Origin of the sequence: Massilia sp. UYP32, from assembly GCF_050434365.1 — a bacterium.
GTDB lineage: Bacteria > Pseudomonadota > Gammaproteobacteria > Burkholderiales > Burkholderiaceae_D > Telluria > Telluria timonae.
Map to the genome: position 1 here is coordinate 113,238 of NZ_JBNDIK010000016.1, position 45,418 is coordinate 158,655.

At 67.0% G+C, this 45,418-nt stretch carries 34 protein-coding genes and 1 pseudogene (1 of these 35 running past the window's edge); 9 read left to right on the forward strand and 26 right to left on the reverse strand.

The window, feature by feature from the left end:
* The 3 genes in view from ABIB42_RS14405 to ABIB42_RS14415 are tightly spaced (at most 20 nt apart) and all read right to left on the reverse strand, a layout consistent with a single transcriptional unit that may run on beyond the window.
* A protein-coding gene (locus tag ABIB42_RS14405) for a glycoside hydrolase family 43 protein (RefSeq protein WP_429248540.1) crosses the window boundary here: on the reverse strand, nucleotides 1–477 show its 5' portion. 474 nt of this gene lie to the left of the window's left edge; only the first 477 of its 951 coding nucleotides appear in the window; the start codon lies at nucleotides 475–477; the stop codon falls past the left edge of the window.
* 20 nt (nucleotides 478–497) lie between these two features.
* Nucleotides 498–1,856, reverse strand: a complete 1,359-nt coding sequence (locus tag ABIB42_RS14410) for an MFS transporter (RefSeq protein ID WP_005668725.1) — start codon at nucleotides 1,854–1,856, stop codon at nucleotides 498–500.
* Nucleotides 1,857–1,861: 5 nt separating this feature from the next.
* On the reverse strand, nucleotides 1,862–4,531 hold the full coding sequence (locus ABIB42_RS14415; RefSeq protein WP_429248541.1) for a TonB-dependent receptor: 2,670 nt from the start codon (nucleotides 4,529–4,531) through the stop codon (nucleotides 1,862–1,864).
* 614 nt (nucleotides 4,532–5,145) lie between these two features.
* Between ABIB42_RS14415 and ABIB42_RS14420 the strand changes: the two genes are divergently transcribed.
* Nucleotides 5,146–6,180: a porin gene (locus tag ABIB42_RS14420; protein WP_005668723.1), complete on the forward strand. Its 1,035-nt coding sequence runs from the start codon at nucleotides 5,146–5,148 to the stop codon at nucleotides 6,178–6,180.
* 128 nt (nucleotides 6,181–6,308) lie between these two features.
* Here ABIB42_RS14420 and ABIB42_RS14425 read toward each other — a convergent pair whose 3' ends face one another.
* The 4 genes from ABIB42_RS14425 to ABIB42_RS14440 form a co-directional block, all read right to left on the reverse strand.
* The gene (locus ABIB42_RS14425) at nucleotides 6,309–7,949 is read right to left on the reverse strand and encodes a methyl-accepting chemotaxis protein (protein WP_429248542.1); all 1,641 of its coding nucleotides are present in this window, start codon (nucleotides 7,947–7,949) and stop codon (nucleotides 6,309–6,311) included.
* Nucleotides 7,950–8,174: 225 nt separating this feature from the next.
* Nucleotides 8,175–9,896, reverse strand: a complete 1,722-nt coding sequence (locus ABIB42_RS14430; RefSeq protein ID WP_429248543.1) for a methyl-accepting chemotaxis protein — start codon at nucleotides 9,894–9,896, stop codon at nucleotides 8,175–8,177.
* 132 nt (nucleotides 9,897–10,028) lie between these two features.
* Complete coding sequence (locus tag ABIB42_RS14435) at nucleotides 10,029–11,720, reverse strand: methyl-accepting chemotaxis protein (protein WP_429248544.1); 1,692 nt, start codon at nucleotides 11,718–11,720, stop codon at nucleotides 10,029–10,031.
* A gap of 13 nt (nucleotides 11,721–11,733) precedes the next feature.
* On the reverse strand, nucleotides 11,734–12,204 hold the full coding sequence (locus ABIB42_RS14440; protein ID WP_005668716.1) for a chemotaxis protein CheW: 471 nt from the start codon (nucleotides 12,202–12,204) through the stop codon (nucleotides 11,734–11,736).
* Between the two features lie 237 nt (nucleotides 12,205–12,441).
* Here ABIB42_RS14440 and ABIB42_RS14445 point away from each other — a divergent pair, with 237 nt between their 5' ends.
* Together ABIB42_RS14445 and ABIB42_RS14450 are read left to right on the forward strand one after the other, a co-directional pair.
* Complete coding sequence (locus ABIB42_RS14445; RefSeq protein ID WP_219862930.1) at nucleotides 12,442–12,972, forward strand: GNAT family N-acetyltransferase; 531 nt, start codon at nucleotides 12,442–12,444, stop codon at nucleotides 12,970–12,972.
* Between the two features lie 123 nt (nucleotides 12,973–13,095).
* Nucleotides 13,096–15,657 carry a hybrid sensor histidine kinase/response regulator gene (locus ABIB42_RS14450; RefSeq protein WP_229409857.1) on the forward strand — a complete coding sequence of 854 codons (2,562 nt, stop codon included), beginning with the start codon at nucleotides 13,096–13,098 and terminating at the stop codon, nucleotides 15,655–15,657.
* Between the two features lies 1 nt (nucleotide 15,658).
* Here ABIB42_RS14450 and ABIB42_RS14455 read toward each other — a convergent pair whose 3' ends face one another.
* A complete protein-coding gene (locus ABIB42_RS14455) occupies nucleotides 15,659–17,293 on the reverse strand; it encodes a M28 family peptidase (protein WP_005668711.1) in 1,635 nt (544 codons plus the stop codon).
* A 95-nt stretch (nucleotides 17,294–17,388) separates the two neighbouring features.
* On the opposite strand from ABIB42_RS14455, the gene ABIB42_RS14460 reads away from it, so the two are divergent.
* The gene (locus ABIB42_RS14460) at nucleotides 17,389–17,808 is read left to right on the forward strand and encodes a putative quinol monooxygenase (protein WP_005668710.1); all 420 of its coding nucleotides are present in this window, start codon (nucleotides 17,389–17,391) and stop codon (nucleotides 17,806–17,808) included.
* A gap of 29 nt (nucleotides 17,809–17,837) precedes the next feature.
* Here ABIB42_RS14460 and ABIB42_RS14465 read toward each other — a convergent pair whose 3' ends face one another.
* From ABIB42_RS14465 to ABIB42_RS14520, 12 genes and pseudogenes are all read right to left on the reverse strand, one after another.
* A complete protein-coding gene (locus ABIB42_RS14465; RefSeq protein WP_005668709.1) occupies nucleotides 17,838–18,110 on the reverse strand; it encodes a HigA family addiction module antitoxin in 273 nt (90 codons plus the stop codon).
* An 18-nt stretch (nucleotides 18,111–18,128) separates the two neighbouring features.
* A complete protein-coding gene (locus ABIB42_RS14470) occupies nucleotides 18,129–18,407 on the reverse strand; it encodes a type II toxin-antitoxin system RelE/ParE family toxin (protein ID WP_184234910.1) in 279 nt (92 codons plus the stop codon).
* Between the two features lie 122 nt (nucleotides 18,408–18,529).
* On the reverse strand, nucleotides 18,530–19,222 hold the full coding sequence (gene kdpE, locus ABIB42_RS14475) for a two-component system response regulator KdpE (protein WP_429248545.1): 693 nt from the start codon (nucleotides 19,220–19,222) through the stop codon (nucleotides 18,530–18,532).
* Nucleotides 19,215–21,923, reverse strand: coding sequence for a DUF4118 domain-containing protein (locus tag ABIB42_RS14480; RefSeq protein WP_429248546.1), 2,709 nt, complete (start codon nucleotides 21,921–21,923; stop codon nucleotides 19,215–19,217). The genes kdpE and ABIB42_RS14480 overlap by 8 nt, the downstream gene beginning before the upstream one ends.
* A 3-nt stretch (nucleotides 21,924–21,926) precedes the next feature.
* On the reverse strand, nucleotides 21,927–22,511 hold the full coding sequence (gene kdpC, locus ABIB42_RS14485; protein ID WP_429248547.1) for a potassium-transporting ATPase subunit KdpC: 585 nt from the start codon (nucleotides 22,509–22,511) through the stop codon (nucleotides 21,927–21,929).
* 9 nt (nucleotides 22,512–22,520) lie between these two features.
* Entirely contained in the window at nucleotides 22,521–24,629 is a 2,109-nt protein-coding gene (gene kdpB / locus ABIB42_RS14490) for a potassium-transporting ATPase subunit KdpB (RefSeq protein ID WP_005668699.1), read from the reverse strand.
* A gap of 1 nt (nucleotide 24,630) precedes the next feature.
* On the reverse strand, nucleotides 24,631–26,385 hold the full coding sequence (gene kdpA / locus ABIB42_RS14495) for a potassium-transporting ATPase subunit KdpA (protein ID WP_429248548.1): 1,755 nt from the start codon (nucleotides 26,383–26,385) through the stop codon (nucleotides 24,631–24,633).
* Nucleotides 26,385–26,474 carry a K(+)-transporting ATPase subunit F gene (gene kdpF / locus ABIB42_RS14500; protein WP_005668695.1) on the reverse strand — a complete coding sequence of 30 codons (90 nt, stop codon included), beginning with the start codon at nucleotides 26,472–26,474 and terminating at the stop codon, nucleotides 26,385–26,387. Before kdpF ends, kdpA begins: the two co-directional genes overlap by 1 nt.
* A gap of 101 nt (nucleotides 26,475–26,575) precedes the next feature.
* Entirely contained in the window at nucleotides 26,576–27,340 is a 765-nt protein-coding gene (locus tag ABIB42_RS14505) for a TorF family putative porin (protein WP_005668692.1), read from the reverse strand.
* Nucleotides 27,341–27,473: 133 nt separating this feature from the next.
* The gene (gene rfaD, locus ABIB42_RS14510; protein WP_184235600.1) at nucleotides 27,474–28,484 is read right to left on the reverse strand and encodes an ADP-glyceromanno-heptose 6-epimerase; all 1,011 of its coding nucleotides are present in this window, start codon (nucleotides 28,482–28,484) and stop codon (nucleotides 27,474–27,476) included.
* Between the two features lie 29 nt (nucleotides 28,485–28,513).
* The gene (waaF, locus tag ABIB42_RS14515; protein ID WP_429248549.1) at nucleotides 28,514–29,536 is read right to left on the reverse strand and encodes a lipopolysaccharide heptosyltransferase II; all 1,023 of its coding nucleotides are present in this window, start codon (nucleotides 29,534–29,536) and stop codon (nucleotides 28,514–28,516) included.
* Between the two features lie 51 nt (nucleotides 29,537–29,587).
* Nucleotides 29,588–31,201 (reverse strand): annotated as a pseudogene (locus ABIB42_RS14520) (ABC-F family ATP-binding cassette domain-containing protein).
* 221 nt (nucleotides 31,202–31,422) lie between these two features.
* Here ABIB42_RS14520 and ABIB42_RS14525 point away from each other — a divergent pair.
* From ABIB42_RS14525 to ABIB42_RS14535, 3 genes are all read left to right on the forward strand, one after another.
* On the forward strand, nucleotides 31,423–31,788 hold the full coding sequence (locus ABIB42_RS14525; RefSeq protein WP_429248550.1) for a DUF2946 family protein: 366 nt from the start codon (nucleotides 31,423–31,425) through the stop codon (nucleotides 31,786–31,788).
* A 93-nt stretch (nucleotides 31,789–31,881) separates the two neighbouring features.
* Nucleotides 31,882–34,032 (forward strand): TonB-dependent receptor, encoded by a 2,151-nt coding sequence (locus ABIB42_RS14530; protein WP_429248551.1) that lies wholly within the window; start codon nucleotides 31,882–31,884, stop codon nucleotides 34,030–34,032.
* 12 nt (nucleotides 34,033–34,044) lie between these two features.
* Nucleotides 34,045–35,601 (forward strand): PepSY domain-containing protein, encoded by a 1,557-nt coding sequence (locus ABIB42_RS14535; protein ID WP_429248552.1) that lies wholly within the window; start codon nucleotides 34,045–34,047, stop codon nucleotides 35,599–35,601.
* A gap of 13 nt (nucleotides 35,602–35,614) precedes the next feature.
* Here the strand turns inward: ABIB42_RS14535 and ABIB42_RS14540 are convergent, their stop codons facing one another.
* From ABIB42_RS14540 to ABIB42_RS14550, 3 genes are all read right to left on the reverse strand, one after another.
* Nucleotides 35,615–36,433, reverse strand: a complete 819-nt coding sequence (locus ABIB42_RS14540; protein ID WP_314445018.1) for a fatty acid desaturase — start codon at nucleotides 36,431–36,433, stop codon at nucleotides 35,615–35,617.
* Nucleotides 36,434–36,570: 137 nt separating this feature from the next.
* Nucleotides 36,571–37,917: a VWA domain-containing protein gene (locus ABIB42_RS14545; protein WP_005668679.1), complete on the reverse strand. Its 1,347-nt coding sequence runs from the start codon at nucleotides 37,915–37,917 to the stop codon at nucleotides 36,571–36,573.
* A 66-nt stretch (nucleotides 37,918–37,983) separates the two neighbouring features.
* Nucleotides 37,984–39,549, reverse strand: coding sequence for a TerC family protein (locus tag ABIB42_RS14550; protein WP_429248553.1), 1,566 nt, complete (start codon nucleotides 39,547–39,549; stop codon nucleotides 37,984–37,986).
* A gap of 220 nt (nucleotides 39,550–39,769) precedes the next feature.
* On the opposite strand from ABIB42_RS14550, the gene ABIB42_RS14555 reads away from it, so the two are divergent.
* On the forward strand, nucleotides 39,770–41,116 hold the full coding sequence (locus tag ABIB42_RS14555; protein WP_005668676.1) for an MFS transporter: 1,347 nt from the start codon (nucleotides 39,770–39,772) through the stop codon (nucleotides 41,114–41,116).
* Nucleotides 41,117–41,119: 3 nt separating this feature from the next.
* On the opposite strand, the gene ABIB42_RS14560 is transcribed toward ABIB42_RS14555, so the two are convergent.
* Nucleotides 41,120–41,941 carry a sterol desaturase family protein gene (locus tag ABIB42_RS14560; RefSeq protein WP_005668675.1) on the reverse strand — a complete coding sequence of 274 codons (822 nt, stop codon included), beginning with the start codon at nucleotides 41,939–41,941 and terminating at the stop codon, nucleotides 41,120–41,122.
* Nucleotides 41,942–42,025: 84 nt separating this feature from the next.
* Complete coding sequence (locus ABIB42_RS14565) at nucleotides 42,026–42,787, reverse strand: FxDxF family PEP-CTERM protein (RefSeq protein ID WP_005668674.1); 762 nt, start codon at nucleotides 42,785–42,787, stop codon at nucleotides 42,026–42,028.
* Nucleotides 42,788–43,262: 475 nt separating this feature from the next.
* Between ABIB42_RS14565 and ABIB42_RS14570 the strand changes: the two genes are divergently transcribed.
* Entirely contained in the window at nucleotides 43,263–43,796 is a 534-nt protein-coding gene (locus ABIB42_RS14570) for a DinB family protein (protein ID WP_040777392.1), read from the forward strand.
* On the opposite strand, the gene ABIB42_RS14575 is transcribed toward ABIB42_RS14570, so the two are convergent.
* Nucleotides 43,797–45,230 (reverse strand): diguanylate cyclase domain-containing protein, encoded by a 1,434-nt coding sequence (locus ABIB42_RS14575; RefSeq protein ID WP_429248554.1) that lies wholly within the window; start codon nucleotides 45,228–45,230, stop codon nucleotides 43,797–43,799.
* Between the last annotated feature and the right edge of the window lie 188 nt (nucleotides 45,231–45,418).

Here is a 45,418-nt window from a genome sequence, read left to right on the forward strand (position 1 = left end):
CGAATTGCCCTCGATCTCGACATCCTTCTGCGCCCACAGGTAGTACAGCCGGCCCTGGTGGGTGAAGGTGGTGGCATCCAGGCAGAAGCTGTCGATGCCGGTGTCGACTTGGCCCATGAATTCCCACTCCCCTTCCAGCGGATTGGCATTCGTGTTGCGGATCGCGTACATGCGATGCTGGAACAGCTGGTGCTTGATCTCGCGGCTCGGGGCGGCGGCGAAATAGACGTACCAGGCGCCCTGGTTGAAGTGCAGCTCGGGCGCCCACACCAGTTCGGAATACGGCCCGGTGTCGGGCTTGATCCAGGCGTCGACCGTCGGCGCGCTCGCCAGGCCGTCGATCGTGGTGGCGCGGCGCAGTTCGATACGGTCGTAGAGCGGGACCGAGGCCGTAAAGTAATAATACCCGTCGCTGTGCTTGTAGATATAGGGATCGGCGCGTTGCTCGATCAGGGGTCTCAGGATCGTTTCTTGCATCTCGTGTCTCGCTTCGTGGTTCAGGTGGTCGCGTAGCCCTGCGCGCGCATGTCTTCCTTGACGCTGCTGTAATAGTCGTCGCTGATCCGGTACTTGAACATCAGAAGCCCCATGAGAAAGTGAAAGAACCCCGGGATCACCGACAGCATCAGCGCGATGCCCTGCAGCGCCAGCGCCGACTGCGCCTGGTTCGGCTGGTATTCGAAGACGTCGAGCAGCACCCCGACCAGGCCGCCGGCGATGGCCATGCCGGCCTTCTGGCACACCGAGATGCCGCCGAAGGCGAAGCCCGAGACGCGCTTGCCGGTCTTGACCTGGCCATAGTCGATGGTCTCGGCGATCGCCGACCAGAACACCGGCGCATGCAGGTCGACCACCAGCGACAGCAGGAAGTACAGCGCGAAGGCCAGCGCCATGTCGCCGGGTTGCACCAGGAAGTAGAGCATCAGGCTGAGCACCGCGACCATGATCTGCGAATTGCGGAACAGCTTGACCTTGCAATAGAACTTGGTGGTCCAGGTGGACACCACCATGGCCAGGATCGCCGCCGCCACGCCGGTCGAGAGGAAGGCCGACACGGTGGCGGTGTCGCCGTTCAAATAGTATTTGGCGTAGTAGATCGCCACCGAGCCGCGGATCACGTAGCCGATGGTGCCGGTCACGCACACGGCGCACAGGATCAGCCACTGGTCGTTCTTGAGCAGCAACCGCACCTGCTCGGTCAAAGGCTGCTTCTCGACCTTGTGCACCACGCGCTCGGTGGTGGTGAAGAAGCAGAACGCGAAGAGCAGGACGCCCACCGCCGCCATCAGCACCATCGCGGCCTGGTAGCCGGCCGCCGGATTCGCGCCGCCCCAGGCGTCGGCCAGGATCGGCACCACGATGGTCACCATGAAGGCGCCGACCTTGGCGAAGAACAGGCGGTAGCCGTTGGCCGACAGGCGCTGCTGCGGGTCGGACGTCAGGCCGCTGATCAGCGAGATGTAGGGGATGCCCACGCCCGCCGTCATCAGGGTCATCAGGATGTAGCTGGCGTAGGCCCAGACCAGCTTGGCGTCATAGTTCCATTCCGGCGTGCTGAATACCAGGAACACCGACAGGCCATAGGGCAGCGCGAGCAGCAGCAGCCAGGGGCGGTAGCGCCCCCAGCGCGTCAGCACCGCATCGTTGACCTGCCCCATCGCCAGGTCGGCCAGCGCCCCCACCACCTTGACCGCGACGAACAGCGCCGCCAGGTCGGCCGTGCGCAGGCCGTAGATGTCGGTATAGAAGAAGGTGATGATCAACATCATCGACGAGATCACGACGTTGAGCGCCATGTCGCCGGCGCCGAAACCGACTTTTTCGAGGGTCGAGAGCTTTTGCGTGTGCACGTTCATCGTCCTCAGTTGCGCCACCTGAGCGCCAGCCCCACCACCCGGTCATAGCGGCGCACGTCGCGCGGCAGCTGCGGCACGCTGTGGTAGTCGTGGTAGGCCTGGTCCAGCAGGTTGCTGCCGTCCAGGGTCAGGGTCAGGCTGTCGGTCAGCTTGTACGACACCGAAGCGTCCAGGGTCTTGAGCGGATCGACGACGATGTTGTACGGCAGCGCGCGGTAGTTGTACTCGGCGGTGAACTTGTCGCGCCAGCTGTAGGCCAGGCGCGCCGACCACTTGCCGTACTCGTACAGGGCGACCACGTTGGCCGACAGCTTCGACATGCCGGCGAAGGTGTTGATGGTGCCGTCCGCTTCGGCCAGGCCGCCATCCATCCAGGTGACGTTGGCCTGCATGCCGAGACCGCCCAGCCAGCCCGGGAGCTGGGTGTAGAACTGCTGGTAGGCCAGCTCGGCGCCCTTCAGCTTGCCCTCGACCGCGTTATACGGGCGGCTGACGTTATAGGTGTCGCCATCGTGCACCTCGGGACGCGCGCTGCGGCGCAGGTAGTTGTCGTAGTCGTGCTGGAACAGCGTGCCGGTGATCGAGCCGGCCGGCGCGAAATACCATTCCAGGGCCAGGTCGACGTTGCGCGCCTCTTGCGGCTTGAGGTTCGGGTTGCCGGCGGTGCCGGTGGCCAGGGTGGTCGTGGTCGACGGGAACAGCGCCAGGCCCGGGTTATAGTCGGCAAATGGCGCGCGCTCGATCGCCTTGCTGGCCGACAGGCGGCCGATCAGGTCCTGGCGAAAGTGCGCCCGCAGCGACAGGCTCGGGAGCACGTCGCTGGTGGTGGACGAGACCGTGGTCGGCGACACCACGCCCTCGCGCGCCGAGAAGCCACTGATGCGCTGCTTCGTCTTCACATAGCGCAGGCCGGCGCTGCCGTCGATCGGCAGCGACCAGGCGTCGAAGCCGAAATTGGCCTTCAGGTAGACGGCGCTGGTCTGTTCGCGGTCGGCATAGAACGATTGCGGATTGTCCGGCCGCGGATCGCGGTCGCCACGGATCGCCTGGCGGATGTCGCCGGTGTGGTCCAGCAGGTAATCCATGCAGGGCGCGTAGAACTGGTTCATGCCATAGTTGCCGCCGGTCTCGGGGCTGGTGCAGTTCAGGCCCGGGAAGTCGGTGACGCGGATGGCGTTCGGCGACCACAGATTGGGAGCCGGCGAGTGGCCATTGAGCTCGTGGACGAAAGTGGCGTCGCGTTCCGCGTAGCGCACCCCGGCGCTGAGTTCCCTGAAGAAGCCGTCATTCTCAGGCGTCCAGGCCACGTCGCCGCGCCAGTCGTTGGCGGCGCCGCGCGAGCGGTTGTGGTTGTCGAACAGGGCGAACATGGTCCAGTTGGCGGGGTCCGTCATATCGGTGCCCGGGTACGCGAGGTAGCCGCCGCCGTCGCGCACCTCGGCGTGGATGGCCTTGGAGCGGTCCATCACGGTGTCCAGGATCGGGTTCTTCATGCCGTGCTTGCTGATCGTGCGAACCAGCTCGGTGCTCACGCGCACGCCGGGCATCGCCTTCCAGATCGCGCCGACCGCCGCCTGGTGGGTCTCGGCGACCTCGCGCCGCGCCTGGGTCGAGCTCAGGGTGAAGGTATTCACGTCCGGGTGGCTGATCGAGCCCAGGTAGTTCGAGCCGGGCATGGTGGTGACCGTCGCTCCCGGGTTGTTGATCGGCAGGTCGCCAACAAAAAAGATGCTCTGCGAATCGTGCTCGATCCTGGTCGAGAAGCTCTCGGCATAGACCTCGAGGTCTCTCGTCGGCCGCCACTGGACCGACAGGTTGCCGGCCAGGCGTTCGCGGTCGCCGCCGGTCATCACCCGCCCCATCGACGGCGCGCCGATCACGCCGCTGTCGAGGGTGCGCGGCTCGCCGACGAAGGCAGTTTCGTCGTGGTAGCGTCCGCGCTGGTAGGACAGGCCGCCCAGCACCCCGATCTCGCCGATGCCGGTCTTCCAGCGGTTCGACAGCAGGCCGGAGACGTTGGGGTCGACCTTGTCGGCCTTGTCGCGGTGTTCGCCGCGCAAGTTGAAGGCGGCCTGGGCCCCCTTGAAGTCGAACGGACGGTTGGTGCGCACGTCGATCACGCCCGAGGTGCCGCCTTCGACCATGTCGGCGCCCTGCGATTTATAGACGTCGACCCGCTGCAGCATCGCCACCGGCACGTCGGCCAGGAACAGGCTGCGGCCGGCCGCGGTGAACATCTCGCGGCCGTTGTACAGGGTGACGATGCCGCCCAGGCCACGAATGACGACGTTGCCCGCTTCGCCGTTCTGGCGGATCACCTGCACGCCCGGCACCCGGCCCAGGATCTCGGCCACGTTCTTGTCGGGGAACTTGCCGATGTCGTCGGCGACGATGGAGTCGAGCAGCTGCTCGGCGTCGCGCTTGATGGCCTGGGCGCTCTGGGCAGCCTGGCGGGTGCCGGTGACGGTCACCACGGCGTCGGGCGGGACGGCTTCCTGGGCGCCCGCGGTGGCGCACGTCAGGCCGAGGCCGGCGCCGGCCAGGGCGGCGACGGTGGCGCGCAGGGCGAAGCGGCGGGAAGAAGGACGAGAAGCAGGACGAGAAGCAGGACGAGAAGCAGGCCGAGAGGCAGGGGAAAGTACGGGCGTGACGAAGCCCGGTGCATACCGTTTCATATGTCTCCTTTGTCGTTATATGCCGGTATCCGGCTGTATTTATGTACTACTCGACAATGATGGTAGGCGGCCCATCGAGAACGTTCCAATCAATTTTTCTGGCGCTCCGATACCGATTTAAGTATCGAGGCTTCTGTCAAGCTCCTCGTGAAAGATGACGCTGGAACGGCAAATCGCGATGCACTACCGCGGTGCAAAAAGCGCATAAGCATAGTGCGATGACAACGATGTGAACTGCCATTTGATCTTGAGCAATAGCGTGAGCCGCTATATATGCACGCTTCGGCGGCGGCTGCCGCTTACCGCTCCGCATCGAGCCCGCACCGTTATTGCGCACTGCAACAGATGTCAAGGGCGAAAATGTGGCGTTATTGCAACGCAATAAGTTGATTATTGGCAATTATTTGAAAGTGCGCGGCGCGCCTGCGCTAGGCTCACAGAAAGCCCGCCAATACAGGGTTCTCCTATGAAAAGCGGTGTCGAACAAGGGCAATTTTCGCTTGTCAATGAGGGGTTTCGACCCTGTTCCGATTGGACCGTGCCCGATGACAAATGTCCACTTGGCATGTCATGATGGATAGGCTATTTCACAAACAAACACTGGAGAGACATCCATGAAGCACAAAATTCTTGCCATCGCCATCGTGTCGGCACTGCCGCTGGTCGCCCAAGCACAAACCAGCGTCACCATGTACGGCTTGATCGACGCTTCGATCGGCGTCGAGAACAACGATGCGCCAGGCGAAAGCAGCCGCACCGTCGTGTCGTCGGGCACCCAGTCGGCAAGCCGTCTCGGCTTCCGTGGCACCGAAGACCTGGGCAATGGCCTGAAAGCCCTGTTCAACATCGAAGCCGCGATCGCCGCCGACACCGGCGCGACCAACTCGCGCATGTTCGACCGCCGCGCCGTGGTCGGCCTGCAAGGCGCCTTCGGCACCGTGACCGTCGGCCGTGAATACGGTCCGATCGCCGCCGTCGCCAGCGCTTCGGACACCCTGGGCCAGGGCTTCTACGGCTCGAACCTGGCATCGTTCGGCACCAACCGCCTGACCCGCCGCCTGGACAACTCGGTCAACTACCAGAGCAATGCCCTGAACGGCTTCACCCTGCGCGCAGCCTACGGCGCGGGCGAGCGTAACGAGACCGACCTGCAGGATACCGGCGACATCACCGGTGTGGCGCTGGAATACGCGAACGCGGGCTTCTACGTCGGCGCCGGCTACCAGAATCGTGAAGACCTGCCGAGCGGCGACAGCAAGGAATACGGCGTCGGCCTGGGCTACAAGTTCGGCAACTTCGAACTGCGCGGCGGCTACCTGGCGGCCGATCCTGAATTCGCCAACGGCATCGACAACAAGTACGAGCAGATGAACGCCGGCGTGTCGTACGGCTTCGGCGCCAGCCGCGTCTACCTGAACTACCAGCAGCAAGAGCAGGAACTGGGCGATGCGGAAGGCAAGGCAATCACCCTGGCCTACACCTACACCCTGTCGAAGCGCACCAACGTGTACGCTTCGTACGCCAAACTGCGCAACAACGGCACCGGCGTGTTCACGCTGGCTGGCTCGGGCAACGCGATCGCCCTGCCTGCAACCGCCTTCGGCGCGGACCCACAGGTCTACAACATCGGCGTGCGTCACTCGTTCTAAGCGACTCTGCCTCAAGCCGGGTGCCCGTCACCCGGTGCGGGTTGCAAAGAAATACGCCAACAAAAACGGCAAGCCTTGCGGCTTGCCGTTTTTGTTTGGCCTGTCGATTTCTTTGTCGTTCGATTTCTTCAGAACGCCGGCGCCGCCGCAGGACCGGCAACCGCAGGGCGCCTGGACGCCGGCGCCCGGACGACGGGCCGTGGCGCTTCCACGGCCGGGCCGGCAGCGATCCGGAACACCGCCACCGCCTGCGCCAGCCGCGCCGCCTGCTCCTGCATCGCATTCGATGCGGCGGCGGTTTCCTCGACCAGGGCCGCGTTCTGCTGCGTGCCTTCGTCCATCTGCGCCACCGCCCCGTTGATCTGCTCGATGCCGGCGGTCTGCTCCAGGCTGGCCGCGCTGATCTCGGCCATGATGTCGGTCACCCGGCGCACGCTGTCGACGATCTCCTCCATCGTGGCGCCGGCCTGGGCCACCAGCCGGCTGCCGTTGGCCACCTTGTCGCTCGAGTCGCCGATGAGCTCCTTGATTTCCCTGGCTGCCGCCGCCGAGCGCTGGGCCAGGTTGCGCACCTCGGTCGCCACCACCGCGAAGCCGCGCCCCTGCTCGCCGGCCCTCGCCGCTTCCACCGCCGCGTTCAGCGCCAGGATATTGGTCTGGAAAGCGATGCCGTCGATGACGCCGATGATGTCGCCGATCTTGCTGGAAGACGCCTGGATCTCGTCCATCGTGCCGACCACCTGGTGGATGACTTCGCCGCCGCGCGCGGCCACGCCGGACGCCGATTCGGCCAGCTTGTTGGCCTGGCGCGCATTGTCGGCGTTCTGGCGCACGGTCGAGGTCAGCTCTTCCATCGACGACGCGGTTTCTTCCAGCGCGCCGGCCTGCTGCTCGGTGCGGCTCGACAGATCGAGGCTGCCGGCGGCGACCTGCTCGGCCGCGACCGCGATGGTGTCGGTGCCGGCGCGCACGGCGCCGACGGTGCGCGCCAGGCTGTCGTTCATGGTCTTCAGGGCCTGCAGCAGCTGGCCCGTTTCGTCGCGGGTGGTGACCTCGATGCGGCTGGTGAGGTCGCCCGCGGCCACGGTGTTGGCCACTTCCAGCGCGCGCGCCACCGGTCGCGTGATCGAGCGCGTGATCCACAAGGCGATGCCCGCGGCCAGCGCCAGCGCGAACAGGCCCAGGCCCCAGGTCTGGCGGATGGTGCTGCCGTAGGTCGTGGCCGCGTCCTGCGCCGCCGCCGCGCTGAACTGCTTTTGCAGCGCCAGCTCGGCGCCGGTGGCTTCCTTCAGGATGCCCAGGCGCGGACGCAGCTCATTGAGAAGATAAGCCCTGGCCTGCGCGTCCTCGCCCGCCTGGATCAGCTTGACCAGCTGGTCGGCGCCGGCCAGGTAGCTGGCGCTGGCCGTTTCCATGCGGCGCAGGATGCCGATCGATTCGGCGTGCGCCATCAGGGTCGGCTCGATCTCGACCAGGGTCGTGGTCATCACCTTGCGCGCGTCCTCGATCGCCTGGACCTGCCGCTGGCGGTCGGCCGGATCGTCGTTGAGCATCATGTTGCGCACGGCGATGGCGATGATGCTGATCTGGGCCTCGACCCGGTTGCTCATCTCGATGGCCGGGATGCGGTGCTCGACGATCTCCCTGGTGCCGTTGTTCAGGCGCAGGATGGAGGCGTTGCTCAGGGCGCTGATCAGCACCAGCATCAGGCTGACGGCGCCGAAACCCAGCGCCAGGCGCTTGCCGATACTCAGGTTTGCTAACTTCATGGTCGTACTCCTCATTTCCAGTCTAATAATAGATATTGCCAATCGGAAATTAGAGTAAGTTCCAGTTCGTACTATGACGATGTGTGCACGCTAACAAAACGGGAATATTGGACTGAAAGCCAGGTTTTTTGGACGATATGCAAAGTGTCCGACAATGTTTGATGTCAAGAATTACAAAAAAAACGGCAAGCCTGGGCTTGCCGTTTTTTGTTGGACGTCCTGGAATCAGAACTCTTCCCACTCTCCCGCAGTAACGGGCGTCCTGGCCCTGGCAGTTGCCGGCTGCACGGCCGTCCGTGCCGGCGCCACCCGTGGCGCCGGCTTCGTCTGCGTCGTCACCAGGACACGCTGCGGGGTTGCCGCCACGTCAGGCGCCATGTCCGCCGCCGCCCGCGCCTGCTCGCCATCGATCCGGAACACCGCCACCGCCTGCGCCAGCCTGGCCGCCTGCTCCTGCATCGAGGCCGACGCCGCAGCGGCTTCTTCCACCAGGGCGGCGTTCTGCTGCGTGCCTTCGTCCATCTGCGCCACCGCGCCGTTGATCTGTTCGATGCCGGCCGTCTGTTCCTGGCTGGCCGCGCTGATCTCGGCCATGATGTCGGTGACGCGGCGCACGCTCTCGACGATCTCCTGCATCGTCGCGCCCGCCTCGGCCACCAGGCGGCTGCCGTCGGCGACCTTGCCGCTCGAGTCGCCGATGAGCCCCTTGATTTCCTTGGCCGCCGCCGCCGAGCGCTGGGCCAGGTTGCGCACCTCGGTCGCCACCACGGCGAAGCCCCTGCCCTGCTCGCCGGCGCGCGCCGCCTCCACCGCCGCGTTCAGCGCCAGGATATTGGTCTGGAAGGCGATGCCGTCGATGACGCCGATGATGTCGTTGATCTTGCTGGACGATGCATTGATCGCGTCCATCGTATTGACGACCTGGTGAATGACTTCACCGCCGCGCGCGGCGACGTTCGACGCCGACTCGGCCAGCTTGTTGGCCTGGCGCGCATTGTCGGCGTTCTGCTTGACAGTCGAGGTCAGCTCTTCCATCGACGATGCCGTCTCTTCCAGCGCCGACGCCTGCTGTTCGGTGCGGCTGGACAGGTCGCGGCTGCCCGCCGCCACCTGGCCGGCGGCGACCGCGATGGTGTCGGTGCCCACGCGCACGGTGCCCACGGTGCGCGCCAGGCTTTCGTTCATGCTCTTGAGGGCCTGCAGCAATTGGCCGGTCTCGTCACGGCTGGTGACGTCGATACGGCTGGTCAGGTCGCCCGCGGCCACGGTATTGGCCACGTCCAGCGCGCGCACCAGGGGACGCGTGATCGAGCGCGTGATCCACCACGCGACCACGGCGGCCAGCGCCAGCGCCAGCGCGCCCACGATCGACATCAGCCAGGTCGTGCTGCGATAGGTCGCCTCGGCCTCATTCCCGGCGCGCACGCTGAGCTCCTTCTGCAGCTTGGTCTGCTCGGCGGTGGCGCCCTTGAGTTGCGCCAGGCGCGGACGCAGTTCGCGCACCAGATAGTTGCGCGCACCCTCGTCGTCGCCGGCGGCGATCAGCTTGAGCAGCCCATCCTGGCCCGCCAGGTAGCCGGTGTTCGCAGCCGCCATCCGCTCCAGGATCTCGCGTCCTTGCGGCGTGGTGATGGTCGTGCGCAGCGCGGCCAGCATCTCGTCCATGATCTTGCGCGAGGCCATGATCTGGTCGACCTGCTTCTGGCGGTCGGCCGCATCGGCGTTGAGCATCATGTTGCGCAGCGCGAGCGCGATATTGTTGTTTTCGGACTCGAGACGCGCGGTCGCGTCGATCGCGGGAATGCGGTTGGTGACGAGCATGCGGGTGCCGTCGTTGACGCGGGCGAGCATGACGTTGCTCAGGCCGAGCATCACGACCAGCATCAGGCCGACGGCGCCGAATCCAAGGCCCAGGCGCTTGCCGATATGAAGGTTCTGCAGTTTCATGTAGGTGTTCAGTCCTTACAAAGTTGAATAAATATTTTCCAGTTCAAAAAAGAGTGGGTGGCGCGTGGATCGCCACCGCCAGGCGAAAACAAGGCAGGCCGCGGCCTGCCTCCTCGTGGGCCGGTGACGACGTCAGAATTCTTCCCACGCTCCCGCGTCCGCCGTCGCTTTTCCTCGCGTGGAGACCGGCCTCGGGGCTGGCTTCCGCACGGTCAGCGCTGGACGGACCGGAGCCGGCGATGCGTCCACCGCGGCGGTCGACGCCGCCAGCATCTGCTCGCCATCGATCCGGAACACCGACACCGCCTGCGCCAGCCGGGTCGACTGCTCGCGCAGCGCCGCCGCAGCGGCCGCCGCTTCCTCGACCAGGGCCGCATTCTGCTGCGTGCCCTCGTCCATCTGCGCCACCGCCCCGTTGATCTGCTCGATGCCCTCGGTCTGCTCCAGGCTGGCGGAACTGATCTCGCCCATGATGTCGGTCACGCGGCGCACGCTGTCGACGATCTCCGCCATCGTGGCGCCGGCTTCGGCCACCAGGCGGCTGCCGTCGGCCACCTTGCCGCTCGAGTCGCCGATGAGCCCCTTGATCTCCTTGGCCGCCGCCGCCGAACGCTGGGCCAGGTTGCGTACCTCGCTCGCCACGACGGCGAAGCCGCGGCCCTGCTCGCCCGCACGCGCCGCTTCGACCGCCGCGTTCAGCGCCAGGATATTGGTCTGGAAGGCGATGCCGTCGATGACGCCGATGATGTCGTTGATCCTGGCCGAGGAAGCATTGATGGCGTCCATGGTGCCTACCACCTGCGCGATCACGGCGCCGCCACGGGCCGCCACGTTCGATGCGGCGTCGGCCAGCACATTGGCCTGGCGCGCATTGTCGGCGTTCTGGCGCACGGTCGAGGTCAGCTCTTCCATCGAGGACGCCGCTTCTTCCAGCGCCGATGCCTGCTGCTCGGTGCGGCTCGACAGGTCCTGGCTGCCCACCGCCACCTGGCCGGCGGCCACCGCGATGGTGTCGGTGCCCACGCGCACGGTGCCGACGGTGCGCGCCAGGCTCTCGTTCATGGTCTTGAGGGCCTGCAGCAGCTGGCCGGTCTCGTCGCGCGTGGTGACCTCGATGCGGCTGGTCAGGTCGCCCGCGGCCACGGTATTGGCCACTTCCAGCGCGCGGCCGAGCGGGCGCGTGATCGAGCGGGTGATCCACCAGGCTACCAGCGCCGCCAGGACCAGCGCGGCGGCGCCGAGGCCCCACATCAGCGCGCTGGTGTTGCGGTAGGTGGCTTGCGCATCGCGCGCCGCGGCGTCGGCGATCTCGTTCTGCAGGGCGGTCTGCTCCCTGGTCGCCCCCTTCAGCCGCACCAGCAGCGGACGCAGCTCTTCGCTCAGCAGCGTGCGCGCCGCCTCCACCTCGCCGGCGGCGACGTGCCGGATGATGGCGTCCTGCCCCGTCTTGTATTGGGCGGTCTCGTTGCGCATCTGGTCGAGCAGCGCCAGCGCCTGCGGGTTGTGCAGCGCGTCCTTCAGCTTGGCCAGGATGTCGTCCATCGCCGCGCGCGACGCCATGATGTCGCGCACCTGGCGCTCGTGGTCGGCCGCATCGTCGCTCAGCAGCATATTGCGCAGCGCGATCGCGATGTCGTTGATCTCGGCCTGCATCTGGTTGGTCAGCGCGATGCGCGGCATGCGGCCGTGGACGATCTCGTCGGTGCCGGCATTGATCCGGCCCAGCATCGCATTGCTCATCACGATCATCACCACCAGCATGGCGCAGATCACGCCATAGCCCAGCGCCAGGCGCTTGCCGATGTTCAGGTTTGCCAGTTTCATGTTGGTGCTGTCCTCAAGCCGCGCGCGGCAGCGCCGCCACCAGTCCAAGCTCGTCGGACTGCATCAGTTTGTCGATATCGAGCAGGATCAGCATCCGCTCGTCCACGGTGCCCAGGCCGAGCAGGCAGTTGCCGTCCAGCGTGGCCTGCATCTCGGGGGCGGGCCGCACCTGCTCCGGGGTCAGGGTCACCACGTCCGAAACGCTGTCGACCACCATGCCGATCACGTGATGCTCGATGTTCAGGATGATCACGACGGTGAAAGCGTCATACACCGCCTCGCCGATGCCGAACTTCAGGCGCATGTCGACGATCGGAACAATGGCGCCGCGCAGGTTGATGATGCCCTTCAGGTAGTCGGGAGCGCTGGCCAGGCGGGTAGGCGCTTCGTAACCCCGAATTTCCTGTACCTTGAGGATACTAATTGCGTACTCTTCCTTCCCTAGCCGGAAAGACAGCACTTCGTTCTCGTTGCCTGTTTCCATCGTACCCCCTTGTATCGGACTGACCGGATTGTTTGAATTTCCAAGAGGAAATACAGTACAAGCAGCAATTCGTGGTGTCGATGGTCAATTGTTAAGATCTGTAAATTTTTCCCCGTTTCGGCCGTAAGTATGGCGCCATTGCAACGGGTTTGAACCGCTTATTACCTACGATGAAATTGCATTGGCACGAATTGTGCTAGAGAAATAACATCACTTATCCAGCACCCGGGAGCCCCCATGATCATCCGCCGACTCGACCCGCGCGCCATCGCCGAACGCAAGCCGCAACTGGCCACGCTGCTGCTCGATGCCGTCGCCGATGGCCATTCGCTCGGCTTTCTCAACGGCCTCGACCAGGACGGACTCGACGCCTATTGGCAGGGCGTGGCGGACGAGGTCGGCGTCGGCCGGCGCGTGCTGCTGGCGGCCGAGCGCGACGGCAACCTGGTCGGCAGCGCCCAGCTCGACCTGTGCCTGAAACCGAACGGCGACAACCGCGCCGAGGTGCAGAAGGTGCTGGTGCATTGCACGGAGCGCCGCCGGGGCATCGGCACCGCCCTGATGCAGGCGCTCGAGATCGAGGCGCTGGCGCTGCGCCGCGGCCTGCTGTACCTCGACACGGCGGCCGGCTCCGAGGCCGAGCAGCTGTACCGCAAGGCCGGCTACCACAAGGTCGGCGAACTGCCCGAGTACGCCTGCACCCCGAACGGCCGCTGGCACGCGACGGCGATCTACTACAAGACGCTGTTCACCCGCAGCCGCGCCTGAGCCGCGGCAGCCGCGCGCCGCGATGTCGCGCCATCGTGGCGTCTGCCACACGCTACCGCGCGCCCAGTGTGCGGCGGCACGATTGCGCGTAGAATCGCCGGTTCAAATGTTCTGGAAAGCAATGTGACTGGCGCCTCCTCCACCATGACCCGCAGGCCGCTGCGGGCCTACCTGCTCTGGCTCGTCCTGGCGACCTTGCTGCCGGGCATGGTCGGCGCCTCGCTATTGTTCATCGATCAATACCGCAAGAGCCGCGCCCAGTACGAACGCAACACCATGCAGACCGTGCGCGCGCTGGTGCACACGGTCGACAGCAAGCTGCTGCAGGCGCAGGCGATCGCCCAGACGCTGTCGACCTTCGACGCGCTGCAAAGCGCCGACTTCGCGCGCGCGCACCGCCAGGCGCGCGAAGCCCTGCAGCTGGCCGACTCCGGCATGAGCGCCGTCCTGCGCGACCGCAGCGGACAGCAGATCTTCAATACCAGCCGTCCGTATGGCGCCACGCTCCCGCTCGAACACACGGTGCAGCTCGAGAGCGTGTTCGCCACCGGCAAACCCTCGATCTCCGAGGTGTTCACCAGCGCCGTGCTCAAGCGTCCCACCGTCAGCATCAACGTCCCGGTGCGGGTCGACGGCCGCATCGCCTATGTGCTGAGCATCGGCGTGCGGCCCGACTACTTCGACGACATGCTGTCGCCCAAGGCGGTGTCGGACGGCGCGCGCGCCTCGGTGGTCGACGCCGCCGGCACCATCTTCGCGCGCAACCTCAGCCCCGAGCTGTTCGTCGGCAAGCGCGTCACCGATCCCCTGTACCGCGCCATCCTGCGCGCGCGCGAAGGCATCGTGCCCTCGGTCTCGCAGGAGGGCACGACGCTGCTGACCTTCTACTCGCGCTCGCCCATCACCGGCTGGCACGTGGCGATCGGCGTGCCGCGCGCGAACCTGAACCAGGCCATGTTCGAGCCGCTGGCGGCGCTCCTGATCGGCATCACCCTGCTGTTCGGGATCGGCCTGTGGCTGGCATGGCAGATCGGCGGCCGGCTGGCCAGCTCGGTCCAGGGCCTGACGGCGCCGGCGGTGGCGCTGGGCAAGGGCGAGGACCCACCGCGCTTCACCCAGGCCTACGTCAAGGAGACCGCCGAGGTGGCCGAAGCGATCAGCGCCGCTTCGCGCCTGCTGGGCGAACGCGCCCAGGCGCTGGCGGTCAAGGAAGCCGAGCTGCGCGACGCGCACCGCATGGCGCGCTTCGGCACCTGGCACCTGACGCTGGCGACCGGCGTGGTCGAGACCTCGGAATCGGTGCCATACATCTACGGGCGCGCGCTGCCGCCGTTCACGCAGCAGCGCGGCACCCTGCTGCCCGAGGAATCATGGGAACGCGTCGACGCCCTGCTGCGCGAGCTCGAACGCGACGGCGGCAGCGGCCGCCTGCAGCTGCAGGTGCTGCACGGCGAGGGCCACCGCATCTGGATCGACCTGCACTGCGAAGCCGTGCACGATGCCGAGGGCCGGGTGACGGCGGTGCGCGGCACCATCCAGGACGTCACCGACCGCGTCAACGCCGAGGAAGGCTTGCGCGAAGCCGACCGCCGCAAGAACGAGTTCCTGGCCATGCTGGCGCACGAACTGAGGAATCCCCTGGCCCCGATCGCCTCGGGCGCCCAGTTGCTGGGCCAGGACGGCCTGGATCCGGGCCGCACGCGCCAGATCAGCGGCATCATCGCGCGCCAGGCGCGCCACATGGCCGGCCTGGTCGACGACCTGCTGGACGTCTCGCGCGTGACGCGCGGCCTGGTGGCGCTGTCGAAGGCCCGCATCGACGTCAACGAGGTGGTGCTCGAGGCGCTGGAACAGGTGGGCGAACCGCTGCGCCAGAAGCGGCACCGCCTGGAGACCGCGCTGCTGCCGGCGCCGGCCTGGGTGATGGGCGACCGCAAGCGGCTGGTGCAGGTGGTCGGCAACCTGCTGCACAACGCGGTCAAGTTCACCGCCTCGGGCGGCCATATCACGGTCGCGCTCGAACTCGAGGAAAAGACGCTGCGCATTGTGGTGGCCGACAACGGCATCGGCATGCTGCCGCACGAGCTGGAGCGCGCCTTCGAGATGTTCGTGCAGGGCGAGCGCACGCCGGACCGCACCCAGGGCGGCCTGGGCATCGGACTGGCGCTGGTGCGCAGCCTGGTCCAGCTGCACGGCGGCAGCGTGGCGGTGGAGAGCCCCGGGCAGGGCCAGGGCAGCACCTTCACGGTGACCCTGCCGCGCTGCGCCGAGCGCAGCACGGGCGCGCCCGGCGCCGGGCACGGCGTGGCGCAGGCGCCCTCCGCGCGCGCCCTGAGGGTGATGGTGGTGGACGACAACGTCGACGCGGCCCAGGTGCTGGCGATGTATTTCGGCGCCGCCGGCCACGAAGTCGCGGTCGAGCACGACCCGTTCGCGGCGCTGGCGCGCGCCGGGGCGTTCGCGCCCGACGCCTGCCTGCTCGACATCGGCCTGCCCGGCATGGACGGACACGAACTGGCGCGCCGCCTGCGCGCGCACCCTGCCACCTCTGGTGCGCTGCTGGTGGCGGTCACCGGTTACGGCCAGGCCCAGGACCGCGAGGCCAGCCGCCGCGCCGGTTTCGACCATCACCTGGTGAAACCGGTCGACATGGGCGAGCTGGAACGGATCCTGGCGGCAGCCTAGATCAGCGCTTCACGCTGCCGAAGGCTTCGCCCTTCTTCCAGGTCGGCATGGTCGGCGCGTTGGCGACCGCGTAGCCGAGGTTGAGCGTGAACTGGGCCTGCTGCACCATGCCCGACAGATCCCATTCCGATTGATACTCGTCGCTGACCTGGTGGTAGTGGTCCTTGAAGCCCTTGATGTTGGCGCTCGATTCGTGCTGGTGGTGCTCGAACTCGAAGTGGCCGTCGCCCGAGAACACGGCCGAGCCGACGTTGAAGGCCGGGACGCCCGCCTTGGCGAAGGCGAAGTGGTCGGCGCGGAAGTAGGCGCCCGACAGGTCGGGAACGGCCGGCGCGATCTTCAGGCCCATCGATTTCGCCACCTGCTGCGAGGTCTCGTACAGCGAGCTGCGCTCGGCGCCGGCCACGCCGATGTCCCTGGTGCGGCCCACGAAGTTCAGGCTGTCCAGGTTCAGGTCGGCGGCGGTCTGCGCCAGCGGCCACACCGGCTTGGCGACGTAGGCGGCGGCGCCCAGCAGCCCCTGCTCTTCGGCCGCCGGCCACAGGAAGATCTGGGTGCGCTTGGCCGGCTTCTTGACGGCTTCGGCCGCCATCGCCAGCAGCGCGGCGGTGCCCGAGGCGTTGTCGATCGCGCCGTTGTAGATGCGGTCGGCCTTCGGATCGTCACCCGGTTTCGCTTCCGCCATGCCCATGTGATCCCAGTGCGAGGAATAGACCACGGCCTGCTCCTTCAGCTTCGGGTCGCTGCCGGGCACGATGCCGACCACGTTGAACTGTTCGACCGGGCGGATGGTCGAGCGCAGCGCGACCTTGGCGGCCACCTTCAGGTCGACCGGACGGAAATCGCGCCGCTCGGCCTGGGCGCGCAACTGGTCCAGGTCATGGCCGCCGGCGGCGAACAGTTCGCGCGCGGTGTCTTCGTGCAGCCAGCCTTCCATCGGATTGCCGTTGCCCTTGAGGCCGAAGCGCTCGTTGCCGAAGCCGTTGGCCGGCACGCTCCACGGGTACGAGGCGGAGCGCGTGGTGTGGATCAGGAGCACGCCGGCGGCGCCGCGGCGCGCGGCTTCCTCGAATTTATAGACCCAGCGGCCGTACCAGGTGTAGGCCTTGCCGGCGAAGCGGTTCGGTTCCTCGGCAGTGGGCTGCGGATCGTCGACCATCATGACCAGGATCTTGCCCTTGGCGTCCAGGCCCTTGTAGTCGTCCCAGTTTTCCTCGGGCGCGGCGGCGCCGTAGCCGACGAAGACCAGCGGCGCATCGAAGGCCACGTTCTGCTTGCCGCTCTTGGTGCCCATCACGATATCCTTGCCGAGTTCCGGCTTGATGGTCTTGCCGCCAGCCGTGAAGGTGGCGCTGCCCTCGACCAGCTTGCTGCCCTCGATCTCGACCTTCTGGCGATAGCCGCCGCCGGGGATCGGCTGCAGGCCGATCAGGGCGGCCTGGGTCTCGAGGTAGCGCACCGTCAGGTCGCCGCCGCGCTGGCCGGTGCCGCGGCCTTCGAGCAGGTCATCGGCCAGGAAGGACAGATGCGCGCGCAGCGCGGTTTCCGAAATGGCGGACGGCTGCTGGGCGTGCGCTGCCTGTGACAGGGTGAGGACGACGGCGCTGGCGGCCAGGGCAAGGGGATGAAGTCGCATCGATGTTCCGTGACAGTGTGGTGAAAAAGACCATCTTAAACCAACAGGGCCTTATACTGCCGGTAACCCAGGAATGACGCCAGAAGGAAGCAAGCATGCCCATATCACGACGCACCGCCATCGGCTTTCTCTCCGCCATGCCCCTGGCCGGCGCACACGCCTCACCTGCCACCACGACCACCACGACCACCACGACCACCATGGAGAAACCCCGGATGTACGGCTTGATCGGAAAAATGCGCGCCCAGCCAGGCCAGCGCGACGCACTCATCGCCATCCTGCTGGATGGCACCGCCGGCATGCCCGGCTGCCTGGCCTACGTGATCGCGAAGGACGCGCAGGATGCCGACGCCATCTGGATCACCGAGACCTGGACAGACCAGGCCAGCCACAAGGCTTCGCTGTCACTGCCCTCGGTGCAGGCTGCGATCGCGAAAGGCCGGCCGCTGATCGCCGGCTTCGGCGAGCGCTTCGAAACCGAACCGGTCGGCGGCCACGGCCTGTTGAAGAAGTAGACATACTTACCAAGGGCAACAGGAATCTTTCAGGCTGCAATGCGCTCGATATGTGGACGCTCAACCTTGCTGGCAACGTCGAGGTCATATTGCGCCTGCATGCCATACCACATTTCCGCGCTCGTTCCGAACGCTGCGCCAAGCCGAAAGGCCATGTCCGGTGAAACTCCAGCCGAACCGCTCACGACGCGCTGGAGCGTGACACGACTCACACCCATCTTGGCTGCCGCCTCGGTCACGGTGACATCACCGAGGTACTCCTTGATCACCTCGCCGGGATGCGGCGGATTAAACATACGCATTTTTATCCTCCCTGATCCTTAATGATAGTCCTGGTAGTCAACCACAATCGCGTCCGTACCTTCGAACTTGAAGGTCATTCGCCAGTTACCGTTGACCTTAATTGCCCAATGGCCTTTCAGGCTCCCTTGTAGCGGGTGCAATGCCCACGCTGGCGCCCCCATATCCTCGGGCTTGGTCGCATTGTGCAAAGCCGCAAGCTGCAATTGCAGCTTGATGGCATGCGCTGCCTGGATACCGGCCTTACTCCCCGTTTCAAAGAAACGTTGCAGCCCTTTGTGCCTGAAATCCTTTATCATGCGATTTATTGTATCGTGTATCGCCACTAGATACAACACGCTATCGCGGATTCACCCGTTCTCAACATCACCGCACGACTCGACGTTGATGGAGGGCAAGGAAGATCGAAAAACCGGTGCCGCTAGCCGAGCCAAAGTCGGTAGCCCACGCCGGTCTCGGTCAGCAGATGACGCGGCTGGGCCGGATCGGCTTCGAGCTTGTGGCGCAGGTGGCCCATGTAGATGCGCAGGTAGTGGCCGCTCTCGACATGGCCCGGCCCCCACACCGCGCGCAGCAGCTGGGGATTGGTCATCACCCGGCCGGCGTTGGCGGCCAGCACCGACAGCAGGCGGTACTCGGTTGGCGTCAGGTGCACGTGCTCGCCGTTGCGGGTGACCGCGCGCGCCTGCGGGTCGACCGTCACGTCGCCGAAATGGATCGCGCCGTCGCCGCCGGCGCCGCCCTGGCGCTGGCGGCGCAAGGTGGCGCGCACGCGCGCCAGCAGTTCGCCGGTGCCGAACGGCTTGGTCAGATAGTCGTCGGCGCCGGCGTCGAGCGCGCGGATCTTTTCGCCCTCGGCCACGCGCGCCGACAGCACGATGATCGGCACCGTCGACCATTTGCGCACGTCCTGGATGAACTCGATGCCGTCGCCGTCGGGCAGGCCGAGATCCAGCACCACCAGGTCGGGCCGGCGCGTGCCGGCGTCGATCAGCCCCCGCCCCATGCTCGCCGACTCGTGCACCTGCCAGCCTTCCTGCTCCAGGGCGGCGCGCACGAAGCGGCGGATGTGGGGTTCGTCCTCGACCAGCAAGGCGCAGGGGGCGTCAGTCATCGTCTCTTTCCATCGAAGGCGCGTCAAGCGCGGGCGGCGTGCCGGCCGGCAGCGAGAACACGAAGCCGGCGCCGCCCAGGGGCGACGCGCAGGCCCGGATCGCGCCGCCATGCGCCTCCACGATCGCGCGGCAGATCGCCAGGCCCAATCCGACGCCGGGCAAGGCCGACTCGCGTTCGCCGCGCGTGAACTTCTCGAAGATCGCTTCTTCGCTGCCCGGACGCAGGCCGGGACCGTCGTCGACCACCGTGACGTCGATCCAGGCGCCGCGCCGGCCGGCCGCGATCTCGATGCGCGAGCCGCCAGGCGTGTATTTTGCGGCATTCTCGACCAGGTTGCACAGCACCCGCTCGATCAGCACCGCATCGAATCTCACCAACGGCAGATCGGGGGGCAGCCGCACCGCGACCGTGTGATCGCGCAAGGCGGCGCCGCAGGCGCGCAGCGCGCTGCCGACCACTTCTTCGAGCGCCTGCCATTCCAGGTTGAAGCGCACTTCGCCGCTCTCGATGCGCGCCATGTCGAGCAGGTTGGCGACCAGGGCGCCCATGCGCACCGCTTCGTCGTGCAGCGACTGCGCCAGCGCGCGCGGCGTCTCCGGCAGCGCCTCGCCCCGCAGCAGCGATTCGGACAGCCCGACCAGGGCCGTGAGCGGCGTGCGCAGGTCGTGCGACAGGGCCGCCAGCAGCGAATTGCGCAGGCGTTCGGACGCCATGTCCACCAGGGCCGCCTGGGCCACCTCGACATAGTGCACGCGCTCGAGCGCGATCGCGGCCAGCGCCGCCAGCGCGTCGAGCTGGCGCCGCTGCTCGGGCGCCAGCACCCAGCGTCCGCCTTCCGGCGCGATCGCCAGCACGCCGCGGGTGCGCATCGGCGCCACCAGCGGCAGGTAGAACAGGGGACTGGCCGGCAAGGTGTCGGTGCCCAGGCCCGCCGGCTGGGCATGGTCGAAGGCCCACTGCGCCACGCCCGGATCGACGTCGGGCGGCAGCGGCGGGCCCAAGCCGCCATCGTCTGCCGGCGGCATGCCGAGCCGCCCTTCGGCGTCCGGCACCAGCAGGGTGGCGCGGGCGCCGAAGGCATTCTGGATCACGGCGCGGCTCGATTCGAACACCTGCGAGGCCGCTAATACACCGGACAGTTCGCGCGCGAACTCGTACAGCGCGCGCACCCGCCGCTCGCGCTCGCCGGCGGCGCGCGCCTGGAAGCGCAGCCCGGCCGTCAGGTGTCCGGTGATCAGCCCCACCGCCAGCATGACGCCGAAGGTAACCACATACTGGAAATCCGATACCGCAAAAGTGAAGCGTGGCGGCACATAGAAAAAATCGAAGCAGGCCACGCCGACGCAGGTGGCGGTGACCGACGGCGCGCGGCCGAAGCGCACCGCCACCAGCAGCACCACCAGCAGGAACACCATGGCGATGTTGACCAGGTCGAAGCGGCCGCTCAGCGGCGCGGCCAGCGCCGCCGCCAGCAGGCTGGCCCCGGCCGCCCAGGCGTGCGAGGACAGCGGCTGGCGCCGCGGCGGCGCCGGGCGCGCGGCCGTCGCCGCCGGCGGCGCCACCGCCGGCTGGCCGATCTCGATCAGGTCGACGCCCGGGGCCTGGCGCGCCAGGCGGCGCGCGGTGCTGCGGCGCCAGGGCCGGCGCGAGCCGCTGCGCCCGAGGGCGATGCGCGACAGGTTGTGGTCGCGCGCATAGTCGACGGTCTGGGCGGCGACGTCGTCGCCCGACAGCATGGCGGTGGTGGCGCCCAGGTCCCCGGCCAGCGCCAGCGTGTCCATGATGCGCTGGCGCGCGGCGTCCGGCAGCCGCGCCAGGCGCGGCGTCTCGACGTACACCGCGTGCCAGCCGGTGCCGAGCTGGGACGCCATGCGCGCGCCGCTCCTGACCACGTGTTCGGCCAGCCCGCCCGGCCCGACGCACACCAGCAGCCCGGCGCCGGTCTTCCAGATCGCGTCGATCGACTGCTGTTCGCGCCAGGCGCGCACATCGCCCTCGACCCGGTCGGCGGTGCGGCGCAGCGCCAGCTCGCGCAGCGCGATCAGGTTGCCCTTCCTGAAAAAATTGCCGGCCGCGCGCTCGGCCTGTTGCGGCTGGTAGACCTTGCCCTCCTCCAGGCGCGCCAGCAGCGCGTCGGCCGGCAGGTCGACCATGATCACCTCGTCGGCCGCGTCGAACACCCGGTCCGGCACCGTCTCGGCCACGCGGATGCCGGCGATGCCGCCGACCACGTCGTTCAGGCTCTCCAGGTGCTGCACGTTGACGGTGGTGAGCACGTCGATGCCGGCGTCGAGCAGTTCCTCGACGTCCTGCCAGCGCTTGGGATGACGCGAGCCGGGCGCGTTGGAGTGCGCCAGCTCGTCGACCAGGATGATGCCGGGCGCACGTTCGAGCGCGGCGTCGAGGTCGAACTCGTCGAGCTGCCGGCCGCGATGGTCGACGCGCCTGCGCGGCAGCACGTCGAGGCCGTCGAGCAGGCGCGCCGTCTCCACCCGGCCGTGGGTCTCGATCACGCCGACCAGCGGCGCCTTGCCTTCCGCCCGCAGCTTGCGCGCTTCCTGCAGCATGGCGTAGGTCTTGCCGACGCCGGCCGAGGCGCCGAAATAGATGCAGAGGCGCCCGCGCGCGGCGCGCCGCTCGTCCTCGCGCATCTGGGCGAGCAAGGCGTCGGGGTCGGGTCGCTGTTGGTCGTGCGGCATGGTTCAGCGAGTATGCCCGCTTTCGGCGTCCAAGGCCATGTTCAGGGCCAGCACGTTGACGCGCGCCGCGCCGAACAGGCCCAGGAAAGGCCGCTCGGTGTGCGCCTCGACCAGGGCGCCGACCCGCGCCGCCGGCAGCTGGCGCGCACGCGCTACCCGCGCCGTTTGATAGCGCGCGGCGGCCACGCTGATCTCGGGATCGAGGCCGCTGGCCGAGCTGGTGACCAGGTCGACCGGCGCCAAGGCCGTGTTGCCCGGATCGAGCGCGCGCAGCGCCGCGATCCGGCCCTTGACGGCTTCTTGCAGGGCCGGGTTGAGCGGCCCCTGGTTCGAGCCGCTTGATCCGCCGCCGTTATTGGCCATCGGCGCGGTGGCCGAGGGACGGCCCCAGAAATAGCCGGGCGCACTGAACGACTGGCCGATCAGGCGCGAGCCGACCACCTGGCCGTCCTGCTCGACCAGGCTGCCATTGGCCTGGACCGGAAACGCGGCCTGGGCCACGCCGGTGACCAGGAGCGGATACAGCACGCCGCAGGCCAGGGTGAGCGCCGCGAACAGCGCCAGCGCGGGGCGAAGAATCGATTGCATGACAACTCCTTACGTCAGGTTGAAGGCGGCGAGCGCCAGGTCGATCAGCTTGATGCCGGCGAACGGCAGCAGCAGGCCGCCCAGGCCATATACCAGCATGTTCCGGCGCAGCAGCGCGGCCGCGCCGATCGCGCGGTAGCGCACGCCGCGCAGCGCCAGCGGAATCAGGAACACGATGATCAGGGCGTTGAAGATCACGGCCGACATGATCGCGGACGCGGGGCTTGCCAGCCCCATGACGTTGAGCGCGTCCAGGCTCGGATAGGTGGCCACGAACATGGCCGGCACGATCGCGAAATACTTGGCGATGTCGTTCGAGATCGAGAACGTGGTCAGCGCGCCGCGCGTCATCAGCATCTGCTTGCCGATCTCGACGATCTCGAGCAGCTTGGTCGGGTTCGAATCCAGGTCGACCATATTGCCGGCCTCCTTCGCCGCCTGGGTGCCCGAGTTCATCGCCACCGCCACGTCGGCCTGGGCCAGCGCCGGGGCGTCGTTGGTGCCGTCGCCGGTCATCGCCACCAGTTTCCCTTCCGCCTGGTAGCGGCGGATCAGGGCCAGTTTCTCTTCGGGCGTGGCCTCGGCGATGAAATCGTCGACGCCCGCCTCGGCCGCGATCGCCGCCGCCGTCAGCTTGTTGTCGCCGGTGACCATCACGGTCTTGACGCCCATGCGGCGCAGCTCGGCGAAGCGCTCGCGGATGCCTCCCTTGACCACGTCCTTGAGTTCGACCACGCCCATCACGCGCGTGCCGTCGGCCACCACCAGCGGCGTGCTGCCGCGGCGCGAGGCTTCGTCGACGCTGCGCTCGACGTCGCCGGGCCAGGCGGCGCCGATGGACTCCATATGCCGACGAATGGCCGAGGCGGCGCCTTTGCGGATATGGCGCTCCCCCAGGTCGACGCCGCTCATGCGGGTCTGCGCGGTGAACGGCACGAACACCGCGCCCATCGCTTCCATCGCACGCTCGCGGATATTGAAACGGTTCTTGGCCAGCACCACGATGCTGCGCCCTTCCGGCGTTTCGTCCGCCAGCGAGGCCAGTTGCGCCACGTCGGCCAGTTCCTCCTCCGTCACGCCCGGCGCCGGCCGGAAGGCGGCGGCCTGGCGGTTGCCAAAGGTGATGGTGCCGGTCTTGTCGAGCAGGAGCACGTCGACGTCGCCCGCCGCTTCCACCGCACGGCCCGAGGTCGCGATCACGTTGGCCTGCAACATGCGGCTCATGCCGGCCACGCCGATGGCCGACAGCAGGCCGCCGATGGTGGTCGGGATCAGGCACACCAGCAGCGCCACCAGCGCGGTGATGGTCACCGCCTGGCCGCTGCCCTGGGCCTGCACGGCGAAGATCGAGAACGGCAGCAGGGTCACGGTCACGACCAAAAACACGATCGTCAGGGCCACCAGCAGGATCGTCAGGGCGATCTCGTTCGGCGTCTTCTTGCGCGCCGCGCCTTCGACCATGCCGATCATGCGGTCGAGGAAGGTCTCGCCCGGATTGGCCGACACGCGCACCACCAGCCAGTCGGACAGCACGCGCGTGCCGCCGGTGACGGCGCAGAAATCGCCGCCCGATTCGCGGATCACGGGCGCCGATTCGCCGGTGATGGCGCTCTCGTCGACCGAGGCGACGCCGTCGACCACTTCGCCGTCCACGGGAATCACGTCGCCCGCCTCGACCAGGAAGAACATCCCCTTGCGCAGCTCGCTCGAGGCGCAGGCCTGCCACGGCGCGCCATGCGCGGGATTGGCCAGTTTTTTGGCGGTCACGGTCTGGCGCAGGCTGCGCAGCGAGGCGGCTTGGGCCTTGCTGCGGCCTTCGGCCAGCGCCTCGGCGAAGTTCGCGAACAGCACCGTGAACCATAGCCAGACGGCGGTGGCCAGGATGAAGCCCGCCTGTGCCTGCTCCTGTGCCTCGCCCTGCCCTGCCAGCGCCTGGAACCAGAGCAGGGTCGTGATGATGCTGCCGATGTAGACCACGAACATCACCGGGCTGCGCAGCTGGGTGCGTGGATGGAGCTTGCGCAGCGCGTCGACCATCGCCGGCCAGACGAGCGTGGAATCGAACAGGCTCAGGGAGCCGCGTGGCGCCTGGACGGGATTGTGGGATATCTGTTCCATATCATTCTCCAAACAGCTGAAGGTGTTCGACCACCGGTCCCAGCGCCAGCGCAGGGACATAGTTGAGGACACCGACCAGCACCACGACGGCGGCCAGCATGCCGACGAACATGGGGCCATGGGTAGGCAGGGTGCCGGGGGTGGCGGGCAGGCGCTGGCGGCCGGCCAGCGAGCCGGCGATCGCCAGCACCGGCACGATCACCGCGAAGCGGCCGAACCACATCGCCACGCCCAGCAGGGTGTTATAGAAAGGCGTGTTGGCGGACAGGCCGGCGAAGGCGCTGCCATTGTTGTTGGCGGCGGACGTGAGCGCGTACAGGATCTCGGAGAAGCCGTGCGCGCCCGGATTGGCCACGCCGGCGGTGCCCGATGCCGAGGTCACCGCCAGCGCGGTGCCCAGCAAGACCAGGCAGGGCGTGACCAGGATGACCAGCGCGGCCATCTTCATCTCGTAGGCCTGGATCTTCTTGCCCAGGTATTCCGGCGTGCGGCCGATCATCAGGCCGGCGATGAACACCGCCAGGATCGCGAACACCAGCATGCCATACAGGCCCGAGCCGACGCCGCCGAAGACCACTTCGCCGAACTGCATCAGCACCATCGGGACCATGCCGCCCAGCGGCATGAAGGAATCGTGCATGGCGTTGACCGCGCCGCACGATGCGGCCGTGGTCATCACCGCGAACAGGCTCGACGCGGCGATGCCGAAGCGCGTTTCCTTGCCTTCCATATTGCCGCCCGCCTGCAGGCTGCTCGCGACCTGGTCGACGCCCAGCGGGGTCAGGAGCGGATTGGCCTGCTGCTCGGCGGCGAAGGCGGCGACGGCGGCGATGACGAACAGCAGCGTCATCGTCCCCAGCACCGCCCAGCCCTGGCGGATATCGCCCACCATGTGGCCGAAGGTGAAGCACAGCGCGGCCGGGATCAGGAAGATGGCGACCATCTGCGCGAAGTTGGTGAGCGCATTCGGGTTCTCGAGCGGGTGCGCGGAATTGGCGTTGAAGTAACCGCCGCCATTCGTGCCCAGCATCTTGATGGCTTCCTGCGAAGCGACGGGGCCCATCGGGATGACCTGGGTGTCCGCACGCGTTTCTGTCGCATCGACCATGTAGGTCACCGGCTCGAGCAGGCGCGCCTCGGCGTGCCCCGACAGGCTCTGCACCACGCCCTGCCCGGCCAGGAACACCGCGAGCATCAGCGACAGCGGCAGCAGCACGTACAGGGTCGAGCGGGTCAGGTCGACCCAGAAGTTGCCGATCGCACCGCTCGATCGCGCGGCGAAGCCGCGGATCAGCGCGAACACGACGGCGATGCCGGTGGCGGCCGAGAAGAAGTTCTGGCCGGCCAGGCCCACCATCTGGGTCAGGATGCTCATGGTCTGCTCGCCGCTATAGCCCTGCCAGTTGGTGTTGGCGACGAAGCTGATGGCGGTATTGAAGCTCGAGTCCGGGCTGACGTTGGCCATGCCCTCGGGGTTGAGCGGCAGCCAGGCCTGGAGGCGCTGCAGCGCGTAGACGAACAGCGCGCCGACGGTGTTGAAGGCGATCAGCGCCAGCGCGTAGGCTTTCCAGTCCTGGGCGCTTGATGCGGCCGGGCCGGCTAGGCGGTACAGCGCGCCTTCGATGCCGGCGGCCCAGCCCAGGCCGGGCACCTTGCCGTCCGCGGCGACGCGGGCGATGAAGCGGCCCAGCGGCCAGGCGAGCAGGAGCAGCACCAGCAGGAAGGCGGCCAGGAGGACGATGAATTCGGTGGTCATCACAATTCCTCCGGCTTGAACAGGGCCACCAGCAGGTAGACCAGCAGCGCGGCAGCGGCCAGGCCGCCGATCACGTAGGACAGATTCATGGCTTGCCTCCCGCTTGTGCGCAACCGGCCACCAGCAGGCAGGTCAGGCGGACGAAGATCAGGAGCGCGCCGAGGTAGATGAGGTCCATGGGCGTTCTCTATCAGAAGGTGCGGCTGACGGTCAGTTGCAAGGCGTCGCGGCCGGTGAATTTTCCGTTGACCGGCGAGGTGTACGCCGACTTGCTGGCATTGGTGCCGAGGTAGGCGAGGCTCACCGTGGCAAGGGAGAACGAGCGGCTCACGCCGATCTTCCAGTCGGTGTAGTCGGATGCCGGGTTGTTCTTCACTTCCTGGCGGCCGGCGTGCAGTTGCAGGGTCAAGCCATGGCCGACGTCGAGGTTGGCGCCGATGTCGAGGTAGCCGCTGTTCTCGCTGTCGACGAAGCCGAACAGGTTGGTGGTGGCATGCGAGTATTTGACGTAGGCCGGGCCATAGCCCAGCTGCGCATAGACCTCGGTGGTGTGGGCATTGACCCAGCCCGGGAGCCGGCCCAGGCCGTTGTCGGGATAAACATAGCGCAGCACGCCGACGTCGTACGACAGGCCCTGCGACAATGCGCCGCGCTTGCCGCCATAGACGTCGATCTCGACTTCACCGTCGCCGCCGGCGTCTTCGACCCACTTGATGGTCGAGGCCCAGACGCCGGCATACCAGCCGTCGGTGTGGACGTAATCGACGCCGCCCTGCAGCGCGGGACGCAGGCGCGTCTGCGAGATGGCGCGGTAGCGGTAGTCGGAGGTGACGGCGACGTTCCAGGCGATGGAAGAAGATGCCGCCGGCGCGGTCTCCAGGGGTTCGGTGACCTGGGCGTGGGCGGCGCCGGCGAACGCCAGGGTGGCGGCCAGCGCGTGAATCGATGCTTTCATGTGTTCCTGCTCGTGGTTGTGGTTGAAGCCATGCGGCGTCGCGAGGACGGCGCATGGAACACGAGCAGGTTAGCGATTCAGGCGTAAAAACCGGGTATAAAGGCCGGCGGACGGTGTAAACGCGGTGTAAAAATCAGCGCGCCGGCTGGGCGCGCAGCCAGTCCATGTACTTCGCCACGCCGGTCGCCACGTCGGTGAACGGTTCGTCGTAGCCGGCCGCGCGCAGCGCCGAGATGTCGGCCTGGGTGAAGCTCTGATACTTGCCCTTCAGCTTGTCGGGGAACGGCAGGTACTCCAGCAGGCCGCCGTCGATGATCTGCTGCAGCGACAGCGCCGGCTTGCCTTCATTGGCCAGCGCGTTGACGGTGGCGACCGCCAGGTCATTGAACGGCTGGGCGCGGCCGGTGCCGAGGTTGAAGATGCCGCGCTTGTCCGGGTGATCGAGGAAGAACAGGTTGACCTTGACCACGTCTTCCACGTAGATGAAGTCGCGCATCTGGGCGCCGGCCTCATAGCCTTCGTTGGCGCCGAACAGCCTGACCTTGCCGTCCTTGAGGAACTGGTGGTACTGGTGGAACGGCACCGAGGCCATCGTGCCCTTGTGCCCTTCGAGCGGACCGTAGACGTTGAAGTAGCGCAGGCCGACCACCTGGCTGCCGGCGTCCTGGCCCTTGGCCTGCCAGTAGCGGCGCAGGTACTGGTCGAACAGGAACTTCGAGTAGCCGTAGACGTTGAGCGGACGCTCGAGCGGGCGCTCTTCGCGGAACACCGTGCCGGCGCCGTAGACGGCGGCCGACGAGGCGTAGATGAAGGGAATGCCCTGGCGCTGGCAGAATTCGAACAGGGCGACCGTGTAGTCATAGTTGTTCTTCATCATGTAGCGGCCGTCAGTCTCCATCGTGTTGGAGCAGGCGCCCTGGTGCAGCACGGCGGTGAACTTGTTGTCGAATTCGCCCGCCTTCAGGCGCACCAGGAAGTCTTCCTTGTCGGCATAGTCGGCGATTTCGGCGTCGACGATGTTATGGAACTTCTCGGGACGCGACATATTGTCGACGGCGAAGACGCTGAACGGCTCGCGCTGCGACAGCGCGTGCACGAGGTTCGCGCCGATGAAGCCTGCTGCGCCGGTAACCAGAATCATGATAATAGTCCTCTTCAAATTAGCCCGCGCCCTCAGGCGCCGGCAAGCATGGGTTGCAAGGGCTGCCACACGTCGGCCGGAAGAATCTGCTTCATGCAGTTCTGGTGCCCCAGCGGGCATTCGCGCTGCTGGCAGGGCGAGCATTCGATGTGCAGCCACAAAATCTGCGCCAGTTGCGACAGCGGCGGCGTGTGGCGCGGGTCGGTGGGGCCATAGATCGCCACCACCGGCCGCCCCAGGGCGGCGCCGATGTGCATCAGGCCCGAATCGTTGGTCACCACGGCGGCGGCGCGCGAGATCAGCGCGATCGCCTCGGACAGCGAGGTGGAACCGGCCAGGTTGTGCGCCTGCGGCACGATGGCCGTGATCTCGTCGCACACCGCGCGGTCCTTGGGAGAACCGAGCAGCAGGATCTGCGCATCCGGGCGATTGGCCAGGATGGTCCGGGCCAGCTCGGCGAAGTAGGTCGACGGCCAGCGCTTGGCCGGGCCGAATTCGGCGCCCGGCGCGAAGGCGACATACACGCCGGCCGGCAGCTGGAGGCGCGCGATCGCGGCCTCGGCTTCGCCCGCGGCGACCGTCATGACCGGCTCCGGCAAGCGCTCCGGGCGCGGCAGATTTCGCACCGGCGCGTCGGCCAGCGCCTGGTAGAACTGGGCCATCGGGCGCGGCGCCGCCTTGTCGTCGTGGTGCATCACGTTGACCAGGCCATAGCGCATCTCGCCCTTGTAGCCGACCCGCTTCGGGATTCCGGCCAGCCAGGGGATCAATGCGAATTTCAGGGTATTCGGCAGCACATAGGAGTCGGCATAGCCGCGCGCCCTGAGCATCTTCGCGAAGGCCTTGCGCTCCTTCCACTGCAGCGCGCCGTGTTTGAACGGCGACTCGACCACGGTGTCGACTTCCGCCATCGCGCGCCAGACCGGCGCCACCCAGGTCGGGGCCAGCACGTCGATCGGCCGCCCCGGCGCAAGCTCCTTGAGCCGGCGCAGCAAGGGCTGGGCCATCACGGCGTCGCCGATCCAGTTCGGGGAAATCACAAGGGTGCGCAACATGGTGTTCTTCGGGTGGTGTGCCAACCCACGATTATAGCAATCGCGGCCGATTCAGCATTCCTCCAGGCGCCAGCCGGTGTCCAGCGCGGCCAGGCGGTGGGTCAGCTTGACGCGCTCCAGGAACACGCGGTCGTGCGACACCACGACCAGCGCGCCCTGGTATCCGTTCAGCATCGTCTCCAGCGCCGCCAGCGACGCCAGGTCCAGGTGGTTGCTCGGCTCGTCCAGCAACAGCAGCGCCGGCGCCGTGTCGGCATACAGCACGCAGGCCAGGGCCGCCTTCAGGCGCTCGCCGCCGCTCAGCCGGCCGGCCGGCCGGGCGATCGCGCGCGCGTCAAGGCCCAGCCGGACCAGCCAGGTGCGCAGCATGTCCTGCCCGGCGCTGCGGTTCACGTCCAGCAGCTGGTCCAGGGTCGGGCGCCGCGGATCGAGGCTGGCCAGCTGCTGGTCCAGATAGGCGACGTGCGCCGGCAGGCTGCATTCGCCCGCGACCGGATCGAGCCGTCCCGCCAGCACCTTGAGCAGGGTCGACTTGCCGCTGCCGTTCGGGCCGACCAGGCCCACCCGCTGGCGGCCCTCCAGGCTCAGGCTGATGCGGTCCAGCGGTGCGGCCACCCAGGGCAGCACGACCTCTTCCAGCCGTGCCACGCGGCGCTGGCCCACGCCGTCAGCCGACACCGCGTGGATGCGCACGGCGGCGTCGGCGGCGACCCGATGAAAGGCGTCGCGCACGCGCCCGGCCTGATCCGCGCGCGCGGCCGCGTGCTGCTGGCGCAGGCGGCCGGCGCTGCCCTCGCTGCGCTCCTTGCCGCGCCCGAGCAGGATCGCGGCCTGGTTGGCTTCCTTCGCATTGCGGTGGCCACGCGCCTGGCGCCGGTCCTGGCGTTCGCGCTGCGCGCGGCGCGCGGCTTCGTCGCGTCGCAATTCCTGGCGCGCATGATCGAGCGCGCCCTGCGCCGCTTCCTGTTCGTGGCAGCGCGCTTCTTCGTAGAACGCGTAGTTGCCGCCATAGCTGCGCAGGCCCTCGCTGGACAGCTCGACGATGCAGTCCATCGCGTCCAGCAGCTCGCGGTCGTGGCTGATCACCAGCAGGCCTTTGGACCAGGCCTGCAACTGGCGCTACAGCGCCGCGCGGCCCGCTGCATCGAGGTGGTTGCTCGGCTCGTCGAGGATCAGGAAGTCGGGATCGAACAGGGTGGCGCCGATCAGCGCCACCCGCATCGCCTCGCCGCCGCTGAGCGCGGCCAGCGGCGTGTCGAGGTCGACGTGCGGCAGGCCATGCGCCTGGCAGGCCTGGCGCAGGCGGGCGGCGATATCCCAGTGCTCGCCCACCGCATCGAAATCGTGCGGGTCGGCGCTGCCGGCCTCGATGCGCGCCAGGGCCGTCGTGATCGCGCCGATGCCGGCCAGTTCAGCCACCGACGCCGCCCGGCCGCCGCCCGCCTGCTGCGACAGATAGGCAATGCGGCCCGCACGCAGGCAGCGGCCGGCGCTGGGCGCCAGTTCGCCGGCCAGCAGGCGCGCGAGCATCGACTTGCCCACGCCGTTGCGTCCCACCAGGCCGGTGCGGCGCAGGTCGAACTGGTGATGCAGGTTTGAAAACAGGACGCTGCCGTCGGGCAGATGCAGGGACGCGCCGTCGAGCGCTAGAATGGGATGCGTCATATGTACGACTCCAGGGATGCCTGAACGCTTCCGCAGCCATGCTGGGAAGACCGGAAAAATGGCATCGATGAGGTATTACACGTGCGCGCTCCTTGGAAATGACGGTCTATGGTAGCAGGATCGGTCCTGCTGGACAAATTGCCCACCCGTGCGCGCCGCCGCGCCAGCAGGACTATAATTTTCACATGCACAGGCTCCGAACAACCCGAACGCTGTATGGCTTGACCGTCCTCCTGACGTTCCTGTTCGGCCTGTTCGTGCCTGCAGTTTCCCATGCCGTGGCCCACGCCACCCAGCAGCCGGCAGCGGCCTGGATCACCGAGATCTGCAGCGCCAGCGGCACCCGTCATGTGATGGTGATCGACGATGCGGCGCAGACCGACACGCCGGCGGTGCCGGACATGTCGCACTGCGAACTGTGCTGCTCGCACCACCACGCGCCACTGGCGCCGCCGGCGCCGGTCCCGTCGGTGCTCGCGCTCGACAACGAGCGCGATCCCTACCCGCCCCTGTTCTACCGCTCGCCGCGTCCGCAGCACGCCTGGACGCCCTCGCAATCGCGCGGGCCGCCGTCTTCGCTTTCCTGATCCGCCCCTCACCACCATTCGGGTGACGCAGCCGATGCGTCACCCACCATGCGTGACGCCGCGAGACGCTGCGTCGCGCGCACAGGATTTGCAATGAAGACTCGCTATCGCCTCCGGCCGCGCAGGCTGGCGCTCGCCCTCGGCTGCGCCCTGGCCACCTTGAATGTCCAGGCCCAGACCACGACCATTCCCACCGTCGAGGTCACGGCCGAAGCGCCGCACGCCAACGGATTACTGAACCTCGACGCCCCGAGCGAAACCGCCAGCCGCCTGGGCCTGAGCCCGCGCGAGACGCCGGCCAGCGTCACCGTGGTCGACCGCGCCCTGATCGAGGTGCGCGGCGCCCAGGACACGCAGGAGATCCTGCGCGCCATCCCCGGCGTCACCGCCCACGATGCTCCCGGCAATATCGGGGTCAGCTACCGCGGCTTCGGCAGCGGCTCGGTCAGCCAGCTGTTCAACGGCATCAACGTGCAGTATTCGATCGCCGCGCGGCCGGTCGACAGCTGGATCGTCGACCGCGTCGAAGCCATTGGCGGGCCGTCGAGCTTCCTGTTCGGTTCCGGCGCCGTCGGCGGCACGATCAACACCATCACCAAGCTGGCCGAGACGCGCGAGTTCGCCGAAGGCCGGCTGCGCCTGGGCGCCGACGCGCTGAAGGAAGCCTCGGTCGGCCTGAACCGCCGCGTCGGCGACGGTCACTACGCGCGCATCGACGTCAATCACCGCGACGGCGGCAGCTGGGTCGACGGCGTCGAGCGCCGCGCGACCCAGCTGGCGGCGTCGCTGCGTTCCGACTTCGGACGCGGCTTCACGCATACGCTGGCCTATGAATTCCAGCAGGAAGACGTCGACCGGCCTTACTGGGGCACGCCGCTGCTGAATCCCGTCGCCGGCAAGCTGCGCATCGACGAGGCCACCCGCTTCAAGAACTACAACAGCGCCGATGGCGTCTACGACCAGCGCGTGCAGTGGCTGCGCTCGATCGGCGCCTGGAAGGTCAGCGACGCCCTGCAGCTGACCAACACCTTCTACGTCTATGACGCGCTGCGCGACTACCGCAACGTCGAGAACTACCGCTTCGATCCATCGAACACGCAGGTCATCCGCTCGGCCGCCCTGCTCCAGCGCCACGACCAGACCCTGGTGGGCGACCGCATCGACGGCGTCTACCGCGGCCGCATCGGCGAACGCCGCAGCGACTGGGCGTTCGGGCTGGACTTCGGCATCAACCGCCAGACCCGCTATCCGAACAGCCAATCGGCCACGGTGAGCAGCGTCGACCCGTACGACTTCGTCACCGAGCGCTTCTTCGACGTGCCGAACATGACGCCGCTCTACCGCCCCGACCGCGACAATGAGGTCAGGACCACGGCGCTGTATGTCGAGAACCGCACCGAGCTGGTCCCGAACCTCAATCTGGTCACCGCCCTGCGCCACGAGCGCATCGAACTCGACCTGGTCAACCGGCGCGAGATCACGCCGGCGGCGCCGGCCAGCTTCTCGCGCAACTACAATCCGACCACCGGACGCCTGGGCCTGGTGTGGGACGTCACGCCCGGCATGAACGTCTATGCCCAGTACGCGACGGCTGCCGATCCGCCCTCGGGCGTGCTGTCCACCGCCTCGTTCGCCGACGTGCGGAACAACAGTGAACTGACCACCGGCCGCCAGGCGGAGGCCGGCGCCAAGCTGGATTTCTGGCAAGGCAAAGGCACGGCGACCCTGGCCGCCTATCACATCACGCGCAAGAATATCGCGACCCAGGATCCGGTCGACAGCAGCCTGACGATCCTGGTCGGCGAACAGTCCTCGCAGGGCGTCGAACTGGCGCTGGGGCTGCAGCCGACCAGGCGCCTGTCCGTGCAGGGCAACTTCACCTATGCCGATGCCGAGTACGAGACTTACCGCCAGGGCGGCGTTTCGCTGGCCGGGAAGACGCCGACCAATACGCCGAAGACGGTGGCCAACCTGTGGCTGTCGTATGCCGTCACCCCGGCGCTGCAGGCCCACCTCGGCGCGCGCCGGGTCGGCAAGGTGTATGCCGATGCGGCCAACACCCTGTACTGGCCGTCGTATACCTTCGTCGACCTGGGCCTGAGCTGGCGCATCGACCGCAGGCTGTCGCTGGAAGCGCGCGTGCGCAACCTCACCGACCGGCTGTATGCGGCCAACGTCACCGGCACGATGGCCTATCTCGGCGCCCCGCGCACGGCCGACGTGGCGCTGCGCATGGCCTTCTGACGCGAGGGCACGATGGGCGCACGATTGAAACGCTGGCTGTTCCTGGTCCACCGCTGGCTCGGCATCGGCATCTGCCTGCTGTTCGCGATGTGGTTCGCCTCGGGCATGGTCATGATGTACGTCGGCTATCCCAAGCTGACCGAAGAAGAGCGCCTGCAGCGCCTGCCGCCGCTGCAAGCGGACGCGCGCCTGCTGGCGCCGGCGCGGGCGCTGGCGGCGGCCGGCGTGACCGGGCCGCTGGACGAGCTGCGCCTGGCCGCGTCCAGCGGCGGGCGCCCGGTCTACGTCGCGACGCCGGCCGCCCACGAGGGCCCGCCCAAGGGCAGCGGCGCGGTGGTGATCGACGCCGTGAGCGGACAGCGCCTGCGGGCGGTGGACGAGGCGCATGCCATGGCCAGCGCCACGGCCTTCGCCGGGCCGGGTATCGCACGCGTCTACCTGGGCACGATAGCCGAAGACGCGTTCACCCACTCGCGCGCGCTCGACCCGCACCGGCCGCTGCACAAGGTGCAGCTGGGCGACGCCGAACGCACCCTGCTCTACATCTCCAGCCGCAGCGGCGAAGTGGTGCGCGACGCGACCCGCAGCGAGCAGCTGTGGAACTATGCGGGCGCCTGGATCCACTGGCTGTATCCCTTGCGCGGCAATGCCTTCCAGCCTTACTGGACCGACATCGTCAACTGGTTGTCCATCCTGGGCATCGCGATGGCGCTCAGCGAGACCGTGGTCGGCATCCTGCGCTGGCGCTTCCGCAAGCCCTACCGCAGCGGCGCGCGCACGCCCTATCCGCACGCCATGATGCGCTGGCACCACGTGACCGGCCTGCTGTTCGCGCTGGTGACGATCACCTGGATCTTCAGCGGCCTGATGTCGATGAACCCGTGGCGCATCTTCGACACCGGCGCGCCGCCGCTGCGCATGGAAGCGCTGCAGGGTTCGGCGCTGGCGCTGACCGACGCCGACGCCGCGCCGCAGGCGCTGCTGGCGGCAGGCGCGGGCGCCGTGCGCGAGCTGCGCTGGACCCGCGTGCTGGGCGAGAACCGGGTGCTGGCCCAGGCCGCCGGCGGCGCCCCCCGGGTGATCGGCAGCCATGACGGGCAGCCGGTCGTCCTCGATGCGGCCGCACTGCGCGCCGCCGCGGCCGGCCTGCTGCCGGCGCCGGTGGCGCGGGTCGAGCAATTGCGCGATTACGACCTCTATTACTATGCGCGCGATGCGCACACGATGATGGGCGGGGCCATGAAGCCGCTGCCGATCCTGCGCATCGTGTTCGACGATCCGCATGCCACCTGGGTCCATCTCGACCCGCACACCGGCGCCGTGCTCGGCCGCCTGGACCGCGGCAAGCGCACCAGCCGCTGGCTGTTCGCGATGCTGCATTCCTGGGATTGGCTGCCGTTGCTCGAGCGGCGTCCGCTGTGGGACCTGGTGCTGATCGCGCTGAGCCTGGGCGGGACCCTGCTCAGCGTGACGGGGGTGGTGATCGGCTGGCGGCGGCTGGGGCGGAAACTGCGCGAGGCGCGCCACGAAACGATCGTGGGCGCGCCGCGCGGGGAGTTGGCCGGCTAGGTCTGGATAAGGCTTACTGGCCGGCGGCGCCGGCGGCGTGGCGGCGCATGCGCGGCTGTCGGGGACCCTCGGCGCCGGCCGGCAGGCGGTCGACATGGTTGATCTTCGCCAGGCGCAGGAAGGCCAGCACGCGCAGCACCAGGTAGCCCGAGTCGAATTCCCACCACTTCATCGACAGCTTGGCCGAAGCCGGGTTGGCGTGGTGGTTGTTGTGCAGCTCGGCGCCGCCGAAGATGATCCCGATGGGGAAGAAGTTGCGCGAATCTTCCTTGGTCTCGAAGTTGCGATAGCCCACCACGTGGAAGATGCCGTTGATGAAGCCCGACGCCCAGAACGGCAGGATCGACAGCTGGAACAGCCAGATCAGGAAGCCGTTCACGGGGCCGAACACCAGCAGTTCGACCGCCAGGAAGAACAGCGCGCCACGGAAGCGGTGCCTGGTATACAGATGCTCGTCCATCCAGTCTTCCTTGATGCCGACGCCATAGGCTTTCACCAGGTCGGCGTCGCGCGCCGCCTTGCGGTACAGGAGCGTGCCCTTGCCCAGGATGGTCCACAGGCCGTGGATGCGCGGGCTGTGCGGATCTTCCTCGGTATCGCACTTGGCGTGATGCTTGCGGTGCACCGCGACCCAGGTCTTGGCGGTGACGCCGTAAGTCGTCAGCCAGATCCACATGCGAAACGCCTGGCACAGGATCGGATGGAAGGTCACGGCGCGGTGGCTGCGCGAACGGTGCAGATACAGCTCGCTGGCGAAGACGGTCATGATGTACGACCCCGCCATGGCCAGCGCGACGCCCATGGGACTGAGCTGGATGAATCCTTCGAACACGGCATTTCTCCCTGTTGTTGTGTTGATCAGGGCTAGGACGTCCTGATATTGCAGAGAGAATAACGGGTGCCGGATGGGTTCAAATCGATGAGAAGAGAGGTATTTATCCCTGTCTTTACCCTTCTTCGCTTCCACCACTACACGATGAGGCCGCGCTGGCGCGCCTCCTTCACCCATTGCGGGTACTCGTTCATCAGGAGGTCGTACAGCGCGCCGTCGGAATGCTCGTCGGGCGAGGCCACCGAGAAGAAGTCGGCGTTGTCGATCAGGCGGCCATCGAGTTCGTCCAGCTTTTCCAGGAACGGAAAGTCCGAGTCGGCGAAGTTGGCCAGGGCCCTGGCTTTCGATTTGCGGCCCTTGCCGATGCCCATGAACTGCCAGAAGATCGGTTCGCGGCTGGCCCAGCGCAGCTGGCGCTCGGTCAGCGGCTTGTCCGAGGTCGAGCCATCGGTCACGAACATCACGTACACCGGCACCTCGGCCTTGACCGGGGCCTTGCGCTCACCGCCCCCGTCATCCGGAAAGTAATGCCGGCGCACGGCCTCGATCGCGGCGCCGTAGCGGGTGTCGCCCTCGAGCGGATGCTTGTCGATGATGCGCTTGATGTAGTTCGACCAGTTCGAGAGGCCCATCGGCGCGCCGTGGTGCACGTTGCGGCCGAACAGGAAGACGTCGATTTCGCCGTCGTCGTCGAAGCGGCAGCCCAGCGCCAGGATGCGCTCGGCGAACTGCTGCACCAGGCCCTTGCGGTACAAGGTGCTCATCGAACCCGAGATGTCCAGCACCAGGCAGACCTTGGCCCGGTGCTGCGCCAGGCCGGCCTTTTCGAGCGATACCGCCGCCGACTTGACCAGGTTGACCAACTGCGGCGCGGCTTGCGCGACGCGCTTTTCCAGGTCGACCGCCGCGGCGCGCGGTAAGGCCGGGGCCGGGGCGGGCGCCGGTGGCGCAGGCGGCGGCGTTTCATCGGCCACCGCGCCGCCGAAATGCCGCACCAGGGCGTCCAAGCCGCCATTGAAGCCCTGGCCGACCGCCATGAAGCGCCAGCCGCCGTCCTTGCGATACAGCTCGCCCAGCATGACCGCCTTCTCGCCGACGAAATCGCGGCCACTGAAGTCGAAGCGCGCGAATTCACCCTGCGGACCGGCGAGGCGCAGGCTACCTGCCTGCAACTGCGCCATGAGCGCGCCGCCGTCGGTGCTGGCCACGATGCTGAGCCGTTCGACCCAGGCCGGCAGGCTGGCGAGCCTGAAGCTGAAACCTCGGCTATCGGCGCCAACGCTGGCTTGCGCCACGCCGCCGCAGGGTGTCGCCGGCTGGTTGAAGAAGGTCATGTAGCGCTCGTCGGCCAGCTTGCCGCCGGCGTCGAGCGCGAAGCAGGCAAAGTCCAGCGCCAAGCCCTGGGCCGACAGGCCGGCCTGCAGGACGCCGTCGGGAGCCGATTGCGCCAGGGGCAGGCGCTCGCCGCGTTCCAGCTGTTTCATCTCTCCCTCCAGTCAGGTTGAACGCGTGGACGGAAAATCCGTCCACCCCACGATATTACCGTTCGATCAGCCCTTGTCGAGCGGCTGGGCGTACCCGTCGTCGAGCCGGCTCACGATCACGGTCGCGATGCGGCGCTCCAGCACCTGCGCCACCTCGAATCGGAAGCCTTCGATCTCGACCGCGTCGCCCACCTTCGGCAGGGTGCCGAAGCGTTCCAGCATCAGGCCCGCCAGCGAGGTGTAGTCGTCGGTGTCGCCCACCAGGGCGTCCACCTCGAGCACCTGCTCCAGGTAGTGCAGGTCGGCGGTGCCGTCGACGCGCCAGCGGCCCGGTCCGAGCTCCTGCACCACCGGCTGCTCGTCCTCGTCGGGGAATTCGCCGGCGATCGCTTCCAGGATGTCGATCGGCGTCACCAGGCCCTGCAGGGTGCCGTATTCGTCGCCGATGATCACCAGCTGGCCATGCGAGCGCTTGAGGCGGTCCATCACCTTCAGCACGCCACTGGCGTCGGGCATGATGATCGGCGCGCGGATATGGGCCTGGTCGATCGCGCCCGACTGGGTCAGGTCGGCGATCAGGTCCTTGGCGCGCGCCACGCCGATCACTTCGTCGAGCTGGCCTCGGCACACCGGGAAGAAGCCGTGCGGCGTGGCCAGCAACTGGGCGCGGATGGTGTCGGCGTCATCCTCGATATTGATCCACGAGATCTCCGAGCGGTTGGTCATGATCGAGCGCACCGAGCGCTGCGACAGGCTCAACACGCCGCTGACCATATTGCGCTCCTCGGCCTCGAACGCCGGTTCCTCGGCGGCCTGCGCCTCGGCTTCCGGCTCGTCGTGGTGGTCGGCGCCGCGCTTGCTGCCCAGCAGGCGCAGCACGGCGTCGGCGGTGCGGTCGCGCAGCGGAATGTGCGCCTCTTGCTTGATGAAGTTGCGGCGCGCCAGCTGGTTGAAGAACTCGATCACCACCGAGAAGCCGATCGCGGCGTACAGGTAGCCCTTCGGGATGTGGAAGCCCAGGCCTTCGGCGATCAGGGAGAGGCCGATCATCAGCAGGAAGGACAGGCACAGCACGACGACGGTCGGATGGGCGTTGACGAAGCGCGTCAGCGGCTTCGATGCGAACAGCATGACGCCCATCGAGATGATCACGGCGGCCATCATGACGCCGAGCTGTTCGACCATGCCGACCGCGGTGATCACGGCGTCGAGCGAGAACACGGCGTCGAGCACGATGATCTGCGCCACCACGGCGGCGAAGCTCGCGTATTCGCGCTTGCCGCTCTGGACATGCGATTTGCCTTCGACGCGCTCGTGCAGTTCGATGGTCGCCTTGGCGAGCAGGAAGATGCCGCCGATCAGCAGGATCAGGTCGCGCCCCGAGAACGACAGGGTGCCGACGGAGAACAAGGGTGCGGTGAGCGTGACCAGCCACGAGATCATCGTGAGGAGGCCAAGGCGCATGATCATGGCGAGGGACAGGCCGAGGAGTCGTGCCTTGTCGCGCTGATGCGGGGGAAGTTTGTCCGCCAGGATGGCGATGAAGATCAGGTTGTCGATGCCCAGGACGATCTCGAGCACGACGAGGGTGAGCAAGCCGACCCATATATTCGGGTCAAGTAGCCATTCCATTGGAGAGTTTTGTAGTTAAGGAAGGGGCATTGTACGCGATCGTGTCGGCATCGGGGGAGAACTGCCGGCGCCAGGGCGCCGGCCATCGCGCTCGACAGGTGCGGCGGGTGGAATGCGAACAGTCTGGCGCAGCGCCGCGAACCGTCGCCTTGCCGACCGATTCGGTGTAGAGTCCGGCCTGGCCGCATGCACCCGGCGATAACAATAACGGAGAACCACCATGCAGCACCACGACCGCGCCGACGGCGCCGTCAACGTCCAGGACTTCCTGAACGAACACCGCTTCTCGCCCTATCAATGGCTGATCTTCGGCCTGTGCTTCGTGATCGTGCTGCTCGATGGCTTCGACACCGCGGCGATCGGCTTCATCGCCCCTTCGCTGGTGCAGGACTGGGGCGTGACGCGCCCCGCCCTGGCGCCGGTGCTCAGCGCCGCGCTGTTCGGCCTGGCCGCCGGCGCCATGGCGGCCGGCCCGCTGTCGGACCGGGTCGGGCGCAAGCTGGTGCTGGCGCTGTCGGTGCTGCTGTTCGGCGCCGCCTGCGCCTGGTCGGCGTTCGCGAGCGGCGTCACCGAGCTGGCCATCCTGCGCTTCATCACCGGCCTGGGACTGGGCGCGGCGATGCCGAACGCCGTGACCCTGATGAGCGAATTCTGCCCCGACCGCAAGCGCGCCCTGCTCACCAATGCGATGTTCTGCGGCTTCCCGCTCGGCGCCGCGCTGGGCGGCTTTCTCGCGGCCTGGATGATTCCGTTGTGGGGCTGGCGCAGCGTGCTGCTGCTGGGCGGCCTGGCGCCGCTGCTGGCGGGCCTGTTGATCATCCTGCTGCTGCCGGAATCGGTGCGCTTCCTGGTCGGGCGCGGCGCCGGCCACGAACGCATCCGCGCCATCCTGCGCCACGTCTCGCCAAGCGCCGACGCTGCCCACGCCTTCGTGACGCGCGAGGCCGCCCCGGCGGACCAAGCCGGCGGCGGCATGCAAGTGATCCTGTCGCGGCCCTACGTGGTCGGCACCCTGATGCTGTGGCTGACCTATTTCATGGGGCTGGTGATCTTCTACGCGCTGATCAACTGGATGCCGCTGCTGCTGCGCGACGCCGGCCTGTCGGCCAAGGACGCGACCCTGGTCTCGGCCCTGTTCCCGCTGGGCGGCGTGGGCGCGGTGCTGGCCGGCTGGCTGATGGACCGCTACAACGCCAACGCCGTGATCGCGGCCTGCTTCGCGCTGACCGCCGCCACCATCTTCGCCATCGGCCAGAGCGCCCACGATCTTGCGCTGCTGATGGCGGTGGTGCTGGGGGCCGGGCTGGCGATGAACACCGCGCAGGCGTCGCTGCCGGCGCTGGCGGCAGCCTTCTATCCGACCCGCGGCCGCGCGACCGGCGTGGCCTGGATGATGGGCATCGGGCGGCTGGGCGGGATCGCGGGCTCGTTCCTGGTGGCGGAACTGGCGCGGCTGCGCTTCGGGATCGAGGGGATCTTCGGCGTCGTGGCGCTGGCGGGGATCGTGGCCACGCTGGCGCTGCTGGTCAAGCTGGCCGCGGAACGCGCCGGCAAGCGGCCGGCGTAGCGCTCAATCGGCGACCGGCGCCGCCTTGCGCGCCGGCAGCATCGGCTCGAGCAGCTGGCCGCCCAGCGTGGGCGGGCACGGCGTGTCGGTCCCGACCTCGGCCGGCCAACTCTTCGGCAGGTAGTGGCTGCCGAACACGCGGTCCAGGAATGGCAAGGTCGACGCGTAGTTACGGTTGATGTGGTCGTGGCGGCTGTGGTGCCAGTGGTGGAAGGCCGGCGTCGTCACCAGCCATTCCAGCGGCCCGAAACGCCAGCGCAGATTGGCGTGGATGAAGAAACCCCACACGATGCCGAGCGCGATCAAGAGCGCCGGCGTGCCGCTGCCGGCCATGCCCGGGCTGGCCAGGCCGATGACGTACAAGGGCACCAGGCCGAACAGCCGGGTGATCACCATGTCGACCGGATGGCTGCGCGTATTGGCCAGGAAGTGCATGCGCTCGGTGCTGTGATGCAGCGCGTGGAAGCGCCATAGCCAGGGAATTTCGTGGCTGAGGCGGTGCCCCCAATAAAAACCCGTTTCGGCGATCACGAAGGCCAGGCCGATGCGCAGCGCCTGCGGCAGGTCGGCCACGGCCGTCTTGAGCGCGGCCGGCACCAGGTAATGAGCAGCGGAGGCCAGCAGCGCCATCGGCACCGAGAGCACCACGACCGGCACCAGGCTGCTGATGAAGTAATAGGCCAGATTGTGGCGCAGCTCGGGATTCGGCTGCTCGTGGCGCACGCCGAACCAGCGCTCGAGCGGGACGAACAGCGCCGTCAGCAGCACGAGCCAGATGCACAGCCGCAGCGCGGTCATGGCGAATTCGGCGAAGGTGACGTTCATGGTGGAAACGGTGTCGCGATGCGGAGGTTGTCGCCGGACCGGCGGCGCCCGGCTGCAGAGGACTGCAGCCGGTGGATCGGCGTATCAGGCCTGGCCGCCGCTACGGCTGCGGCGGCGGGCTGTGAAGCCAATCAGGCCGAGGCCGCCCAGCAGCATGCCCAGGGTTGCCGGTTCCGGCACTTCGGCATTCAGGGCGACGTTATCCAGCAGCATGAACGGCGGCGCGCCGGCGCCGCTGCCGTGCACCAGGAAGCTCAGCCATTCGCTGGCGCTGGTGGCGGTGAAGGTCATGGTGGCGGTCTTCCAGCCGCTGAAGCCGCTGTCGACGATGCTCAGCAGTTCGGACTGTTGCTTGACGCCGCCGAAATCGACTTCCCAGTAATTGTTGTTGTTCGGGCCCCTCTCGATGACCTGCTGGGCCAGCGCGAAATCGAAGGTCAGCGTATAGGTGTCGCCGATCGTCAGGCCGTTGACCTGCTGCTTGAGCGGACCCGGGAAATACATCCAGTCCGAGGCGAAGAAATTGCCGCCGGTTGGAGAGGCGCTGTAACCATTGCTCAGACCAGTCGTGCGGTATTTGTCTTTCAACCAGATCGCGGACTTGTCGGTGTTGGCGATATCGCCATTCAGGACGAAGTTGTAGCGGCCATCCTTGCCATAGCCACTTTCCCAGTACGCCAAGGTAGTACGGTCGGTGCGCGTCGTGGACGTGCCGCCGGCGAGCTGCTTGTTGCCGCCGTTGGTGGTCTCTTCGAAGTTGCCGTTCTTGATGAGGTTCGCATGAGCGGCATTGGTGCTCAGTACCGAGGCGGCCAGCAGGGTCAGCAGGAATGGTTTGATGCGCATGGCGCGGACTCCAGAAAATGGTGGATGGCGGTGAGAAAGCGCCGGCGTTTTCTGGGCCGGTCTGAACGTGAGCGGGACAATATCTTCCACGCCATTTCGACGCGTGAATAATTGATAACTATCACGAATTATTGCACTGAGATTATTCTATCAGAATCATGATTGAGGAAATTCAATATTCTATAGATAACAATATTTTCTTATGGGGAATGTTTTTACAATTTCCATTGATGTGTCAGGCATGCGCTCCGCGGAGATTTCGCAGGAACACCCGGTAATCAAGGCTGTGACCGGAAAATCGATTCGTGAAGGACGGGGGCTAAAGGTTACATATGCAGCGCAAGAACGGAGATGGTGACCGGGCCCGCAGACGAATTGCACAGCTCGGCGGACTAATAGTAGGGCTACCAAAAAACAACAGTCGGTCGATGTCCCGCATCGATCGGCAATAATGACCAGCGATGAAGGGGCCAGCATGCCGACACGGGAAGATATCGTTCTACTAGCGTCCTATAACGCGTCCATGAATGCCAAGGTGTATTCCGCTGCGGCGACCTTGCCTGCGGACGCGCTGAATGCCCACCGAGGCGCCTTTTTTGGCTCGATCCTCGGCACGCTGAATCACATCGTCGCCGGAGACACCATCTGGCTGCAACGTTACCAGGGGCATCCGACAACGTTCTTCGCGCTGGCGCCGATGCGGGATATCGCAACGCCCACCGGACTGACGCATATCTACAGCGACGATCTCGAGGTGCTGCGCGAACATCGCGCGCGGCTCGATGCGATCATCGAGGCGCTGGCGGCGGAGTGTTCCGACGATGACCTGGCGCAGCCGGTCACGTACAAAAGTGCACGTGGAGCGTTCCGGAAGAAATTCGGGAGCCTGCTGCTGCATTTCTTCAACCATCAAACGCATCACCGCGGTCAGGTCAGCACGCTGTTGACGCAGTCGGGCGTGGATATCGGGGTCACCGACCTGATCGTTTCGATTCCCGACGAGCCCTGACTACGGTCTGCCGCCCTGCTCCATCGTGTGAGCATAAAACGCCTGGCCGTTCTTTCCTTGCCCTTTGATGTGGTACATCGCGACGTCCGCATGGCGCATCAGTTCGTCGATCGTTTCACCATCGTGGGGAAAGACCGCGATGCCGATCGATGCGGAGATCGTCACCGCCTTTCCGTCCAGGTCGAACGGCATATTCAGGCATTCCAGGAATTTGTCGGCGACCACGCGCGCGTCGTCACGGGTATGCAGGTCGGGAAGAACGGCGGTGAATTCATCGCCACCCTGGCGCGCGAGCGTGTCGCCCTTGCGCAGGCAGCCTTTGAGACGCGCCGTCACCTGCAACAGCAATTCATCCCCCTTGTCGTGACCGAGCGTGTCGTTGACGACCTTGAACCGATCGAGATCGATGAACATGGTCGCCAACTCGGTCCGGTTGCGCCGGGACTGCAGGATCGCCTGGCCAAGCCGGTCCTTGAATAGCAGGCGGTTTGGGAGATTGGTCAGGACGTCATGGTAGGCCTGGTGAAGGATGATGGCTTCCGCCTGCTTGCGCGCCGTGATATCGCGGGCGATCCCGTAGGTGCCGATGTATTTCGCCCCGCCCGGTTCCGCATGGTCCAGGTGCATGCCGACCGCATTGAGCGATACGGTGATCGATGCGTCGACGTTTTGCGCCGGGCTGGCATTGGACCGGCACGTCATGCGCAGCTCGACGTCACGCGACGCCCGGTCGCCGGAGCGCCGCTCGTTGAAGGCATAACGCGCCCTGGCGAAATCTTCCTCGTGCACCAGCACCGAATAATGCTGGCCAATCAGTTCGCGGCGATCGTAGCCCAGCATTTGACAGGCCCGGTCGTTCACGAAGGTAAACCGTCCATCCGGTTCGACCATGTAGATGAGATCCGGCGACGTATCGACAATGTAGCGGTAAGTGCGCTCGGACATTTCCAGTCGATGCGCCATGTCGCGGTTGGTTTGCCGAAGCCGGCGCAGGGTCAGGACGTGATCGATGGATTTGAACAAGTCCTGCTGGCTGAATGGCTTGCGCAGGAAATCGTGGGCGCCGCGCCGCATTGCCCCGATCGCGGCGTCGATCTGGACATTCCCACTGATGACGATGACCTCAGTTTCGATGCAGTGATGGTTGATGAAGTCCATGACATGGTGGCCATCCATGTCTTCCAGGCTGAGATCGAGCAGGACCAGGTCGTACCGCGTGCTGGACAGGGATGCCAGCGCTTCGGCGCCGGAGCTTGCCGTGTCGACGTCGAAATGTCGCTGGCGGAGCAGCTCGTGCAGCGAGGAGAGCATGCGCGGCTCGTCGTCCACGAGCAGCAGCTTGATCGACTGGTTGGCGGCGGCGATCGGCAAATTTGGCGCAGAAAATGAATTATCACCGATCGTGAGTCGCGATTTTCTCGGGAATAGATTCATGTGTCTATGGGCGCGAACGGCTCACGCAGTGGAGCATCGTCAGGATGAAGTATGTTTAGGCGGATGGGCTTGTGCTTGCCACCTTACCATGGACCCCCTCTGTCAGGATAGATGTCGCGTCACTTGAATCACTTTAATCCATCCGGGGGCGGAGCAAAGACGCGCAGTGAATCAGTACCCAGCAGAAC

Coding starts and splice junctions, on each gene's coding strand:
- ABIB42_RS14430 (WP_429248543.1), bottom strand. CDS start 9,896: ATGAAACTGCAGAACCTTCATATCGGCAAGCGCCTGGGCCTTGGATTC.
- ABIB42_RS14415 (WP_429248541.1), bottom strand. CDS start 4,531: ATGAAACGGTATGCACCGGGCTTCGTCACGCCCGTACTTTCCCCTGCC.
- ABIB42_RS14465 (WP_005668709.1), bottom strand. CDS start 18,110: ATGCGTATGTTTAATCCGCCGCATCCCGGCGAGGTGATCAAGGAGTAC.
- ABIB42_RS14410 (WP_005668725.1), bottom strand. CDS start 1,856: ATGAACGTGCACACGCAAAAGCTCTCGACCCTCGAAAAAGTCGGTTTC.
- ABIB42_RS14560 (WP_005668675.1), bottom strand. CDS start 41,941: ATGAACGTCACCTTCGCCGAATTCGCCATGACCGCGCTGCGGCTGTGC.
- ABIB42_RS14480 (WP_429248546.1), bottom strand. CDS start 21,923: ATGCCGCACGACCAACAGCGACCCGACCCCGACGCCTTGCTCGCCCAG.
- ABIB42_RS14555 (WP_005668676.1), top strand. CDS start 39,770: ATGCAGCACCACGACCGCGCCGACGGCGCCGTCAACGTCCAGGACTTC.
- kdpE (WP_429248545.1), bottom strand. CDS start 19,222: ATGACTGACGCCCCCTGCGCCTTGCTGGTCGAGGACGAACCCCACATC.
- ABIB42_RS14530 (WP_429248551.1), top strand. CDS start 31,882: ATGAAGACTCGCTATCGCCTCCGGCCGCGCAGGCTGGCGCTCGCCCTC.
- ABIB42_RS14440 (WP_005668716.1), bottom strand. CDS start 12,204: ATGGAAACAGGCAACGAGAACGAAGTGCTGTCTTTCCGGCTAGGGAAG.
- ABIB42_RS14535 (WP_429248552.1), top strand. CDS start 34,045: ATGGGCGCACGATTGAAACGCTGGCTGTTCCTGGTCCACCGCTGGCTC.
- kdpB (WP_005668699.1), bottom strand. CDS start 24,629: ATGGAACAGATATCCCACAATCCCGTCCAGGCGCCACGCGGCTCCCTG.
- kdpA (WP_429248548.1), bottom strand. CDS start 26,385: ATGACCACCGAATTCATCGTCCTCCTGGCCGCCTTCCTGCTGGTGCTG.
- ABIB42_RS14460 (WP_005668710.1), top strand. CDS start 17,389: ATGCCCATATCACGACGCACCGCCATCGGCTTTCTCTCCGCCATGCCC.
- waaF (WP_429248549.1), bottom strand. CDS start 29,536: ATGTTGCGCACCCTTGTGATTTCCCCGAACTGGATCGGCGACGCCGTG.
- ABIB42_RS14455 (WP_005668711.1), bottom strand. CDS start 17,293: ATGCGACTTCATCCCCTTGCCCTGGCCGCCAGCGCCGTCGTCCTCACC.
- ABIB42_RS14570 (WP_040777392.1), top strand. CDS start 43,263: ATGCCGACACGGGAAGATATCGTTCTACTAGCGTCCTATAACGCGTCC.
- ABIB42_RS14435 (WP_429248544.1), bottom strand. CDS start 11,720: ATGAAACTGGCAAACCTGAACATCGGCAAGCGCCTGGCGCTGGGCTAT.
- ABIB42_RS14545 (WP_005668679.1), bottom strand. CDS start 37,917: ATGAAACAGCTGGAACGCGGCGAGCGCCTGCCCCTGGCGCAATCGGCT.
- kdpC (WP_429248547.1), bottom strand. CDS start 22,511: ATGCAATCGATTCTTCGCCCCGCGCTGGCGCTGTTCGCGGCGCTCACC.
- ABIB42_RS14420 (WP_005668723.1), top strand. CDS start 5,146: ATGAAGCACAAAATTCTTGCCATCGCCATCGTGTCGGCACTGCCGCTG.
- ABIB42_RS14425 (WP_429248542.1), bottom strand. CDS start 7,949: ATGAAGTTAGCAAACCTGAGTATCGGCAAGCGCCTGGCGCTGGGTTTC.
- ABIB42_RS14565 (WP_005668674.1), bottom strand. CDS start 42,787: ATGCGCATCAAACCATTCCTGCTGACCCTGCTGGCCGCCTCGGTACTG.
- ABIB42_RS14550 (WP_429248553.1), bottom strand. CDS start 39,549: ATGGAATGGCTACTTGACCCGAATATATGGGTCGGCTTGCTCACCCTC.
- kdpF (WP_005668695.1), bottom strand. CDS start 26,474: ATGAATCTGTCCTACGTGATCGGCGGCCTGGCCGCTGCCGCGCTGCTG.
- ABIB42_RS14445 (WP_219862930.1), top strand. CDS start 12,442: ATGATCATCCGCCGACTCGACCCGCGCGCCATCGCCGAACGCAAGCCG.
- ABIB42_RS14470 (WP_184234910.1), bottom strand. CDS start 18,407: ATGATAAAGGATTTCAGGCACAAAGGGCTGCAACGTTTCTTTGAAACG.
- ABIB42_RS14505 (WP_005668692.1), bottom strand. CDS start 27,340: ATGAAAGCATCGATTCACGCGCTGGCCGCCACCCTGGCGTTCGCCGGC.
- ABIB42_RS14575 (WP_429248554.1), bottom strand. CDS start 45,230: ATGAATCTATTCCCGAGAAAATCGCGACTCACGATCGGTGATAATTCA.